At 43.6% G+C, this 57,671-nt stretch carries 51 protein-coding genes and 1 pseudogene (2 of these 52 only partly in view); 13 read left to right on the forward strand and 39 right to left on the reverse strand.

The window, feature by feature from the left end; genetic code table 11:
* Both NGM44_RS01140 and NGM44_RS01145 read left to right on the forward strand, forming a co-directional pair.
* A protein-coding gene (locus NGM44_RS01140; RefSeq protein WP_253223858.1) for an ATP-binding protein crosses the window boundary here: on the forward strand, window positions 1-747 show its 3' portion. Its footprint begins 135 nt before the window's first position; 747 of the gene's 882 nt are visible here — the last part of the coding sequence; the start codon falls outside the window, past its left edge; the stop codon is at window positions 745-747.
* On the forward strand, window positions 744-1,469 hold the full coding sequence (locus NGM44_RS01145) for a hypothetical protein (RefSeq protein WP_253223859.1): 726 nt from the start codon (window positions 744-746) through the stop codon (window positions 1,467-1,469). Before NGM44_RS01140 ends, NGM44_RS01145 begins: the two co-directional genes overlap by 4 nt.
* Before the next feature lie 6 nt (window positions 1,470-1,475).
* On the opposite strand, the gene NGM44_RS01150 is transcribed toward NGM44_RS01145, so the two are convergent.
* On the reverse strand, window positions 1,476-2,480 hold the full coding sequence (locus tag NGM44_RS01150) for a ribonuclease Z (RefSeq protein WP_253223860.1): 1,005 nt from the start codon (window positions 2,478-2,480) through the stop codon (window positions 1,476-1,478).
* 89 nt (window positions 2,481-2,569) lie between these two features.
* Here NGM44_RS01150 and NGM44_RS01155 point away from each other — a divergent pair, with 89 nt between their 5' ends.
* The gene (locus NGM44_RS01155) at window positions 2,570-3,787 is read left to right on the forward strand and encodes an MFS transporter (RefSeq protein WP_253223861.1); all 1,218 of its coding nucleotides are present in this window, start codon (window positions 2,570-2,572) and stop codon (window positions 3,785-3,787) included.
* A gap of 12 nt (window positions 3,788-3,799) precedes the next feature.
* The gene (locus tag NGM44_RS01160; protein ID WP_253223862.1) at window positions 3,800-4,417 is read left to right on the forward strand and encodes a LysE family translocator; all 618 of its coding nucleotides are present in this window, start codon (window positions 3,800-3,802) and stop codon (window positions 4,415-4,417) included.
* A gap of 94 nt (window positions 4,418-4,511) precedes the next feature.
* On the opposite strand, the gene sodA is transcribed toward NGM44_RS01160, so the two are convergent.
* Window positions 4,512-5,126, reverse strand: a complete 615-nt coding sequence (gene sodA, locus NGM44_RS01165) for a superoxide dismutase [Mn] (RefSeq protein ID WP_253223863.1) — start codon at window positions 5,124-5,126, stop codon at window positions 4,512-4,514.
* Between the two features lie 272 nt (window positions 5,127-5,398).
* Between sodA and NGM44_RS01170 the strand changes: the two genes are divergently transcribed.
* Complete coding sequence (locus NGM44_RS01170) at window positions 5,399-6,289, forward strand: DMT family transporter (protein ID WP_253223864.1); 891 nt, start codon at window positions 5,399-5,401, stop codon at window positions 6,287-6,289.
* 50 nt (window positions 6,290-6,339) lie between these two features.
* On the opposite strand, the gene ubiA is transcribed toward NGM44_RS01170, so the two are convergent.
* The 5 genes from ubiA to ffh form a co-directional block, all read right to left on the reverse strand.
* Window positions 6,340-7,263 carry a 4-hydroxybenzoate octaprenyltransferase gene (gene ubiA / locus NGM44_RS01175; RefSeq protein ID WP_253223865.1) on the reverse strand — a complete coding sequence of 308 codons (924 nt, stop codon included), beginning with the start codon at window positions 7,261-7,263 and terminating at the stop codon, window positions 6,340-6,342.
* Entirely contained in the window at window positions 7,260-8,084 is an 825-nt protein-coding gene (locus NGM44_RS01180) for a class I SAM-dependent methyltransferase (RefSeq protein WP_253223866.1), read from the reverse strand. The genes ubiA and NGM44_RS01180 overlap by 4 nt, the downstream gene beginning before the upstream one ends.
* A gap of 3 nt (window positions 8,085-8,087) precedes the next feature.
* Entirely contained in the window at window positions 8,088-8,930 is an 843-nt protein-coding gene (locus tag NGM44_RS01185; protein WP_253223867.1) for an undecaprenyl-diphosphate phosphatase, read from the reverse strand.
* 79 nt (window positions 8,931-9,009) lie between these two features.
* Window positions 9,010-9,696 carry a tRNA (adenosine(37)-N6)-threonylcarbamoyltransferase complex dimerization subunit type 1 TsaB gene (gene tsaB, locus NGM44_RS01190; RefSeq protein WP_371923519.1) on the reverse strand — a complete coding sequence of 229 codons (687 nt, stop codon included), beginning with the start codon at window positions 9,694-9,696 and terminating at the stop codon, window positions 9,010-9,012.
* Between the two features lie 93 nt (window positions 9,697-9,789).
* Window positions 9,790-11,334, reverse strand: a complete 1,545-nt coding sequence (gene ffh, locus NGM44_RS01195; RefSeq protein ID WP_253223869.1) for a signal recognition particle protein — start codon at window positions 11,332-11,334, stop codon at window positions 9,790-9,792.
* Between the two features lie 217 nt (window positions 11,335-11,551).
* Between ffh and NGM44_RS01200 the strand changes: the two genes are divergently transcribed.
* The 3 genes from NGM44_RS01200 to htpX all read left to right on the forward strand — a co-directional run bounded on the left by NGM44_RS01200 (window position 11,552) and on the right by htpX (window position 14,622).
* Entirely contained in the window at window positions 11,552-12,346 is a 795-nt protein-coding gene (locus NGM44_RS01200; protein ID WP_253223870.1) for an inner membrane protein YpjD, read from the forward strand.
* Window positions 12,347-12,745: 399 nt separating this feature from the next.
* Window positions 12,746-13,531, forward strand: coding sequence for a lytic transglycosylase domain-containing protein (locus tag NGM44_RS01205; protein WP_253223871.1), 786 nt, complete (start codon window positions 12,746-12,748; stop codon window positions 13,529-13,531).
* 185 nt (window positions 13,532-13,716) lie between these two features.
* Window positions 13,717-14,622, forward strand: a complete 906-nt coding sequence (gene htpX / locus NGM44_RS01210) for a protease HtpX (protein WP_253223872.1) — start codon at window positions 13,717-13,719, stop codon at window positions 14,620-14,622.
* Between the two features lie 163 nt (window positions 14,623-14,785).
* On the opposite strand, the gene clpA is transcribed toward htpX, so the two are convergent.
* From clpA to NGM44_RS01245, 7 genes are all read right to left on the reverse strand, one after another.
* Window positions 14,786-17,038 (reverse strand): ATP-dependent Clp protease ATP-binding subunit ClpA, encoded by a 2,253-nt coding sequence (gene clpA / locus NGM44_RS01215; RefSeq protein ID WP_253223873.1) that lies wholly within the window; start codon window positions 17,036-17,038, stop codon window positions 14,786-14,788.
* 26 nt (window positions 17,039-17,064) lie between these two features.
* On the reverse strand, window positions 17,065-17,394 hold the full coding sequence (locus NGM44_RS01220) for an ATP-dependent Clp protease adaptor ClpS (protein WP_253223874.1): 330 nt from the start codon (window positions 17,392-17,394) through the stop codon (window positions 17,065-17,067).
* 108 nt (window positions 17,395-17,502) lie between these two features.
* Window positions 17,503-18,261: a hypothetical protein gene (locus NGM44_RS01225; RefSeq protein WP_253223875.1), complete on the reverse strand. Its 759-nt coding sequence runs from the start codon at window positions 18,259-18,261 to the stop codon at window positions 17,503-17,505.
* A gap of 217 nt (window positions 18,262-18,478) precedes the next feature.
* The gene (cysG, locus tag NGM44_RS01230; RefSeq protein WP_253223876.1) at window positions 18,479-19,828 is read right to left on the reverse strand and encodes a siroheme synthase CysG; all 1,350 of its coding nucleotides are present in this window, start codon (window positions 19,826-19,828) and stop codon (window positions 18,479-18,481) included.
* A 36-nt stretch (window positions 19,829-19,864) separates the two neighbouring features.
* Entirely contained in the window at window positions 19,865-20,254 is a 390-nt protein-coding gene (locus tag NGM44_RS01235) for a DUF934 domain-containing protein (RefSeq protein ID WP_253223877.1), read from the reverse strand.
* A 29-nt stretch (window positions 20,255-20,283) separates the two neighbouring features.
* Window positions 20,284-21,960 (reverse strand): nitrite/sulfite reductase, encoded by a 1,677-nt coding sequence (locus tag NGM44_RS01240; protein WP_253223878.1) that lies wholly within the window; start codon window positions 21,958-21,960, stop codon window positions 20,284-20,286.
* A gap of 222 nt (window positions 21,961-22,182) precedes the next feature.
* Entirely contained in the window at window positions 22,183-23,763 is a 1,581-nt protein-coding gene (locus tag NGM44_RS01245) for an aminotransferase class I/II-fold pyridoxal phosphate-dependent enzyme (protein ID WP_253223879.1), read from the reverse strand.
* Between the two features lie 257 nt (window positions 23,764-24,020).
* Between NGM44_RS01245 and msrB the strand changes: the two genes are divergently transcribed.
* Window positions 24,021-24,434: a peptide-methionine (R)-S-oxide reductase MsrB gene (msrB, locus tag NGM44_RS01250; RefSeq protein ID WP_253223880.1), complete on the forward strand. Its 414-nt coding sequence runs from the start codon at window positions 24,021-24,023 to the stop codon at window positions 24,432-24,434.
* 56 nt (window positions 24,435-24,490) lie between these two features.
* On the opposite strand, the gene NGM44_RS01255 is transcribed toward msrB, so the two are convergent.
* The 3 genes and pseudogenes from NGM44_RS01255 to NGM44_RS01265 all read right to left on the reverse strand — a co-directional run bounded on the left by NGM44_RS01255 (window position 24,491) and on the right by NGM44_RS01265 (window position 27,906).
* Complete coding sequence (locus NGM44_RS01255) at window positions 24,491-25,807, reverse strand: NCS2 family permease (RefSeq protein ID WP_253223881.1); 1,317 nt, start codon at window positions 25,805-25,807, stop codon at window positions 24,491-24,493.
* A 416-nt stretch (window positions 25,808-26,223) separates the two neighbouring features.
* Window positions 26,224-27,435: pseudogene (locus NGM44_RS01260) on the reverse strand (ammonium transporter); the annotation flags it as partial.
* A 132-nt stretch (window positions 27,436-27,567) separates the two neighbouring features.
* The gene (locus NGM44_RS01265; RefSeq protein ID WP_253223882.1) at window positions 27,568-27,906 is read right to left on the reverse strand and encodes a P-II family nitrogen regulator; all 339 of its coding nucleotides are present in this window, start codon (window positions 27,904-27,906) and stop codon (window positions 27,568-27,570) included.
* 410 nt (window positions 27,907-28,316) lie between these two features.
* Here NGM44_RS01265 and lpxB point away from each other — a divergent pair, with 410 nt between their 5' ends.
* Window positions 28,317-29,552, forward strand: coding sequence for a lipid-A-disaccharide synthase (gene lpxB / locus NGM44_RS01270; protein WP_253223883.1), 1,236 nt, complete (start codon window positions 28,317-28,319; stop codon window positions 29,550-29,552).
* Window positions 29,553-29,670: 118 nt separating this feature from the next.
* Window positions 29,671-30,420: a ribonuclease HII gene (locus NGM44_RS01275; RefSeq protein WP_253223884.1), complete on the forward strand. Its 750-nt coding sequence runs from the start codon at window positions 29,671-29,673 to the stop codon at window positions 30,418-30,420.
* 78 nt (window positions 30,421-30,498) lie between these two features.
* Here the strand turns inward: NGM44_RS01275 and der are convergent, their stop codons facing one another.
* From der to rlmN, 6 genes are all read right to left on the reverse strand, one after another.
* Window positions 30,499-31,920, reverse strand: a complete 1,422-nt coding sequence (gene der / locus NGM44_RS01280; RefSeq protein WP_253223885.1) for a ribosome biogenesis GTPase Der — start codon at window positions 31,918-31,920, stop codon at window positions 30,499-30,501.
* A gap of 172 nt (window positions 31,921-32,092) precedes the next feature.
* Window positions 32,093-33,268 (reverse strand): outer membrane protein assembly factor BamB, encoded by a 1,176-nt coding sequence (bamB, locus tag NGM44_RS01285; RefSeq protein ID WP_253223886.1) that lies wholly within the window; start codon window positions 33,266-33,268, stop codon window positions 32,093-32,095.
* Between the two features lie 63 nt (window positions 33,269-33,331).
* On the reverse strand, window positions 33,332-34,168 hold the full coding sequence (locus tag NGM44_RS01290) for a tetratricopeptide repeat protein (RefSeq protein ID WP_253223887.1): 837 nt from the start codon (window positions 34,166-34,168) through the stop codon (window positions 33,332-33,334).
* Window positions 34,169-34,227: 59 nt separating this feature from the next.
* Window positions 34,228-35,487, reverse strand: coding sequence for a histidine--tRNA ligase (gene hisS, locus NGM44_RS01295; RefSeq protein ID WP_253223888.1), 1,260 nt, complete (start codon window positions 35,485-35,487; stop codon window positions 34,228-34,230).
* Between the two features lie 60 nt (window positions 35,488-35,547).
* Window positions 35,548-36,666 carry a flavodoxin-dependent (E)-4-hydroxy-3-methylbut-2-enyl-diphosphate synthase gene (ispG, locus tag NGM44_RS01300; protein ID WP_253223889.1) on the reverse strand — a complete coding sequence of 373 codons (1,119 nt, stop codon included), beginning with the start codon at window positions 36,664-36,666 and terminating at the stop codon, window positions 35,548-35,550.
* A 61-nt stretch (window positions 36,667-36,727) separates the two neighbouring features.
* A complete protein-coding gene (rlmN, locus tag NGM44_RS01305; RefSeq protein ID WP_253223890.1) occupies window positions 36,728-37,918 on the reverse strand; it encodes a 23S rRNA (adenine(2503)-C(2))-methyltransferase RlmN in 1,191 nt (396 codons plus the stop codon).
* A gap of 653 nt (window positions 37,919-38,571) precedes the next feature.
* Here rlmN and NGM44_RS01310 point away from each other — a divergent pair.
* Complete coding sequence (locus NGM44_RS01310) at window positions 38,572-40,122, forward strand: Fic family protein (protein WP_253223891.1); 1,551 nt, start codon at window positions 38,572-38,574, stop codon at window positions 40,120-40,122.
* Between the two features lie 8 nt (window positions 40,123-40,130).
* On the opposite strand, the gene NGM44_RS01315 is transcribed toward NGM44_RS01310, so the two are convergent.
* The 15 genes from NGM44_RS01315 to NGM44_RS01385 form a co-directional block, all read right to left on the reverse strand.
* Window positions 40,131-40,346, reverse strand: a complete 216-nt coding sequence (locus NGM44_RS01315) for a hypothetical protein (RefSeq protein ID WP_253223892.1) — start codon at window positions 40,344-40,346, stop codon at window positions 40,131-40,133.
* Window positions 40,339-41,196 carry a hypothetical protein gene (locus NGM44_RS01320; RefSeq protein ID WP_253223893.1) on the reverse strand — a complete coding sequence of 286 codons (858 nt, stop codon included), beginning with the start codon at window positions 41,194-41,196 and terminating at the stop codon, window positions 40,339-40,341. Before NGM44_RS01320 ends, NGM44_RS01315 begins: the two co-directional genes overlap by 8 nt.
* 5 nt (window positions 41,197-41,201) lie before the next feature.
* Window positions 41,202-42,476, reverse strand: coding sequence for an LlaJI family restriction endonuclease (locus NGM44_RS01325; protein WP_253223894.1), 1,275 nt, complete (start codon window positions 42,474-42,476; stop codon window positions 41,202-41,204).
* Between the two features lie 5 nt (window positions 42,477-42,481).
* Window positions 42,482-44,371 (reverse strand): McrB family protein, encoded by a 1,890-nt coding sequence (locus NGM44_RS01330; protein WP_253223895.1) that lies wholly within the window; start codon window positions 44,369-44,371, stop codon window positions 42,482-42,484.
* A 4-nt stretch (window positions 44,372-44,375) separates the two neighbouring features.
* Window positions 44,376-45,020: a hypothetical protein gene (locus NGM44_RS01335; protein WP_253223896.1), complete on the reverse strand. Its 645-nt coding sequence runs from the start codon at window positions 45,018-45,020 to the stop codon at window positions 44,376-44,378.
* Window positions 45,017-46,129 carry a DNA cytosine methyltransferase gene (locus NGM44_RS01340; protein WP_253223897.1) on the reverse strand — a complete coding sequence of 371 codons (1,113 nt, stop codon included), beginning with the start codon at window positions 46,127-46,129 and terminating at the stop codon, window positions 45,017-45,019. The genes NGM44_RS01335 and NGM44_RS01340 overlap by 4 nt, the downstream gene beginning before the upstream one ends.
* Window positions 46,110-47,768, reverse strand: a complete 1,659-nt coding sequence (locus tag NGM44_RS01345; RefSeq protein WP_253223898.1) for an Eco57I restriction-modification methylase domain-containing protein — start codon at window positions 47,766-47,768, stop codon at window positions 46,110-46,112. Before NGM44_RS01345 ends, NGM44_RS01340 begins: the two co-directional genes overlap by 20 nt.
* A 235-nt stretch (window positions 47,769-48,003) precedes the next feature.
* Complete coding sequence (locus NGM44_RS01350; RefSeq protein WP_253223899.1) at window positions 48,004-49,275, reverse strand: Y-family DNA polymerase; 1,272 nt, start codon at window positions 49,273-49,275, stop codon at window positions 48,004-48,006.
* Between the two features lie 109 nt (window positions 49,276-49,384).
* Window positions 49,385-50,035, reverse strand: a complete 651-nt coding sequence (locus NGM44_RS01355; protein WP_253223900.1) for a LexA family transcriptional regulator — start codon at window positions 50,033-50,035, stop codon at window positions 49,385-49,387.
* A gap of 125 nt (window positions 50,036-50,160) precedes the next feature.
* The gene (locus tag NGM44_RS01360) at window positions 50,161-50,424 is read right to left on the reverse strand and encodes an AlpA family transcriptional regulator (RefSeq protein ID WP_253223901.1); all 264 of its coding nucleotides are present in this window, start codon (window positions 50,422-50,424) and stop codon (window positions 50,161-50,163) included.
* A 119-nt stretch (window positions 50,425-50,543) separates the two neighbouring features.
* The gene (locus NGM44_RS01365; RefSeq protein ID WP_253223902.1) at window positions 50,544-51,479 is read right to left on the reverse strand and encodes a hydrolase or metal-binding protein; all 936 of its coding nucleotides are present in this window, start codon (window positions 51,477-51,479) and stop codon (window positions 50,544-50,546) included.
* 123 nt (window positions 51,480-51,602) lie between these two features.
* Window positions 51,603-52,661, reverse strand: a complete 1,059-nt coding sequence (locus NGM44_RS01370) for a YqaJ viral recombinase family protein (RefSeq protein WP_253223903.1) — start codon at window positions 52,659-52,661, stop codon at window positions 51,603-51,605.
* A gap of 135 nt (window positions 52,662-52,796) precedes the next feature.
* Window positions 52,797-53,792: a DUF932 domain-containing protein gene (locus NGM44_RS01375; RefSeq protein ID WP_253224590.1), complete on the reverse strand. Its 996-nt coding sequence runs from the start codon at window positions 53,790-53,792 to the stop codon at window positions 52,797-52,799.
* Between the two features lie 25 nt (window positions 53,793-53,817).
* The gene (locus NGM44_RS01380) at window positions 53,818-54,159 is read right to left on the reverse strand and encodes a hypothetical protein (RefSeq protein WP_253223904.1); all 342 of its coding nucleotides are present in this window, start codon (window positions 54,157-54,159) and stop codon (window positions 53,818-53,820) included.
* Between the two features lie 131 nt (window positions 54,160-54,290).
* On the reverse strand, window positions 54,291-55,202 hold the full coding sequence (locus tag NGM44_RS01385; protein WP_253223905.1) for an inovirus-type Gp2 protein: 912 nt from the start codon (window positions 55,200-55,202) through the stop codon (window positions 54,291-54,293).
* Between the two features lie 405 nt (window positions 55,203-55,607).
* Here NGM44_RS01385 and NGM44_RS01390 point away from each other — a divergent pair, with 405 nt between their 5' ends.
* Window positions 55,608-56,687, forward strand: coding sequence for a hypothetical protein (locus NGM44_RS01390; protein WP_253223906.1), 1,080 nt, complete (start codon window positions 55,608-55,610; stop codon window positions 56,685-56,687).
* 49 nt (window positions 56,688-56,736) lie between these two features.
* Here NGM44_RS01390 and NGM44_RS01395 read toward each other — a convergent pair whose 3' ends face one another.
* Window positions 56,737-57,671, reverse strand: partial view of an integrase arm-type DNA-binding domain-containing protein gene (locus NGM44_RS01395; protein WP_253223907.1) — the 3' portion only. 262 nt of this gene lie beyond the right edge of the window; the window shows 935 of its 1,197 coding nt (coding positions 263-1,197); the start codon falls outside the window, past its right edge — the gene reads right to left on this strand; it ends in the stop codon at window positions 56,737-56,739.

The raw sequence follows: 57,671 nt of genomic DNA on the forward strand, positions 1-57,671 counted from the left end.
GATGTCAGCTTCGGTGGGGATTTGGCGGATTTGCTTGGTATTGACACCCAAAAAGACAAACTCATCGCCAACACCGAGCAGTTCTTGGCTCGCCTGCCTGCCAACCATGTGCTGATGACAGGCACTCGTGGCGCAGGCAAATCATCGCTGATTCGTGCCCTGCTCAAAGCCTATCATCACAAGGGCTTACGCATCATCGAAGTGGCTCGTGATGATTTATTACACCTTGATAAAATTCGCCAAGCCATCAAAACTGCCGCCAAGAATGGCAATCCCAATCGCTACATCATCTACTGTGATGATTTGGCATTCAACGCCCAAGATGAAAATTACCGCACCCTAAAAAGCGTGCTCGATGGCGCACTTGACAGCGAACAAAATAACCTGCTCGTCTATGCCACCAGTAACCGCCGCCATCTACTGCCACAGCTGATGAAAGACAATGTCAGCATCTATAATGGTCAGACCGATGAAGTCAATCCCTATGAGACCATCGATGAGACGGTATCGCTGTCAGACCGCTTTGGGATTTGGCTGTCGTTTTATCCGATGAATCAAGCGCTGTATCTGGACATCGTCAAGCACCTACTTGCCAAGCATGGCATCAGCTATAATGATATCACCGAAGCCGAAGCGCTCAAATGGGCAAGCACTCGGGGCGGTCGCTCGGGGCGTGTGGCGTATCAATTTAGCCAACATTGGGTAGGGATGACTGGGCTAAACCAAAGATGGAAGACTGATATATGACAGTTGCACCGCCATTTTTTCTGATTTATGTTCTGCTGTTGGTGATGGGTATCAGCGTCTTATTGGCGATTGTCGTTGATATTCGACTGCTTTTGCGTATCAAAAAAACCAAATCACACGGTTATCATTATCAGATAACTCGAACCGAAAAGCTGCGGCTGATGATTGCAAATATACCGGCTCTGCTAAGTTTGATCGGTTTTGGCATCATCGATTATCAGGGTTATCAATTAAAACAGCGATATCAAATTCAAGACTTATATCGTTATGCAACCTTGAGCAGTGAGAAGCCTTATGGTGCCATCACCCTGCCGATCGGCACTCATGTAGAATATGATGTGCCTTATGGCGGTGATGTCCAAAATAACGCCAATGCCAAAATTCTATCAGCCAAATTGCCCGCACCCATGCTCATCAATGGCATATCGGTCATCTATATCAATACAAGATGGCAAATCACTGTCATCAATACCGAACCATTTACACCAAGCGAACTGTTTGTAGATGCCTACGATCGCAGTGATTATGATACCATTACCTGCCCTGCATATTCATGGGTAAGATTTGATATCGGCTTTGAGCAAGCACAGAAAAATAAAGGCACACTGACTTTAGATGGTTGGAAATTTGAAGATTGTAACAAGCCCTATGATTTTGTGGATAAAGACAGTTATGTTGCCGTGTCTTATTGGAAAGATGGTAAGCTTATAAGGGGCTGGTAAAATTGATCATTCACCAATCTTCACCACCATCAAATCTTCCGCCAAAATCAATCTGCCATCATAGACCGATTCTACTTCTGTGCGGATATGTCCCATATTTGGCACAGGATTCTCAGGCTCATCAAACAGCATAAACCGCGCACTAAAATGCGTCAGCACAAGACAAGGCACACCTGCATCACGAGCAAACTTGGCCACCATCTTGGCACTTGAATGCTTGGGGTCAAACACCCCTTTGGCAAGTATCTTATCCATCACTGCCTGCGTATAGGTCGCTTCATGCACCAGCATCACGGCACCTTTGACAGCATCAGTCAGCAGGCTTGGTGTATCATTATCACCTGCGATGACGATTTTTTGGAAAGTTTCGTTCAGATGTAAATAATCAGCCACCAGCACAGTGCGTCCATCAATGCTAAGGCTTGGCGTATCAGATTTTAAAATACTACCCCAGTAGCGTGTGGCAATATGATCAAGCGAGAGTTTGTCGGTATTTAGCTTTTTTTGGCGGTGGATTTGGGTCAGCCCAAACCCAAAACTATCACAGCGGTGGCTAAGTGGGTGAATATCGATTTCTAAGGATAATTCATCAGACAGCTCAAGCACAAGCCCTGTATCTAGCACACTATGAATATCAATAAAATCAATCTCATAGCTCAAATTCATCTCAGTTAGGCGGATAAATGCATCCAAAAGCTCCCCCAAAGCAGGCGGTGCAATGATCGGTAGCGGACTTGTACGACCATGCATGGCTAGGCTTGCCAATAGCCCCATCAAGCCATAGCAATGATCGCCGTGCATATGCGTGATAAAAATCGCCTGCAGCATCGATGGCTTATGTGGTGCGCGCAGCAGCTGATGCTGTGTGGCTTCACCACAGTCGATGAGTATCCATGGTGTCGATTTGCCCGTCTGGTGGCTTTTGGCAAGTAGTGATACCGCAAGTCCAGAGACATTGCGACGCAAAGTCGGTACACCACTTGATGTGCCCAAAAATGTCAATTCAAACATATATTTACTCTTTATTTTCGGTGATGAGATAGCGTACAATAACTGCTGTTATTTTGCATCATTTTTCTTTTGTGCATTTTTGGAATCATATGACAAAGTCCGCTGTCGCCATCTGGTCACTGGTCGCCATCGCTGCGACAATTCTACTCATCACCACTGGCATTCGCTTGTCATTAGGCTTATTCATTCAGCCGATTACCGCTGAGACGACGGTCAATATCGTACAAATCAGCTTTGCCTTGGCGATGACACAGCTGATGTGGGGCGTATCACAGCCAATCACAGGGGCGATTGCCGATCGCTTCGGCGCAAGATGGGTGCTATTTATTGGTACGCTGGTATTGATGCTCGGCTGTGCTTTGGTGCCACATCTATTGTCCGCTTGGGGGCTGACTTTGACTTTGGGCGTGCTGATTGCCTTTGGTGCAGGTGCAGGCAGTTTCTCGGTACTCATGGGACAAGTCGCCAATCAAGTGCCTGAGCACGCTCGGGGTACGGCGTCTGGCATCATCAATGCCGGCTCAAGCTTTGGGCAGTTTTTGTTCGCACCGATGCTACAGCTACTCATCAGCTTGCCACTCATCGGCTGGTCAAAGGCATTTTATGTCTTGGCAGCCATCAGTCTGCTGTGCTTGCCTTTGGCATGGTATCTGACACGCCATCAGTCAGCACCCAAAGCCATCGCACCCACTGAGCCGACACAGACACTCTCACAGGCTGTCAAATCTGCCATGGCTGATCGCAATTATCTATTGATTCACTTGGCATTTTTTACCTGTGGTTTTCATATCGCCTTTTTGGTGACACATCTACCAACCGAAGTGACACTGGCGGGGCTTAGCTCATCAGTGGCATCATGGTCACTGGCATTGATTGGACTATCCAATGTCGTTGGCAGTCTGTTTGTCGGATGGTCGGTGGGTCATTGGCGGTGTAAATATATCTTATTTTGGATGTATTTAAGCCGTGTGATTTTGGTGGCGATTTATCTGATGGCACCGCAGACTCCGATGACTTTTTATATTTTTGCCATCGGTCTTGGCCTGACTTGGCTTGCAACCGTACCACCGACTGCAGGGGCGATTGGTAAGCTGTTTGGCGTGCGATATTTGGCAACTTTGTTTGGTCTTACCTTGCTTAGCCATCAAATCGGCGGTTTTCTTGGGGCGTATTTTGGCGGACTTGCCATTGACAGCTTTGGCAATTATGCCTATATGTGGTATGCCGACATGGCTTTGGCATTTTTGGCGGCGGTGAGTAATTTACCCATCAAAGAACCCAAAGTTGTGCGTACCACCACCGCTTAAATGAACGATACCATGACCATTCAATTATTCATCTTCTTTGCCATCAGCACCCTACTGGTCTCTGCCACCCCAGGCTCAAATATGCTGTTCGCCTTTCAATGCGGTCTCAACCACGGTTTACGCCGTACACTGTGGGCGATGGCAGGTCTGATGCTTGGACTGATGATATTGCTTGGTGCATCACTGTTTGGCCTAAGCATCATCAGCCGATACCCTGTGGTATTGGACAGCGTTAAGGTTCTGGGCGCGATATATTTGTGCTATCTTGGCGTGCAGTCATGGCGAAGTGATGGCGGCAGTTTTGGCAGTGATATTGAGGCGAACGGCTCACAGTGGGCATTGTTTCGCACAGGCATTTGGGTATCGTTATCCAATCCCAAAGCCATCTTGTTTTTTGCGGCATTTTTCCCAAAATTCATCAACTTCTCAGCACCACTACTACCCCAATATGTGATTTTGGTCATTGGCTTTTATGTCATTGAGACCTTTTGGCAGTTTATGTATGCCATCAGCGGTCAAAAGCTTGCCAACTGGCTGGGACAAGGCAACCGCTTATTATGGCTCAATCGCTTATGCGGTGCGGTGTTTATCGCCATTGCTGTGGCGCTTATTTGGGAAGTGTTTGTCTAAACTTAACCCAATCCAACCATTCGCACAATAATTTCGCACAATAAAAAAAATCGCATCCATCACTGAATGCGATTTTTTGGTTCATAGATGACTATTAAGCTGCGTCAAAGCGTTTTTGTGCTTCATCCCAGTTAACTACACTCCAGAATGCTTTGATATAGTCTGGGCGTTTGTTTTGGTATTTTAGGTAGTAAGCGTGCTCCCACACATCCAAACCAATGATCGGCGTACCTTCGCAGCCTGCAACTGCAGTACCCATCAATGGGCTATCTTGGTTGGCAGTTGAAACGACAGCCAGCTTATCGCCTTGCTTAACTAGCCATGCCCAGCCTGAACCAAAGCGAGTCGCTGCCGCTTTTTCAAACTGCTCTTGGAATGCTTCTACCGAACCAAAATCACGCTCGATGGCTTCTTTAAGTGAACCGCCAAGTGTGGTGCCAGTTTTTAGGATTGTCCAAAATAGGCTGTGGTTGGCATGACCGCCTGCATTGTTACGCACGCCAGTTTGTTTGTCAGCTGGTAGCTTGTCTAGGTTTGCGATCACTTCTTCGGCTGACTTGTCCGCCCACTCAGTGCCTTCTAGCAAGCCGTTAGCGTTGTTCACATACGCTTGATGGTGGCGTGAATGGTGGATTTCCATGGTTTCTTTGTCAAAATGTGGCTCTAGTGCGTCGTAGCTGTAGCCTAGCTCAGGTAGAGTAAATGCCATTGCGGTATTCCTTCTTTGTTGATTCGTTGATAAATTTGCGAACACTGCCAAATGCCGTTGTCCGTCCTTTCAATATATAGCCATTGGATGACAATTTCAAGAAAAAACTGCAAAAATACCAAAAGAACTTCATCCATCCGCTGTCGGATTGATGGCGGATATGTCATGCCAAGTGATGAATTTTTATGATCAAATAATTGATTTTATTGTATTTTTTAAATTTTATTTGGCTTGATTTTGGCTTTTTTCATGATATAATTTTTCATTTTATCATGCCGACATCCACCAGACGCCCCCTTGACCATATCGCCATCAGTACGATGGTGGTATGCTGTTTGTTTCTTGGATTGAGCAATATCGCCATCAAGCTCAGCCACCACGAAATCTCGCCAGTGATGCAGCTGTCGATGCGTTCGCTGTTTGGTTTGCTGATTTTGCTTGGCTTTATGGTGTACCAAAAAGAACTGCGGTTCAATCCCAAACAAATCAAGCTTGGGCTATTTGTCGGTGCATTGTTCGCTTTTGAGTCACTCTTGGCAGGCGAGTCGCTACGCTATACCAGTGCATCTCGCAGTGTGGTGTTCTTATATACATCACCCCTATTTTCGGCGTTGTTTTTGCATTTTTTGGTCAAAGATGAACGGCTGTCTTGGGTGCAGTGGCTAGGCATGGGGCTTGCTTTTGGCGGGATTGCGGTGGCGTTTTTGCTGTCATCACAGGCGGGTGGCTCGCTACTAGGTGATGGCTTAGCATTGGCGGCGGGCTTGTCGTGGGGCTTGACAACGGTGATTATCCGTATGACAAGCCTTGGTACACTGCCTGCCAAACAGGTGCTTGCCTATCAGCTGTTTGCCATCGCTGTGCTACTGTGGCTATATGCGATAGCGACCGATCAAGCGGTGATGAATTGGCAAACTGCCAGCGTGCTTAGCGTCGGATTTCAAGCGGTATTTGTGGCGTTTTTAGCGACGGTGGCATGGTTTTGGCTCTTGACTCGCTATCGCTCAGCAGATATTGGGGCGTTGATTTTGATGACACCGATTTTTGGGGTGGCACTGGGTGCGTGGATTTTGGGCGATGAGATGACCACAAGCTTTATTGTCGGAGCGGTGATGGTGCTGGTTGGGATTGTATTGGTCGGACGGCGAGTGAAAGCAGCTTGATTGTTTTTTGATGATTGATGATTAAGGGCGTATTGTTTACGCCTTTAAAATCACGCCAACAACATCGGCAACGCCGTCAATACCGCCACCAAAGCAAACATATAACGCCCTACCCAGACATTATGACGAAATGCAGCAAAACACGCCAAACGCTCACGGTCTTTGATCAAATTATATTGATAAATAAATTTACCAACCACAGGCAATAACGCCACGCAAATCCACACAGCATCAAGCGTATCGCCATAATAATGCACCAACGCCACCGCCATTAAGCCGACAAATAATGCCTTTAATAGCACGATGATCGCCACATCATATTTGCCAAATAAAATCGCCGTTGATTTGACCCCGATGATCATATCATCATCACGATCGCACATCGCATATTGCGTATCATACGCCACCGTCCAACACATATAAGCCACGAACAGCACCCATGTCCACACATCGGTATGTCCTTGCGCGGCAACGAACGCCATCGGTATCGCCCAGCCAAACGCCGCAGCAAGCACCACTTGCGGCAGATGTGTATAGCGTTTCATAAATGGATAAACGAACGCCAACACCACCGCTCCAAGCGACCAATAAAACACCGCAACTGGCAAGAAAAACAGCAGGCACGCGGATAATAATGACAAACCCACAAAGGTATAAAGCGCAGTTTTGGCAGACAATCGTCCATCGGCAAGCGGGCGAGTGTTGGTGCGCTTGACATGACCATCAACTTTACGATCGGCAAAATCATTGATCGCACAGCCCGCCGCACGCATCAAAATCGCCCCAAGCGTGAAAATAACAAACACCTTCAAACTTACCATCTGCCCTTGCCCAACATACGCCATCAGCACCGCCCACAGCGTCGGATACAAGAGCAGCTCTGTACCGACAGGCTTATCAAAGCGTGTCAGATGTAGCCATGCGATGAACTTATCGCGGGCGATCATAGGGTGATTAGTATGGTGGTTTTTCATTGGGCTACTAGATTATCAACTATAGGGTGTTTGTGATATTGATCAAACCGCACTGCGTCATTTTGCCATGATTGTATCGGTGCTTGCTGTGCCAAATGCGGCGCACTCACGGGTCGCTTGATAATCACGCGCCCCTCATCATGGATTAATTGTACAGCATGGTTTAATAATTGTATCTCATCATCACGGCTTGGTGGCGCGACAAAAGCGTGCAAAGCTTGCATTGTTTTACCCACCTTGGCACTGTAGCTGTCCTGCGGAAACATCGGATCAAGATAGACCAGATCACAGCTTGCACGCACATCCAACACATTGCCATGATAAATCTTAATACGCGATAACAAACCTTGCCAATTGGCATTCGACTGCATTCTGTGATGTTCATGCATCAGCATCAGCGCCATAATGGGATTATTTTCACACATCATCACCATCGCGCCAGTGCTTGCTAATATTAGGCTATCATGCCCAAAGCCTGCCGTGCCATCGATCACGCTTTGTCCTGCCGTAAGCTTGGCTGCTTGTAAGAGCAGCTCGGATTTGCGCCCTGCAGTGACGATGCGCTTGGTGAGTGTGTGCCATTCATTACTGACCTTGATCAGCTCGCCATCCTTGTACTGCACGAGTGATAATTTATCTTTTTCAAACAATAACGCTTGGCTGATGTTATGCTCAGTAAAAGCAAAGCCTAGGTATTTATTATTAAGCTTAGATAAAATAATTGGCTCAATATTTAGTGGCAGCCCATCCACCATTGCCATCACTTTGACAATGTCATCTAAATGGGTACAAAAAATCGGTAAATCCGCAGCCATCTGCATTGATCAGCCTTGAATCTGATAACCAAACCCAAAAAACGCAATCAGCACAATCACGCCTGTGATGATACGCAGCCAAGCAAAAATCATAAAGTCTTTTTTCGACACCCACGCCACCATCAGACGAATGCACAGCAAGGCAACGATGAATGACACCAGCGTACCAATGCCCAAAATCGCCCAGTCGCTGCCTGTCTGTAGCGCGTCTTTATGCTTGATCAGATCCAATAATGCCGCACCGATGATGACAGGGATGCCTAAGAAAAACGAAAACTCAGTCGCTGCCTTGCGCGAAGTGCCAAGCAGTAGCGCACCGATGATGGTCGCCCCAGAGCGGCTCGTACCGGGAATCAGGGCAAGGCATTGGCACAGACCAATGTACAGTGCGGTCTTAAAGCTGATGTTCTCAGCTTCATCAGCGATGATTTTGCGGGGAGTTTTCTCAGCATAAATGATCAGTAGCGCACCGACAATCAGCATCGTCGCCACCACCAACGGATGAAACAGCACAGCCGTGATGGTATCAGCAAAAGTAAAGCCCACAAGCATCACAGGAATGGTCGCAACAATCAAGGCAAGACCCAGTTGGCGAGGCTTGGCAAGGCCTTCTGCCTTGCCGGTCAATAGCCCCATGAATGAATTCCACAGTCTGCCCCAGTAGTCATAAATGACCGCCAAAATCGCCCCAAGCTGAATAAAGACGATGAACAGATTGCGAAATTCACCGCTCAAAAAATTCATCACATCGGCTGATAAAATCAAATAGCCAGTGCTAGAAATCGGCAAAAATTCTGCAATGCCTTCAACAATACCCATGATGACGGCTTTGATAATCAGTAAAATATCCATAGTACAACCTAAGAAAAATAAAAAGACGGCGTATTGTACACCACAAATCTGAAATTTGGCTTAAGCCAAACCCGAAAGCTTAAGCTTTGCCTTGTTCAGCCAGCGTTTTCCACGCATTATCTCGCAGATACACAGGCAATGCATTGTCGGCACTCACCGCCTGCCCTTGTTGATACGCCGTCATGCCAAGCCGTGCGATATCAACCGCCGTCGGATGTACTTGCACTATTTTGGCATTATCATGCTGTACAAGCGATGCACCATCACCGACGATGACATCAGCGATTAACGGACTATCATAATCAAGCAAGCTTTCATCACCGATAATCTTACCGTCAGCATCAGTGCTCAATGCACCATGTTTGATGACAAATCGCCCCTGATAGACTTGGTTTTGGCGTGCATCCATCACTGCCGATAGCACGGTATTATCAGCAAAAGTTTCGTTTTGGCAAGCAGTATCAGCAAGAGCGGCCAAGCTTGATACACCCACACATGGCGTATCGCTAGCCACCGACAACGCCTGCACCACCGCTGTATTAATACGAATACCACTAAACGCGCCTGGCCCACGATTGAACGCAAGACAGTCTATCTGTGCTAATGACAGATTTGTCTGCATAAGTGCTTCATCCACCATCTCAAGGATAATCTCAGTCTGCCCACGATTGCCCGCGATGGTCTTGTGGTACAGCACCGTGTCATCTTGCACGATTGCCACCGAGCACTGCTCAAACACCGTATCAAATGCCATCAAAATTGCCATGACAAAAAGCTCTCAAAATCAATAAAATGATAAAACGAAAAACCGTTCGCCAAATGGAGAGCGGTTTTTCAAATCAATCACAGCTACAGCCAATCAAAAACGCTTTTTAAATTGTGGTGGCAGCTGACCGCCCAATTCTTGCATTTTTTTCTGCATTTCTTCCATGCTTGGCATATCATTTGGGTTCAAGCCCAGATCCTGCATCGATTTTTGCATCTCTGCCATGCTTGGGGCAGCGCTCGCATCACCGCCTTTATTGCCAAACAATGGGCCGCCGCCTGACATACCACGCGTCAAACCTTGCACAGCTTTCATCATCTTACCGATGCCATCTGGACGACTGATCATTTTCATCATTTTTGCCATCTGCTTGTGCTGCTTGAGCAGGCGATTGACATCTTGGATTTGGCGACCAGAACCTGCCGCGATACGACGCTTACGGCTTGGGGTAATGCGATCAGGATTTTGGCGCTCAAATGGGGTCATTGAGTGAATCAAGGCTTCCATTTCTTTGATTTTCTCTTCAGGCTTAGCTTCTGCCATCGCCTTTTGGATGTCCGCACCGCCAAGACCTGGCATTTTATCTAGAAAACCTGCCATGCCGCCAAGATTACGCATTTGTTGAAATTGGGTCAAAAGATCTTCAAGGTCGAACTCGCCGCCTTTTTGCATCTTTTTCGCCATTTTTTCGGCTTTTTCGCGGTCAAGTTTTTGTTCAACTTCTTCGACCAAACTCAGCACATCACCCATACCCAAGATACGCTGGGCGATACGCTCAGGGTGGAATAATTCAAGCGCATCTAGCTTCTCACCGCGACCCAAGAACTTAATCGGCTTACCGGTAATCGCACGCACTGACAATGCCGCACCACCACGGGCATCGCCATCAGTCTTGGTCAAGATTACACCTGTCAAAGGCAGTGCATCATTGAATGCTTTAGCGGTATTTGCCGCATCTTGACCTGTCATCGCATCGACGACGAACAGCGTCTCAACAGGATTGACCGCCGCGGCAAGCTCTTTAATCTCGTCCATCATCTCATCGTCGATGTGCAAGCGACCTGCGGTATCGATGATGAGAATATCTTGATATTGTAATTTCGCTTCGTTAATCGCACGATGCGCGATGTCGATCGGCTTTTCATCACTGCTTGATGGCACAAAGCTTGCCTTAACCTGCCCTGCCACCTGCTCAAGCTGCTTGATCGCTGCAGGACGATAGACATCGGCAGAGACTAGCATGACTTTTTTATTTTGTTTTTCTTGCAAAAACTTAGCAAGCTTACCTGCTGTCGTCGTCTTACCCGCACCTTGCAGACCTGCCAGCAGATACACCATCGGCGGCTTGCCAGTCATCTCAAGCGTCTGATTGGCGCTGCCCATCATCTCAGTCAGCTCATCATAGACGATTTTGACAAAAGCTTGACCAGGTGCAAGCTCTTTTAGGACATCTTGACCCAAAGCCTGCTCTTTGACCTTGGCGACAAAATCTCGCGCCACAGGCAGTGCCACATCCGCTTCTAGTAGCGCCATACGCACTTCGCGCAGTGTGTCTTTGATGTTATCTTCGGTCAGCTGACCTGTGCCTGCGATATTACGCAGACTGCCCGAAAGTCGTTCTGTTAAGGTATCAAACATTGCTTTTCCAATCTTTTCAATGGGCAAGGTTGTGTGTCTTGCCAAAACTAGTGCTACAAATAAACGCTATTTTATGCTAAATTAGGCAAATATTCCAATTTAATTGCACAAATCTTGTCAATATCCACAAATTTTTGTCTTTTTTGCCAATTTTACCCATAAAACCACAGGCAAATCGGCAAGCTTTGCATCATTTGACAAGACTCAAGGGGTCACTGTGCTTTTTATATACCTATCGTGTGTGGCGGTGTATGCAGCGGCAAGCATCTATTTACTTGCTTGTCTTGCCAAAGACCGTCCGATTGCCAAAGTCAGCTTGCTAAGCCTGCTTATTATCGCGCTTATCTTGCATGGCGCTGTGCTGTATCCTGAAATTGTGACAAACTATGGGCTGAATTTTAATCTATTTAATACTTTGAGCCTTACCAGTTTGTTTTTTGTGCTGTTTTATGTGCTGTTTGGCTTATATCGCCCTATTCTAAGCCTTGGCGTGCTTGCTGTGCCATCAGGACTGCTTGGTATCAGCTTAGGCTATTTTGGCAAGGCAGACTATCAGCCGATCTCTGATCTGTCTGCAAGCTTGCAGGTGCATATTTTATTGTCTTTTGCTGCTTATTGTGTGCTTTTGATGGCGGCGGTGCAAGGGATTTTGCTGCGCTTACAGATCCGCGAACTCAAGCATCAGACTATGCACCGTTTTTGGGTGTCGCGCCTGCCATCACTGCAGAGCATGGAAGGCTTATTGTTTGATATGATTGCGCTGGGTTTTGCGATTTTAAGCCTTGCTTTGGTGCTTGGGTTTATTGCCACTTATGACATCATGACGCAGCATTTGGCGCATAAGATGGTGTTTAGCCTGATCAGTTGGCTTGTGTATGGCATACTGATTTGGGGGCATTATCGCTATGGCTGGCGTGGCAAGCGCGCGGCAAGCTTTGCCATCTATGGCTTTGTGCTACTGGCAGTGGGCTTTGTCGGCTCAAAGGCGGTGATGGAACTATTATTAAGCTAGCCACAACTTGTAGAATATCAATCAGCCCAAATAGACAAATTTGGGCTTTTTTGTAAAGTGCTGATACATATTTTGTTACAATTATCATCCTTGAAATTTGATGGTTAATTTCTGAATACAAATTATTTATTGGAAAATCCCATATAAAGGCGAATTTTTAAACAGAATATTGCTTATTCTCCCAAGCTTTGCGCCTTGTTTTTGCTTTGGTATTTATAAGCTAAATCTAATCTTGCCATTGTGTTATTTTTTGTAACTTGATGATATTTTTTACTAGCCATTCATATTTTTATGCTATACAATGCGTTTCAAATTTCAACTTCACTTACGATTATGACTATTAAAATTAACAGAATCGCATTAAGTACCCTATCTATCGCACTACTAAGCACGACTGCTATGGCAGAAGTGACCACCACAACGATGCCTGCTGGCGGCGTAACCGTGTCAATTCAACCAAGCAAAACCCCAAATAAGGCTGTCTTGACCCAAAGCCAAACCACAAGCTACGCTACTGCAGCATTGTCAAAGTACACTTCTAGCAACCAATCATCAACTCCGAACTACTCAGCATTCACATCATCGCATTGGGATACATCATACAGCAGCTATGGCTCTGGTCGTGATGCTTATGATGATTTGATCCGCCAATCGGCCTCGCGTTATGGCGTCGATCCTGCGTTGGTAAAAGCGATCATCCATACCGAATCTACCTTTAATCCAAGCGCGCGCTCACCAGTGGGCGCAATGGGTCTGATGCAGCTAATGCCAGGCACTGCAAGCGATATGGGTGTGTATAATGCCTATGATCCTGCTGAGAACATCGATGGCGGTACTAAATATCTAGCCTACCTACAAGGTATGTTCAGCAATCCAAATCATGTGATCGCTGCTTATAATGCAGGCCCAGGTAATGTGCGTAAGCATGGTGGCATCCCACCATTCCGTGAGACACGCAACTATGTTCAAAAAGTCAATGAGCGTTATAATAACATCTATAGCCTAGATGCCAGCCTATATCAAGGCTTTAACGGTTCACGCACTACCCTTGCGATGAATACACCGCCAGCATCGACCACCATCTCACAGACCAGCCAAGTACTGGGTTCAGGTGGTAGCTATGCCACCCCACAAAATCCAAATGTCGGCTCAACCAGTGGACGCGTTTATATCTCTAGCCGCTGATTGATCCTAGCAAGAGTTGCATAAACTGTATGCAACTCTTGCAGCTACAAAACGCTTTGTCAGTTTTTTGTATATTAAGGCAAAATTTAGAGAACTTTCTCAAATTTTGCCTTTTCTTTTGGGCAAATATCCCTATAATACTCTACACCCATGTTTAATTTTGTTTTTAAAAGGAAAAGCTTCTTATGATGCGAATTGGTTTATTTTTATTAACCAACTTGGCTGTCATGATCGTCTGCGGCATTGCATTTTTTGTCATTTCTAGCGTCTTTGGACTTGGCAGTGTGCACGGCAACGGCGGTTTGAACCTTGCTTCATTGATGGTACTGTGCCTTGTGTGGGGCATGGGCGGTTCATTGATTTCGCTATTTATGTCAAAATGGATGGCAAAAAAATCAACAGGCACGGTCGTGATCGAAACACCGAGCAATGGCACTGAGCAGTGGCTTGTTGATACCGTTGCACGCCAAGCGCAAGCGGTCGGCATCCAAATGCCTGAAGTGGGTATTTTTAATTCAGAACAGCCGAATGCCTTTGCAACTGGTTGGAATAAAAACAACGCCCTAGTCGCTGTCTCAACAGGTCTGATTCACACCATGACCCCTGATGAGGTCGAAGCAGTACTGGCGCATGAGATCGGTCATGTGGCAAATGGTGATATGGTAACACTTGCGCTAATTCAAGGCGTGGTCAATGCCTTTGTAATGTTCTTTGCACGCATCATCGGTAACTTCGTCGATCGCGCGATCTTTAAGAACGAAGGTGATGGTCCAGGTATTGCTTATTTCATCACCAGCATGGTCATGGATATCTTGCTTGGTATTTTGGCATCAGCGATCGTCATGTGGTTCTCGCGTCTGCGTGAATACCGCGCTGATGAGATGGGCGCACGCCTAGCCAGTCGCGATAAGATGATCAGCGCACTAAACGCCCTACGCCCTGCTGCTGAGCGTCCTGATCAAATGCCTGAAGCAATGAAAGCATTCGCGATCTCATCAGGCACTTCACAAGGCTTTAGCTTTGCCAATCTGTTCCGCTCACATCCGACACTTGATGATCGTATTGCAGCCTTGCAGAAATTTCAAGGTTAATTAGCCAATACCATTCACCAAAAACAAGCTGCCATCATATGATCGCGGCTTGTTTTTTGTGCTATTTTTCAGCAGCTTAAACCATAGTCAAGCAAATTTGAAATAAGGCAAGGAAAACGAGCGAAATTGTACAAGTAGTACCACAAGCGAGTTTGACGCAGTATCATTTCAAAGTTGGCAGACTATGCTTCACCACTTCAAACTTAAGCCTATCCCCATCCATAACTACATCAACTTTACCACCATCAACCAAATCACCGAACAGTATCATCTGTGATAATGGTTTTTTCAGTTCAGTTTGAATCAGTCGTGCCATTGGGCGCGCACCCATCAGTCGATCATATCCCTTATCAGCAAGATAAGCACGCACCGCATCCGACACGCTCAAGACGACATTTTTATCAAGTAGCTGTGTTTGCAGTTCTGTGATGAATTTATCCACCACCGAACCGATCACCGATGGATCTAACGGTGCAAAATTAATGATGGCATCTAAGCGGTTGCGAAACTCTGGGCTGAATGTACGCTTGATCGCTTCGGCATTATCCGACTGATGATTTTGCTCAGTAAAGCCCATTGAATTTTTGCTGATCTGATCTGCGCCGACATTGGTAGTCATGATGAGAATCACTTGGCGAAACGACACCGATCGCCCATTATTATCCGTCAGCGTGCCATGATCCATCACCTGTAGCAGCAGGTTGAACACATCGCTGTGCGCTTTTTCGAGTTCATCGAGCAGTAGCACACAATGCGGATGCTGATGGATTTTCTCGGTCAATAGCCCACCTTGATCATAGCCGACATAACCTGGTGGCGCACCAATCAGTCGCGATGCTGTGTGCGCCTCCATGTATTCACTCATATCAAAGCGCACCAACTCCACGCCAAGCAAAAAGCTTAACTGGCGGCTGATCTCAGTCTTGCCCACACCTGTCGGCCCTGCGAATAAAAACGACCCAATCGGCTTATCAGGATGATTCAGCCCTGAGCGCGCCATGATGATCGCATCGCTCAATGCAGTGACGGCTGCATCTTGCCCAAAGACCACTTGCTTGAGATTTTTCTCAAGGTTTTTTAGCACCGATTTATCATCACGGCTCACGGTCTTGGCAGGAATACGCGCAATCTTGGCAACAATGGTCTCAATCACAGACACATCGACGACGGCGGTCGCATTATCGGTTTGTGCTTGTAGCTTTAGATATGCGCCTGCTTCATCGATGACATCGATGGCCTTATCAGGCAAGAAGCGCTCATGAATGTGCTTATCCGCCAAGCGCACCGCTGCATCGATTGCATCATCGGTATAGCTGACCTGATGATGGCTTTCATAATAGCCTTTTAGCCCTTGTAAAATCGCAATGCTATCAGCAATGGATGGCTCTTGAATGTCGATTTTTTGGAAACGGCGAGACAGCGCATGATCTTTTTCAAAAATCTGTCGATACTCGACCACCGTCGTTGAACCGATACAGCGGATTTCTCCCTTGGCAAGTGCAGGCTTAATCAGATTGGACACATCCATGCTGCCATCCTGCGAGCTGCCTGCACCGATGACCATGTGAATTTCATCAATGAATAAAATGGCATCAGGCAAGTTTTTCAGCGCATCCAATAAGGATTTCATCCGCGCTTCAAACTCACCGCGAAACTTTGTACCTGCGATCAGCGCACCCATATCAAGGCTATAAATCGTCGCATCAGCAAGCGGTTTTGGGGCTTTATCATGGACAATCAGCCACGCCAAGCCTTCAGCGATAGCAGTCTTACCCACACCCGGATCACCGACCAATAGCGGATTATTCTTGCGTCTGCGGCACAGAATCTGCGCCGTACGCTCAATCTCATCACCGCGCCCCACCAGCGGATCGGTTTTGCCAAGTTTGGCTTGTTCATTGAGATTGAGCGTATATGCCTGCAGCGGATCTTGCTTGTTTTTACCACTTTTCTCATCGCGATCAGCATCGCCATGCAGCGCATAATCGACCAATTTACTGCGATTAATCACCGAAATCTCACGCATCACGCTCAAAATATCCACGCCAGATGACTGAAGCAGCTCATTGGCAAAGCTTTCTTCTTCCTTAAAAATCGCCACCAATAAATCCGTCGGCGCAACTTCTTCACTGCTTTGTGATGATTGCACCTGCCAAATGGCGCGCTGAATCACACGCTCAAGGCTCTTGGTCGGCATCGGCTCGCCGTCGCGCTTGGGGATATAGTCTGCCAAATACTCTTTTAAACTACCCAAGATCGCCTTGGTATCCGCATCACACGCTTCTAAAATCTGCACACAGCTTTTGTCTTTTAATAAGCCTAGTAACAAATGCTCAACGGTGACGAACTGATGAGACTGGCGTTTGGCATATTCATACATGAATTCTTGAATCGCCAAAAAATTTTGGTCAAACATATAAATCCTTGATTTTAAATACTTTTTTAGGCTTTTTCGATGGTGGTCAAAAGCGGATATTGCTCTTGTTCGGCAAGCATGGTCACTTCATCGACTTTCATCTCAGCGATGTCAAAAGGCAGTAACGCCACCACCGCACGCCCTGTTTCGTGGATTTTCATCATCAAGCGATACGCTTCATCCATATCATGATGAAAAATCTCGACCAGTACATACACCACAAATTCCATCGTTGTATAATTATCATTGTGCATCACCACCGCATACATCTGCGGATGCTGGCGTTTGGTTTGACTCACGGTCAGCACATCACTTTGGTTGTCGGTTTGTACATCATAATCATTAGGTGCACTCATGATTGACATCATCCCTTATCAGTTTTTTAAAGTTTTTTGAGCAATAAAAAGCCATAAGCACGCGGCACATCACCCAACACGCTTATGGCATTATTTTAAATTGATTGATTAGTCTTGTTTGACAATTGGGCGATTGCTGGCGTTCGGCATTTCAGCCAATGAAGTCGGTGCATCGCTGATGATTTTGCCAATTTGCCAGTTGTACAGCTGCTGCACTTTTTGTGTGCCTGCCATCAGCTCGATCTTCATCTGCTTAGGCTCAAAGCCTTCAGGCATGATAAAGCGGCCGCGGATATTCGCCACGCCATTGATATCATAGCTTGATGGATCAAGTGGAATCTCAACCATACTGGTAGCATTCAGCAGTGTCAATTTAGGAATCATTTTCACCGCTTTGCCCGAGACATCGATCATCGAGACATCAAAACGATATTCATAGGTATTTTGTGGCAATGAAATGATCTCAGACGCCATGATATTCAGCGCCACGCCGCCTTGCTCTGCCACCGATGCTTTGAGCAGTTCATTGACCTGCTCTAGCTGTAGATTGGTGGTTTTTAACTCTTCATATTCGCCGCGCAGTCGCTCAAGATTCGCCATGCTGATGTCGCGCTCTTGGCGTGCCGTGGCAGCATCTTGCTTCAGCTGTGCGTTTTCTTTGCTCAAAACTTGGCTGTCTGCAGTGGCTGCAGCGACTTGTGGAATGTTCTCGGCAGCGTCCGCCACACCTTGGCGAAAGCCGAATTTAAAGCCAATCACCGCCACCACCAACGATGCGAAAATCAACGCCAACATGAACAGAGCCAAAATCTGCCCTGTCGCCCCACGCTCATGACGAGCCTTAGAAAATGAAAAATTATTTGGCATGAGTTACCCAAACCATTGTGTCTAGAAAAATGCCACTTATTATAGCAAAATTTGCGCGATTGCATACGCTTGTTTTACGATGATATACGAAATTTTACAATTCATTCTCATTTAGCAAATGGTTGGCATGGGAAAAATGGCTAAATATTTAGAATAAGATGGGTCAAGTGGTTTAAAAATTTAGGTCATTAAATGTTCGCTTTTAAAAAACCCATCATCAGCCTTGATACAAATCCACCACTTTACCAGCGATAATAATCGCGGGTGCAGATACGCCGCTTTCTTCTTGCTTGGCGACAATATTTGCCAAAGTCCCAGTCAGCACCGCTTGATTGGGTAAGCTTGCGTTCGATACGATGGCGACAGGCAGATCGCTTGGCAAGCCTTGTGCGCTTAAGTTCTCGACAATCTTCGGCAAGGCGTGTAGCCCCATATAAAACACCAAAGTCTCATCGGCTTGGTACGCACTTTTTAGCCCATCAAAGGCTTCATTGGTCTTGTAGCACCCTGTCAAAAATCGCACCGAAGTCGCCACACCACGATGGGTAAGCGGAATGCCTGTGCTGCTGCTTGCCGCCAATGCCGCTGTGATGCCGCTGACCACTTGGTATGGCACGCCTGCTTGTCGGCACGCGAACATCTCTTCGCCGCCACGCCCAAAAACAAAAGGATCACCACCTTTTAGACGCAGTACGCGATGCCCTGCTTTGGCATATTTGACCAATAAGGCATTGATTTCATCTTGGGTTTTGGCGTGGTCTTGGCGTTTTTTACCGACGAAGATTTTTTGGCTATCACGGCGGCATAGATCCAAAATCTTAGGCGATACCAAAGCATCGTACAGCACGACATCCGCCTGCTGCATGAGTCGCAGTGCCTTGAAAGTCAATAAATCTGGGTCGCCTGCACCTGCGCCGACGATATATACTTCGCCCTGCTTGTCGTTATTTTCGATAAAATCACTTAATTCAGTATCAAGCTCACCGACGGATTGATCCACCATCGCACGACCAAATACCGATTCCCAAAAATAGCGGCGCTCGGTAATGGTCGGCAGTTTTTCTTTTACCGTCGCGCGAAACTCACCTGCCTTGGCGGCAAGCTTGCCCAAACCGCTTGGCAATACACTCTCGATCTTGGCGCGAATCAGTCGCGCAAGCACAGGCGCTTTGCCATTGCTGGACACGCCGATGACCACAGGATCACGATCGACGATGGCAGGGAAAATAAAATCACACAGCGCAGGCGTATCGACAACATTAATCGCGATACGGCGCGCTTGACAGTCACCATGCACCAAGACATTCACCGCATGATCATCGGTCGCAGCGATGACGATGCTTGGCTGATGGGTATCCAAATCAGTGGCATCGTAGCTTTTTTGATGGATGATTGCTTGATGATTATTTAGAAATTTAACAAATTCATCATCGAAATTTTTCGCGATTACCACAAGCTTTGCCCCTGCCTTTGCCATCAGCATCGCTTTACGATGTGCGACATCGCCGCCGCCGACGATCAGCACGGTTTTATTTGCTAGGTCAAAAAATAAGGGCAAAGTCTTCATGGTAATATCTTTTTTATTGTTAAATTATATTTATCATTAGCTAAATAATGGCAAACGGCTGATCGTTTCACCATCATAACCTGTGGCAAGATCTTGTAAGGTTTTGGTCAAAGTCGCAAGCTTTGCTTCTTCGACCAAAAACGCCGTTGCACCTGATTTGACAAAATAATTCGCCTGATCCAATGCAAAATCACCAGCGACGATGATCTCGCCTGCAAAACCCTTGTGTCGTGCGTGGCGGATTAGGCTAAACACGCGACCATCTTTAAAATCCGCTAAATTAAACAGCAGTGACGCAGGCGCAGCTTGTACTGCCGATTCGATCTCATCTGGTGTGGTGTCTGCGCTCAAAGCTGCCACCAATTCTTCTTCACTGATCGCCACAGCTTCGGTGCGCGCATCGCTATATACTTTCGTTATGCTCATGATGATTCCTTACTATTTCTTATCAATGATCAGCTATAGACTGCCGCTTTGAATGGTGCAATACCCAGTCGCTCTACCGCTTGGGCAAATGTCTCGATATGCTCATCGCTTTCGATGCGGTTGGTTTTATAGACATCCACGATAGTGGCGATGGTCTTGGCAACTTCATCAGCAGCCACTGCACGACCTAGGATATCACCAAGCTTGGCATTCTCGCCTGAGTTACCGCCTAGGCTGATTTGATACCAATGCTCGCCTTTTTTGTCCACGCCCAAGATACCGATATCACCGACATGATGGTGCGCACACGCATTCATACAGCCTGACATATTTAGGCGGATTTCACCCAGATCATAAAGATAATCTAAATCATTGAACTGCTTCTCGATCGATTCTGCGATGTTATGCGTTGTGGCATTTGCCAAAGCACAATAATCAAAACCAGGGCAGACGATCATGTCTGTCAGTGTGCCGATGTTCGCGCGTGCAAGTTTTAGCGCAACCAATTTTTGCCACAAGGCATATAGATCACTGATTTTGACATCAGTCAATACAAGGTTTTGGTGATGTGTACCGCGAATCTCGCCAAGGCTGCATTCATCTGCCAAATCAGCAAGCGCAAACATCTGCGCATCAGTCACATCACCTGCTGGCACATACTCGCCATCGACCACGCCGGCTTTTAGCGAAATCACCACCGCACGATAGCCGTTCACCTTATGAGCGACAGTGTTGTGCTCATACCAGTTTTTAAAGTTAATATCGCCAAAAAATTCCTCCAGCTTAGATTGTGCCTCTAGCGGATCGATTTGCTCATAATTTGGCTCGGTAAAATAGCTTTGCGCCTTTTCAAAATGCGCATCAGTCAGGGTCAAATCGCCATCTTTGAGCGTTTGCCATTCTTCATCGACTTTTTGGGCAAAGACATCTTTACCAAGACTTTCGACCAAAATTTTGATACGAGCCTTGTATTTATTATCACGGCGACCTTCTAGATTATACACACGCAAAATCGCATCCAGATACGACAGCAGATGACGGCGTGGCAAAAACTCATTAATCACCTTGCCAATAATCGGCGTACGACCAAGACCGCCACCAACAAGCACTTCAAAGCCAAGCTCACCATCACGCTCAACCAAATGCAGACCAATGTCATGCACCTGCGTCGCTGCACGGTCAGCCTTAGTGCCGATGACGGCAATCTTGAATTTGCGTGGCAAAAAGGCGAACTCAGGATGAAAAGTACTCCACTGACGGATAATCTCGCAATACGGGCGTGGGTCGGCAATCTCATCAGCATGAATGCCTGAATAAGGGTCGGTCGTCGTGTTACGAATACAGTTGCCTGATGTCTGAATGGCGTGCATCTGATTGGCAGCAAGCTTGGCAAGAATATCAGGCACTTCTTCAAGCTTCACCCAGTTGAGCTGCATATTGGTGCGCGTGGTAAAATGTCCATAACCGCGGTCATAATCGCGCGCAATCTCGGCAAGTGTGCGCAGCTGATTGCTTGACATCAAGCCATAAGGAATGGCAATGCGTAGCATCGGCGCATGACGCTGTACATACAGACCGTTTTGGAGACGAAGTGGCAAAAATTGCTCTTCTGGCAACTCACCTGCCAAAAAACGCTGGGTTTGGTCACGGAACTGAGCGACACGCTCGTCCACCAGTTTTTGGTCGGCATAGCTGTATTGATACATGATAATTTTCCTTTGGTGTATGGCTAAATGAATTGAAATAACAGGATGTTTTTGGATTAAGAATTATACCGCATCATGTTAAGCGTTGAGCATAAAAAATTAAAATTCAAAAATGGAATATCGGTAGATGGTTTGGGGATAATCTGATTTGACAGTTTATAAAAGACAACAACCGCCCATAATGAGCGGTTTGTCAGAGAATTTAGCAAGTTTGGTTTGGTGTCACTCCGTCCCAAATTCACGGCGTTTTTTGGCAAAGAACCGATCCAGTCGATCCATCGCATCTTCAAGGTCAATCAGATTTGGCAAAAATACCACACGGAAATGATCTGGTTGATCCCAGTTAAAGCCTGTACCTTGAACAATCAGCACCTTTTCTTCGATCAATAATTCCATCATAAATTTCATATCATTATCAATCGGATAGACATCACGATCAATCTTTGCAAAGCAATAAAACGCCCCTTGTGGTGTGGTACAGCTGATGCCTTTGATGGCGTTTAGACGCTGTACTGCCAAATCACGCTGTTTGCACAGTCTGCCTGTCGGTGCGGTCAAAGCCTGCATAGACTGATAGCCGCCCATCGCTGTCTGAATGGCATATTGTGCTGGCACATTGGCACACAGACGCATACTAGCGAGCATGGTCAAGCCCTCGATAAAATCGGTGGCATGGTCTTTTTTGCCCGACAGCATCAGCCAGCCCGAGCGATAGCCTGCGATACGGTGTGACTTGGATAAGCCGTTGAAAGTCAGAACCAAGCATTCATCAGTGATGGTACACATCGGTGTATGCACCGCACCATCGTACAAGATGCGATCATAAATCTCATCCGCCATGATGACTAAGCCATATTTTTTGGCAAGGCTTGCGATGCTGTGCAGCATCTCATCAGAGTACAGTGCACCCGTTGGGTTGTTTGGATTGATGATGACAATGCCTTTGGTGCGTGGCGTGATTTTACTTTCGATATCTGCCAAATCAGGCTGCCAATTATCATCTTCATTACAGCGATAATGCACTGCCGTTCCGCCTGCCAGATTTGCCGCTGCCGTCCATAGTGGATAATCAGGCATCGGGATCAGCACTTCATCACCGTCATCAAGCAGTGCCTGCATGGTCATCACAATCAGCTCACTCACGCCATTGCCGATATAGACATCCGCCACATCGGTCGCTGTCAACAATCCTTTGGCTTGATAATACTGCAAAATCGCCTTACGCGCTGCAAAAATCCCTTGTGAATCCGAATAACCCGACGCATCATTCAAATTCATCGCCACATCACGGACGATCTCATCTGGTGGCAATAGCCCAAATGGTGCTGGATTGCCGATATTTAGCTTAATGATACGCTGACCTTCAGCTTCCATGCGTACAGCAGTCTGAAGCAATTCGCCACGAATATCGTAGCAGACATTGGCAAGTTTACTGGATTTTTTTAGGGGTTTTGGGGTGTCGGTAAGCATAGCAGTTTCCACAGGTTGTGTCGTTTGTAAATTTGGAGTCATCATCGGCGTACCCATTGGTAGGACAGCATCATCGCCACGCAGCAAATAGCTTTCGCTCACGCCAAGCACTTGGGCAAGAATCGGCAATTTAGCACTGGCAATACCATTTTTGCCACATTCCCAATTGGCAATCGCACCACGACTGACAGGCGAGCCACACTCCCCCATCTTGATTGCTAAGCTTTCGGCAGACATACCGAGTGCCTTGCGACACTGTTTTAGGCGAAGACCTTGGGCTTGGGTACTGGTTAAGGTGTCGTGACTGTCATTGTCTTGCAAAATTTGGCTCATGGCAACCATCGCTGATGAATGAATGGCAGTATTTTACGCCCATCTTGACCATTTTGCAAGTTATACTTTACAAAATTCGCACACTTTGCAAGGTTAATCAAATAGAAAAACTAATTTTGCAAGATTTACTTGCAAATATCTGGGATATGCACTGATTTTGTACTTATTTTTAGCCAATCATTCAAATTATCCGCCCATCTTGTGTTACAATCATCTCATTACAACCCTAATTTCACACCAAATACTCAAGGACATCCATGAAAACCATCGACCAAGACACCTTACGCACCATGACAGATAGCGATTGGCGAGAGCGACTTGATGAGCTGTCTTACTATGTATTACGCCAAAAAGGCACGGAGCGGGCATTTACAGGCATCTACACCGATACCGAAACGGCAGGTACTTATCACTGCAAGGGATGTCATGCGCCATTATTTAGTAGCACGGCTAAATTTCACTCTGGCTGTGGTTGGCCAAGCTTTGATCAAGTCATCAGCGCCGATGCTGTCGATGAAACGCTGGATCTGTCGCACGGTATGCGCCGTATTGAAGTGACTTGCCATCACTGCGGCGGCCATCTGGGTCATGTGTTTAATGATAATTTCGTCACGGGTACAGGCTTACGATACTGTATTAACTCAGTGGCGGTGGAGCTTATGGAAAGCTAATTTAAAACGAAAACAGCACCCAATCTTGAGTGCTGTTTTTACTAAGTGCAAAAGCCTTAACCGCCGAACACTGCGAATTTAAACACCCATAAAGCTGCGATGATCCACACCATATACGGCACAGATTTTGCCTTACCAGTGAACAGCTTGATCAGCGCATAGCTGATAAAGCCCATGGCGATGCCATCCGCGATCGAATAAGTCAGCGGCATAAAGACAATGGTCAAAAACGCAGGCGCAGCTTCGGTGATGTCCGTCCAGTCGATGTCAAGGATGCCTTGAATCATCAAAATCGCGATGAACAGCAATGCTGGCGCAACCGCAAAACCCGGAATCGACTGAGCCAATGGTGCAAGGAACAAGCAACCCAAGAACAACAGCGCCACAACCACAGCCGTCAGACCCGTGCGACCACCTGCTGCCACGCCCGATGCCGACTCGATATATGGCGTGGTCGATGATGTCCCTAGTGCTGCACCTGCGACGATGGCAGCCGAGTCAGCGAACAGCGCGCGTTTTAGACGGGGTAATTTACCATCGACAAGCAAGCCTGCACGGTACGACACACCCACCAAAGTCCCTGTCGAATCGAACAAATCCACCAAGAAAAACACAAAAATCACACCGATCAGACTTGCGGTAAATAAGCCGTCAAAGTCCATCTGCATAAAGGTCGGCGCAAGTGATGGCACTTCACCGACGATGCCCTGAAACTCATTATGTCCTGTCAAAGTCGATAGCACCGTCACCGCCAAAATACTGATGATAATCGCTCCCGTCACGCGAAAATGATGCAGCACAATCATCATCAAAAAGCCCAAAAACGCATACAGCACTTGTGGGGATTTCAGATCGCCAAGCTGGACGAGCGTGAACTGATTGGCGACGACAATGCCTGATTTTTGGAACGCGATGAACGCCAAAAACAAGCCGATACCACCACCGATAGCAAGCTTCAATGACATCGGAATGGCATTGACGATTTGTTCACGGATACTTAATAAACTGATGATAAAAAACACAATCCCAGAGACAAAAACAGCCGCCAATGCCGTCTGCCACGGCACAGCCATCGCCCCAAGACACACCGAAGCGAAATAGGCATTGAGCCCCATACCCGGTGCAAGTGCGATCGGATAGTTAGCAAAAATACCCATTACAAGGCAGCCAATCGCCGCCGCCAAGCAAGTCGCCACAAAGATCGCGCCATAATCCATACCCGTCTCCGATAGAATGATCGGATTGATGATCATGATATAGCACATGGTCAAAAAGGTGGTGATACCCGCGATGGTTTCGGTTTTGATCGTTGTACCGTTTTCTGATAATTTAAATAGGCTTTCAAATAAACCTTGAGAATGAGAACTTGCCATAAGCCAACCTTAAAAGTAAAAAAGCCGTCATCAGGCACACACAGCCCAATACAGCTCCTTGATTTTATTGATGATGATTTGAATGATTACAAACGATAATAGTATAGCACAATTTGTGTAGCAATCCTATTTATTGTATCTGTATAAATAGCCAAGATAATAGGAATATAAGAACCGACACCTATAAGGTGCGTTGTACGCACCATTAAGATACCTAATATGTCAATTTACCAAAAAGATTTGCCAAATTTATCATAAAAATCAAGTATTTGTGGTGTATTGGTGCGGATGCCGCACCCTACGGTTCATTATTTTAATTAACACCAATCATCAATTTAATTTTCTCTTTTTTTCACTAAACCCCACCCACAAAAAACCAGCCCTTACAAGCTGGTTTTTTTTAACGCCTTTTTTAATCAATCCGCGATTTTCTCACCGTGGATGGCTAGGTCAAGACCTTGATATTCATCTTCGGCATCGACACGCAAGCCCATGGTATATTTGATCACAAGACCGATCACCGCTGTCATCACCGCAGAATAGGCGATGGTCGCAAGGACGCCTTCGATTTGTAGCCACAGCTGCTCAGCCATGCTGACATTGGCAGCATCTGGATAGATGGTAGTACTGACGAACACCCCAGTCAAGACCGCACCGACGATACCACCGACACCATGCAGACCGAACGCATCTAGACTGTCATCGATACCCAAGCGGCGTTTGCCATAATGAATCATCAAGAAACACGCCACCGCAGTCAATACACCGATCGCAAGCGCACCTGACACATCCACAAAGCCTGCCGCCGGAGTGATACCCACAAGACCTGCGATCGCACCTGATGCACCGCCTAGAGCTGATGCTTTGCCACGAGCGAAGTATTCGCACACCATCCAAGCCAATGCACCGATTGCTGCTGCCACTTGCGAGACCACGAGTGCCATCGCCGCGCTGCCATTTGCACCCAATGCCGAGCCACCATTGAAGCCGAACCAGCCGACCCACACCAAGCCTGCACCGATCAAGGTCAATGATAGGTTTGCAGGGGCAAGATTGCCTTTGCCGTAGTCTTTACGCTTGCCAAGCAGTGCCGCCAGTACCAAGCCTGCCACGCCTGCATTGATATGCACCACAGTACCGCCCGCGAAATCCAGCGCATCGCCAGTCAGCCAGCCGCCGCCCCATACCCAGTGGCAGATCGGTGCATAGACTAGCAGTACCCACGCCGCCGAGAACCATAGGAATGAGCCGAATTTGATACGCTCAGCCAACGAACCCGCCAAAATCGCAACAGTAATCACCGCAAAGGTCAATTGGAAAATCACAAACAAAATGGTCGGAATGCTACCACTTAAGTCATCAAGCCCAATCCCTGCAAGCATCGCATTGGCAAAACCACCAACAAAAGCATTCATGCTGCCTTCAGAGAACGCCAGCGAATAGCCCAGCACCACCCACAGCACCGACACTACCGCCGCCGCGCCGTAGCTGTGCATCATGGTTGATAGGATATTTTTCTTACGCACCATCCCTGCATAAAACAGCGCAAGCCCCGGTAAAGTCATCATCAGCACAAGTGCAGTCGAGACTAGCACCCACGAAGTATCACCAGTATCAAGCACATCTTCAGCGAACGCCATATTTGATAATCCCAGCAATCCTAAGCCTAACAACGCCGATTGCCAACCTTTTACCATTTTCATTGATTACCCCTTATCACTCTTTTCATCTATTTTTATCAAATCAATGCATTATGCCACTTACAGTGCCGATTCATCCATCTCGCCTGTGCGAATGCGGATCACTTGCTCCAGTGGCGATACGAAAATCTTACCATCACCGATGCGACCAGTATTCGTACATTGAATAATCACTTCGATGATTTGCTCGACCATCTCATCGGTGGTGGCGATTTCGATCTTCACTTTTGGCAAAAAATCCACCACATATTCTGCACCGCGGTACATCTCGGTATGTCCTTGCTGACGACCAAAGCCCTTGACTTCAGTGGCGGTGATGCCCTGCACGCCGATTTCGGATAAGCCTTCACGCACTTCGTCAAGCTTGAATGGCTTGATGATGGCACTGATTAACTTCATGTTTTACTCCTTGATTTGTCGCTAAATGCTGTAAAAGTTTGCAAGTGATTGTTGCAACTTTATATCGTGAACATAGTATGCAAAACTTTGATAAAAATGAAAAACGGTTTATTTTTATAAAAAATCTTTTATTTATCATTTTTTCTTATGCTGTCATTATTTTAAATATTCAATGGTTTTTATGAATTTATCATAAGTATTTATTATTAAATGGATTTTGGCTGAATTTGATATAATTTGATTAAATTTGCTTAATCAAATTTCTGCGCTTCAGATATTGCTTGAAAAATTGTTTGGCTGTGGGAAACTTATCGTTATTAATCCATGAATTTACCATGATTGCATTGCAAGCCAACCGCCAAAGCCTTACAATAAGCACAACTTCTTAATTTGCACACTTTGGACGGCATATGACAGACACCAAACAGCTTACCATCGGCATCGTCGCAGGCGAGATCTCAGGCGATGCACTGGGCGCGGATTTCATGCAGCAGATGAACGCCATTCATCCATACATCCGCTGGGTGGGCGTGGGCGGCACGCAGATGGCGGCGCAGGGCTTGGCATCAGTGATCGAGATGAGCCGCTTATCAGTGATGGGATTGGTTGAAGTCATCAAGCATTTGCCTGATTTATTATCAGCAAAAAAAGAGGTTTTGGTGGCATTTGCCGATGCTAAGATCGATATGTTCATTGGCATTGACGCGCCTGATTTTAATCTGCGACTGGGCAAAGTGCTTAAGCCACAAGGTGTGTACTGTGTGCAATATGTCAGCCCGTCGGTATGGGCGTGGCGCGAAAATCGCATTCATGGCATCATGGCAGCGACCAATCTTGTGCTGTGCTTATTTCCGTTCGAACTCGGGGTCTATGCCAAGCACAAGCACCCTGCCGCCTGCGTCGGTCATCCGCTACTTGGCAAGCTGACCACAGACAGCCGCACGCTTGTTAATCGCCGCCAAGAGCTGATCGCCGCCCTACCGCAGTTTGCCCTAAATCATATTCATAATAATCAGTCGCTGATTTGTCTGATGGCAGGCTCTCGCACTTCTGAGATTACCGCCATCTTGCCACTACTCATCGAAAGCGCACAAAAAATCAGCCAAACTGTGCCAAATTGCCAATTCATCCTGCCTGTGGTCAGTCGCGAACACGCGCAGCTGGTGCAGGATTTTTGCCAATCGCACGCCGCTAATTTGTCCGATAGTATGCATATTGTGCATAATGATGGGCAATTTTCATACACCGATGGCTTGGGTTTGAGCCAAGCTTGCATGAATGCCAGTGATGTCGTACTGCTCGCATCAGGTACGGCAACACTTGAGTGTCTGCTGCTTGAGCGTCCGATGGTGGTGGTGTATAAGGTGAGCCGCATTACTTATGCCATCGCCAAGCGATTGGTAAAAATCCCTTATGTCAGCCTGCCAAATATCTTATCAAATCAGCAAATTGGCACTGCCATCGTCCCAGAGCTGATCCAAGCTGATGCCAATAGTGATGCGGTCAGTCAGCACGCCTTGGTAATTTTGCACAATCCAAGCGAGCAGACGCAGAAACTTACCCAGACTGCACGCACCCTACGCGCAGACAGCCATGCCAATGCAGCACAGGCGGTGTTGGATGGGTATTTTGGCAATCAGATCTAAAAAGCGTGATTAGCTTATTTGATTCTTAACCATTTGATTTTAAAAGAGATTTGTAAGGGCGTATCGCACACGCTCGTGAGTGTTTTTTTAAACTATTGAAAATAAATTCGGAAAAACAATGACCATCAATTTATCTCAGCTTGCATCATTATGCACCATCACCCAAAAACCCGCCATCAATACACCACTACCGCCGCGCGTGGTGATCGGCGTCGATGAAGTCGGCCGCGGTGCGTTGTTTGGGCATATGACGGTAGCGGCTGCGATTTTGCCGAGTGATTTGACGGGAAATTTTGGTGAAATTGATCTTGGCGATACACCGATCAAGCTATTAAATGACAGCAAGAAACTCACTGAAAAACGCCGAGAAAGCTTGTTTGAACCGATAAAATCACTTGCTTATGATTATGCCATCGTCGATGTGCCGCGCACCGTGATTGATGAGATTAACATCGCCAATGCCACGATGTTTGGGATGCGTCTTGCCATCGAATCATTGTTGTCGCGCCATCAGCTGACGCCGAGCAGTACGAGCATTCTTGTCGATGGCGTACAGTTTCCCAATCTACAAAATGGCGTGGCGTCGGCATTTTATGACAATCACACACTAATCAAAGGCGATGGCACGCATTCAACCATTGCTTGTGCCAGTATTCTTGCCAAAGTGCATCGCGATCGTGCGATGGTCGAATACGGTAAAGCCTTTCCAGAATATCGTATCGAAGGACACAAAGGCTATCTGACCGCAGTGCATAAAGCCGCCATTCTTGAACACGGCATCTTGCCTGAGCATCGCCGCAGCTATTCACCGATCAAAGAGCTGTATCACGATGGCTTTATCAATCGCACTTATTGGCATGGTGTGTAAAACCGACTGGTTGGTTTGTACTTATTAATTTAAAAAAAATAACGGCAGCACATCACTGTCGTTATTTTTTGCCATCACTTAACCGCGTTTTTTCTCCGCGCGCTTAAACTTCTGAATACGCTTTTTCTCACGCATAAGCTTGGCTTTATTTTTCACCACAGGGTTTTTCTTACCTTCATATGGGTTGGCATTTTGTTTGAATTCCACATGCAAAGGCGTACCTTCAAGCTTAAATACATTGCGATAGACATTCTCAAGATAACGCTGATAGCTCTTTGGTAAGGCAGAAGTTTGGTTACCATGAATAACGATCACCGGTGGATTGTGTCCGCCAAGATGTGCATAGCGAAGCTTGATGCGGCGTCCAGAGACCATCGGCGGTGGATGATTTGCCACAGCATCTTCTAGGATACGCGTCAGCTGATTGGTTGATACCTTAAACATCGATGCGTCATATGCCTTGTGGATTGATGGGTACAGATTGCCCACGCCATTGCCATACAGGGCTGAGATCAGATGGATTTTCACCCACGGCACGAAATTGAAACGGCGATCAATCTCAATTTTCACAATGTCTTTTTGTTCTTGGGTTAAGCCATCCCATTTATTGATCGCAACGACAATCGCGCGCCCTGCATCGAGCGCATAGCCCAGCATATGCAAATCTTGATCAACAATCCCTTCTTTGGCATCGATCACCACGACGACGACATTGGCATCTTTGATGGCTTGCAAGGTCTTGACGACCGAGAATTTCTCCACTTTCTCATCAATGCGACCACGGCGACGCACACCCGCTGTATCGATCAAGACATAATTGCGCCCTTCGCGTTCAAACGGAATATAAATACTGTCGCGCGTCGTCCCCGGCATATCAAAGACCACCACGCGCTCTTCGCCAAGTAAGCGGTTCACCAGTGTTGATTTACCGACATTCGGACGACCAATAATGGCAAGCTTCAGGGCTTGCTCATCAAGCTCATCACCCTCTTCATCTTCAGGCATATCAGCGGTCAAGGCTTCAAGCAGGTTATTTACGCCCTTGCCGTGACTTGCCGCCATCGGAAATGGCTCGCCAAAGCCCAAGGCGAAAAATTCAGCTGAGCTTGCTTCATGCACGCCATCCATCTTGTTCGCGACCAGATACACAGGCTTGCCAAGGCTGTGCAAAAAGCGCGCAATCTCACTATCAGCACCAATCATGCCCACGCGCGCATCAACGACGAACACCACGATGTCCGCTTCATGGATCGCGGTATATGACTGCGTCGCCATATAATCATCGATATTGCCCGTGCCGTCATCCATCTCACCGATACCGCCTGTATCAACGACGATGAATGATTTGTTTTCATAATGAGCGTCGCCATATTGACGGTCGCGGGTCAGACCTGCAAGGTCAGCCACCAATGCTTGACGGCTTTTGGTCAGCTGATTGAATAATGTGGATTTGCCGACATTGGGACGACCAATCAAGGCAACGACAGGTTTTATGCTCATATAAAAACTCTTAACTTTTTATCAATGAATCATACAATCAAAATGAGATTGATGATTATTTTTTAAACAAAATATAAAAACGGCAAAACCTTTGTTGCCAATGACAACAAAGGAATGCTAATAATAGCCACAAAAGCCTAATTCGCTTTAGCTTTTATGGCTATAAAATGACTTAGAACTGATAAATGCTGACCACGCCATTGGCACTTTGGGTGTATAGGCGATTGCCATAGACTTGTAAGCTGGTCAATTCATGCTTGCTATCGACACGGCTGATGATTTTACCCATGGTGTCAAACACATGGATGATGCCATCTTTGTCACCGACAGCGATATATTGACCGATGGTGACAGGATTGGTCAGACCACGGAATTTCAAATCGCTGTTACGCCACAGCACATCACCAGTGATGCGATCAAAGGCGATCACTTCGCCATCGACGCTAGCACCGATTACTGCACTGCCAAGCACACTCACGCCTTGGATGGTGGCAAGCTCACTGACAAACATGGTGCGACCTGTCGCCATGTCAAAGCCAACCAACTGACCGCTGTAGCTTGCTGCATATAGATGCTGACCTGCGACGATCGGTGTGCCATCAACATCACGCAGCTTGGCGATATCGCCCGAGCCTGCCGCCAGACCGACACGGCGCACCCACACAGGTGAACCGCTTGCAGCATCAATCGCGTGGATACGACCATCTGCCGCACCGATCAATGCTGTCTTGACATCAACCATGATCGGTGCTGCCATACCACGAATGCTCAGGCTTGGTGCTTGGCTGCTGTACTGCCAATCGATCGCACCTGTGGCAAGATTTAGACCATAGACCACGCTGCCATTGGTTGATACGATGACTTTGCCATTATTAATCAGTGCAGGTGCAAGGCTTGCTGATGGCAGCTGTGCCGTCCAGCGTGTTTGACCTGTCGCGCGATCCAGTGCCACGACAGCACCTTGACGCGTACCCACGACCACCGTATCGCCTGACACCGCCACACCACTGGTGATGGCATCATTGACATTGGCTGCCCAAGCTAGCTGACCACCATCAAAGGCACTGACTACACCACCACGGCTGGCGGCGATATAGCCTGTTTCAGTTTGAGCGATTTTTAGATCCACCACATCTTTATCTTTGGCTTTGTTGCGCTTAAAAGTCGATGTGCCCTGCTCAAGCTTGGTACTGGCAACTTGGCTTAATACCGCAACAGATTGCTCAAGCTTAACCAGTTTGGTCGGCTTTCTTGGATCTTCTTGAAAAATGCGCTTACCTGCACTACAGCCGACCATCGCGACCGCCAGTGTAGCAACCAAAGCTGTTTTGATAAAAGCTTGAGACATACCGTATCCTTTGAATGAAATAAAATGCAAAACGATTTTATTATAGCGTTTTGTTGCTAAGCACTAATTGCCAGTTTGTGTAGTTTGTGTTTCTGCTGACGCATCAGCTACTGCTTGTGCAGGCTCGGCGACATCTTGTTCACCTTGCACTTCTGCTGCTTGCTGTGTCGGCTGATTGACAATCGGCGTTGGCACTTCGATCGGATCAACAATCACGCCCAATGCTTGTAGTTTTAGACTCAGCACTGCACGATTTTCTTGGCGTGCTTTTAGCAGATCCCAAGCAGCAAGATAAGCTTTTTTGGCAGATTCTGTGTCATTTTTTGCCACAGCGATATCGCCCAACAGTTCTTGGCGTGATGGCTCGAATGCTTCAGGCATCGTTTCATTAGCAACCGCTGTCGCACCATCGATGTCATTATTAGCTAGCATGGCGCGTGCATAGCGAATTTTGGTAATCGCTGCCAAGCCTTCATCACCCGTATCGATGGCTGTAGCCTGACTCAGTGTCGTCACCGCCCCTGCCAGATCATCATTATCTGTCTGATGGCGCGCCTTGATCATCAGCGCTTGCCATGCATAAGCGGTATCACCATGTTCCGCGACCAACGCATCGATGTCAGCGAACAGCTTGGTTTCTTCTTCAGCGATCAGTTTTTTGGTCGCTTCATCTTGCGCACCATTGGCAGCTGCCAGCACGATTTGGTCATTGCGATCACTGATGACGGTGTATTTGTCCGCTGCCACAGTATCGACCTTGGCATAATGCTTTTGGTAATATTGCCAACCAAAAAACGCTGCCAACACCAACAGCACCGCATAGATGATTTTTTCGCCATGCATTTTTAGGGCGTTGATTGATTGGCTGTCCGCAAAGCCGTTATTTTTCGTTTCAGACATGAGTGTACTCTAAATAAATTTTAAACGCATTATAACACAAACGACAAGGTAGCAGTCAATCACACATCAAAATGATGACTTGCCGCCACACGCACCTGCTCACCCGTCGCCATGGTCTTGACGGTGATTTCGCCCGCTGCCACTTCATCTTCGGCGATGATTACGGTATGCGATGCGCCTGATTTATCCGCCTTTTTCATCTGTGCTCTTAGGCTTGTAGCACTTGCCATTTTTACACGCAAGTTTGGCTGACGATGGCGCAGCTCACTGGCGTATTTCATGCCTTGTACATAGCATTCAGGCGATGCGGTGACAAAGATATCGCATTGCGCTTGTTCATCAAATGGATTCACCGCTTCAATCAACAAAAGCAAGCGCTCAAGCCCCATCGCAAAGCCCACACCAGGCTCAGATTGCTCAGGCTTACCCTTAATGATACCAACCAAGCCATCATAGCGACCACCGCCGCAGACCGTTGCCTGCGAGCCAAGCTTATCTGTGACCCATTCAAAGACAGTCTTATTATAATAATCCAAGCCGCGCACAAGCTTTTCATTAATCTCAAAGCCAATGCCCAAAGCGGTCAAATATTCTTGCACTTTGGCAAAATGCGCTTTGGTATCATCACCCAAAAATTCGCTTAATTTTGGTGCATTTTGTAAAATCGCTTGGGTTTTTTCATCTTTACTGTCCAAGATTCGCAGTGGATTGGTGCTAAGACGACGCTGTGAATCTTCGTCCAGATCCGCCTTGTGCGCGGTCAAATACGCCACCAAAGCCGCTTTGTACGCTTGGCGCTCATCTGATTCACCCAAAGTATTTAATTGTAGTTTTACTTCATGATCAATACCCAGCACCTGCCACATACGATGCGTCATGGCAATCAGCTCAGCATCAGCATCAGGCAGCTCACTGCCAAAACATTCCACACCCAATTGATGGAACTGGCGATAGCGACCTTTTTGCGGACGCTCATAGCGAAACATCGGGCCGATATACCAAAGCTTTGGCGTATCGCCACGCGTCAAATTATGCTCGATCACCGCACGCACCGCACCTGCTGTACCTTCTGGTCGCAAAGTCAATGCAGTCGGTGGTTCGCCCTTGTCAAAAAAGCTGTACATTTCTTTTTCGACGATGTCTGTCGCTTCACCAACACCGCGCGCGAACAGCTGTGTCTCTTCGACGATCGGCAAGCGAATTTGGCTAAAACCGTAGCCATCCAGCACACTGATTAGCTTAGATTCTAGGCGACGCCAATTTGGGCTATCGCTTGGCAAAACATCATTAAAGCCCTTAATCGCGGTAATCTTACTCATGTTTTTTCCTTATAATTTTTTAAAAATTCTACATAAAATTTGACAAAGCACAGCTAGATTTTAGCCCTGCACGCGCAAAATCTCATTGGCGCGATTATCCTGAATTTCTTTGACCTGCGCACGCACCATGGCTTCGATTTCATCAACAAGCTTGGTGGTATCAATCAAATGGCTTTTTTGACCATTGCGATATACAAGGCTATTTGGGCTTGCGCCGACCACGCCAATGGTCGCTTCTTTGGCTTCACCTGGACCATTGACCTTACAGCCAATTACTGACAAATCAAGCGGCTCACGCACATCTTCTAGGCGCGCTTCTAGCTCATTCATCACTTTAATGACATCAAATTCTTGGCGGCTGCAGCTTGGGCAAGCAATAAAATTCACCCCATTTGAGCGAATGCCTAATGATTTTAGAATATCAAAGCCGATTTTAATCTCTTCTTCAGGTTCAGCCGCCAGCGAAATGCGCATGGTATCGCCAATGCCATCAAGCAAAAGACCACCCAAAGCGATTGCTGATTTCACCGTACCGGTACGATACACGCCCGCTTCGGTCACACCTAGGTGTAGCGGATTGTCAATCTGGGCTGAAATCAAGCGATAGGCATCTAAAGTTAAAAATACATTCGATGCTTTAACTGAAATTTTATAATTTTGAAAATCCAGTTTTTCCAAAATATCAATATGACGAAGTGCCGATTCTAGCATCGCTTCACCAGTCGGTTCGCCGTATTTTTTTTGTAAATCTTTTTCTAGTGAGCCAGCATTGACGCCGATGCGAATTGGCACATTATGATGACGCGCTGCAGCGACCACTTCACGCACTTTGGCATCGTTGCCGATATTACCTGGGTTAATGCGCAGGCAGTCAGCACCTGCATCTGCCACAGCGATGGCGATTTTATGATCAAAGTGAATATCAGCAATCAATGGTACTGAAACCTGTTTTTTGATCTCAGCAAATGCAGCCACACTTTCCATTGTCGGTGTCGAAACACGCATCAAATCAGCACCTGCATCGACACAGCGCTGGATCTGCGCGACCGTCGCTGCGACATCACAAGTATTGGTATTGGTCATACTCTGCACGCTGATCGGCGCATCACCACCGATGGCGACATTACCGACATGGATTTTTTTGGTAGGGCGGCGTTTGATAGGATTGTATGCTGACATGGTTATCACTTATTATTTATTCTTAATAAAATTCCGATTTTTCATAACTTTTTATAAAAAATCATTCAGCTGACTGCTGGCGTTTTTCGATGCTTTCTTGCCATTTTTTGGCACGGCGTGTGCGATCCGCCACTTGTCCCACAAGCTGCCCACACGCCGCATCAATATCATCGCCGCGTGTTTGGCGAATGGTGCAAACAAAGCCTGCGTTATTTAAAATATTGCTAAAGGCATGAATGCGGTTGTTACTTGAGCGATCGTATGGTGCGTGCGGAAATGGGTTGAATGGAATTAAGTTGATCTTACTTGGCAAATCTTTTAATAGCGCGACCAATTGGCGTGCGTGCTCATCGCTATCATTGACGCCGGCGAGCATGACATATTCGATGGTGACATGTTTTTTGTGGCGTGGATTTTCATCATAGACATAAGCTTTGGCAGCTTTGATCAGCTCAGATAATGGATATTTTTTATTAATCGGTACAAGCTCATCGCGCAGTGTGTCATTAGGCGCGTGCAAGCTGATGGCAAGTGCAACATCAATATCTTTAGCAAGATCATACATCTTCGGCACGACGCCCGATGTCGATAGCGTGACGCGACGCTTAGAAAGACCAAAGGCATGATCATCCAGCATCAAAGACATCGATGCTACGACAGGCTCGTAATTGAGCAGCGGTTCACCCATGCCCATCATCACCACATTGGTCACGCGGTTCTCACGCTCAGTCGGTGCAACATCTTCCATATAGGACTGATTGGCAACCCACAGCTGACCGATGATCTCGCTTGGGGTCAGATCACGCTCAAAGCCCTGTTTACCTGTACTACAAAATGAACAATCCAATGCACAGCCCACTTGGCTTGAGATACACAAGGTCTTGCGCCCAAATTGCTTATTTTCATCAGCAGGAATCAGCACAGTCTCAACCAGCGAACCCCCTGCCACTTCAAAGACCCACTTACGCGTACCGTCATTACTAAATTCTTTGTACTTGACTTTTGGCGGGATGACGCACGCCGTCTCATGTAGGCGTTGTTGTAGTTTTTTTGAAATATTAGTCATCTCAAAAAAGTCAGTCACGCCAAATTGATAAATCCACTTCATCACCTGCGTCGCACGAAATGGCTTTTCGCCAAGGCTGATAAAAAACGCCGACAGCTCATCTTTGGACATGCCCAAAAGATTGATCTTGCTTTCTTTGGCATCTTCGGCGGTATCAGAGGTATGAATGACTGGGATTTTATTCACGGCAAACTCAAGCTTCACTTTGCAATTAAATGCTCTATTATACTAAATTTTTGGTAGGATTGATAGATTTTTGGTGGTGGTTGTGTGTTTGCTCGTGTGAGTTATAATAAGGCAAAATGAACTGTGTGCCATTGCTCATTTCATATGAAACTCAGAACCAAGCAATACCAATACTTATCAAGCAACAAAAAACCCTTAAAGCTATATACTTCAAGGGTTTTAGGTTATTTTCAAATCCTTTCGGACTGTCAAATGGTACCAGTGGTCGGACTCGAATGAGAATCTTAAGGTATTGATTTTATTAATATTAAATTTTAAAATTTATTTTTTACCCTATTATTTACCCTTATATGTTTTAATGATAGGGTTTCTGAGATAAGGTTATGAAGCGTGATAAATTACAAACCCTTTCTAGCTATCCATTATATTAAACTACAGTAAAATTATAAATTTATATTTAATAAAAATAATATTTATTTATACTAAACTTATATAATTTACTATAAATTTTATCCAAAATAATTACTTTTTCCCAATTTTCATCTATAATAATTAAAATTCACAAATTTTTATATTTTTTAATGATTTTTCATATACGATAATCATTTTTCTCCTATTTTCCATCAATTTATTTAATTTGGCAAGGTTGAGTTATGTATTCATCTATCACAGACCCAATTGGTGCAGTTTGGCTGATTCGCAAGCTTGATCTGGCTGTTTACTCACCTTTATATACTGTCAGTGAGATTGGCAAGAGTCGTATGACGGTCAAGGATGGCGATTTTACCAAACACACTTATCAAGCACGCGTTCGCCCTAGCGATGATGTGATGGCTCATTTGGTATTTCATCTAAAGCATGAAATTGTATCGTTTGAATTATTGGTGCGAGTATTTGAGAAAATTGATCACAAATTGATTGAAGATTATATTAACAGCGAACCAACGGGACAATACGCTCGCAGATTGGGCTTTTTGTATGAATGGTTGATGGATAAGCAGCTGTCAATCACAGCGATCATCGGTGGTAATTATGCGGATGTATTGGATGGTGAACAGTTTGTGGTGGCATCTAGCAGTACAAAAGATACGCGTTGGCGAGTGAATAACAATATTGCGGGTACGCCAAGCTTTGCCCCAGTGGTGATTAAGACCGATGCAGTTAAGGCGGCTATTGAATTTGATATTAAAGACAAGCTTGATAAGATAAGTGAAGAATTTGGCGAAGATTTGATTTTACGCTCATCGGTGTGGATTACCTTGCGTGAGAGTCGTTCAAGCTTTATTATTGAGGGCGAGGGTAAAAAAGAGAATCGCATTGAACGCTTTGCTGCAGTGATGGCAGAACAGGTGGGCAAAGGCGAAATGCCGCTAAATCCCAAAGCTTTGGCAAGGCTGCAACAAGAAATCATCGGCAGAAGCTTGAGCATTGAGACTTTTGGGGTTAGGCAGTCGCCTGTATTTGTTGGCGAGAGTAATTTTCGTGAAAAAAAAGAGATTGTGCATTATATCGCACCGCCACAACAGATGGTGGACGAGCAGTTACAGGGCTTAAGCGAATTTATGGATAAAACCCAAGGGCAATCAAGCATTATGCGTGGTGCTGTGGCTGCTTTTGGCTTTGTGTATATTCATCCTTTAGCAGATGGCAATGGGCGAGTGCATCGCTTGCTGATTAATGATATTTTGCGTAGAGACCGGCAAACCCATGATCCAATTATCCTGCCAATCTCAAAAGCCATCATCGAAGATGGTAGTAGTCGTAAGGCGTATAATCAAGTGCTAGATACCATCTCCAAGGCAGTGATGAAGAGCTTAGATGGTCAATATCAGTTTAAAGAGCATATCCGTTATGCTGATGGCATACGCTCAAATCTTGTGCTGAATGACACAAGCCAAGCCCTACCCCTTTGGCGATATATGGACCTGACGCCCCATGTGGTGTATTTGGCAAATTTACTACAAAAAGTCATCACCGAAGATATGCCCGATGAATCTCGCTACTTACGCCATTATGACAGTATTCGAGAAAATCTTAAAAATATCATCGACATGAGCAATCATGATGCCGATCGAATTATCCGTAGTATCATTGACAATCAAGGAGTCAGAAGTAACAAACTAGTCAAAGAATACCCTATGCTGGCTGATGATGAGTTGTGGAGTGAGCTCGTAACTACCGTAAATCGTAGCAATTTAATTTAAATTTCTTATCAATTAATAATTTTTAATTTAAAAGAATGATCATTTAGATCTCCAAGAGAGAATATATTTGTATTGATTCCAAAATACTCATAAATCACTTTTGTTTTATGAATTAGTCGCTGATCATTACTAATAAACCAATCACAAAGTGATGCAAAGCCAACATGCTCAGAATCTTTTTGAGCGCTAAGAAACTTGTTTTCTTTATGAAGTGACTTATCCACCTTGTATCCAATTAGATTTAAAAAAATCATAAGCAAGCATAATTCTTTCAAATATTTGCCTAGATTCATCATTAATATTGTTAAGAAAAACCTGGAGTAAATCACCATTAATATCACTAAGTGATTGTATATAATCGCTAATTCTTTCGAAAGTGTTCTTACCTTCTATTTTGTTTAAATTATCGTGATTAATTTGACACTCTTTTCGAAGTTGTTGAGATATCCCTTTTTCAGCTCCCATTAAATACAGCTCCTGATAAAAGCGTTCAAGTCCTGACTTAACAACTGGTACTTGTTTTAACAATTCCTCCAAATGCTTTTCACTATCTGAAACAAATTTGCCAAATAGTGCTTTTTCATGTTTTGAATAAATTTCTTTTTCCAAATCCACCCTAAGTATATCTCGGCAATTACCAATATATTTTAGCAATAAGAATAATTCATTTATTTGTCCTTCAACCTGTTTGCTTGGAGTGTCTATTTGGCTGTAATTCACCATGCCTATTTTCAAAGTATTGATAAGCATATTCTCAAAAGGCAAGATGTCTTCAATATATTTGATGTATGCCTCATACGAGTTAACATTCCATCGCATAAAGTATTGCTGAGTACCATCAAATTCCAAAGTATTAGTTAAAAATTTTGCACTCAATTTATCAAGCAAATCAAGAAAATCATGCAAATATCGAGAATTGTTAGAGTTTGAGCCCGCCTTATGAATTTCAGACAACGTTGTAGGTGAGTAGCAAATTATCCAATTTTGGGATAAATAATCCATTAATTGATCTGATGCTTCTTTTAATAAACAATCCAAGATATTTTGATCTAAATAAACAGATGGTTTATCCATTGGTGTTAAATTTCCTTGCGGCAAATTTGAAACAACTGGCTTTTTTTAATATTTAGTTCAATAATCCGAGAAAGACAATTGATTTCATTCGGAGTATTTTTCTGTGCCGACTGCATTAAATGCTTGGTATCAATCAGCAAGGTGTGAATTTTGGTGTATTCTTGACCATCTGTAATAGATAGATCGGAGTCAGCATACCCGATGTAATGATAGACGGAATTGCTTTTGAATTTTAGATGGTCGTAGGGTAGTAGGAATGCATTTCGAATTTTATTTGGAGAAATCTTTAGCTTTTCTCCTTTTCGTGCTATGTATTGTGCATACACAACCTGCTTGGCGATAGACGACATCTCGGGCAGGTGTTTTGGTTGTTTAGTCTCGCCATATCGGTAATATTTGGCATCGATAACATATAGAAACCCATCCATCGTTTTCATGATAGTGTCTGGGTACAGATCATTCGATAGTGCTTGAGATTGGTCGTTAAAATGCCATATTGCCTGTGGGAAATACTGTTTTTTAATATCACCAGTTTCAGTGCCATAAACCTTATCAATTAGTAACTCCCAAACTTGCTCAAATCGATTTGTCCCAAATCGAAATTCTTGAGATTGGTCACTTTGTTGATCAATATTTTGGAGCACTTGTAGCATGCTTTCAAATAACAGCTTTTCCGAATCTTTATTGGTCTTATGCAAACGCTCGCGAAGCGTTGTAACAAATAATTCTTCATAAAAAGGTATATTTGGTTTTTGGGGTGTTGATAACCCATAATACCATCCCATTTTTATCAAGCTTTCATATACGCAATGTTTACTAATTTGTGTAATTAGTAACTCATCATTAGTTTGGTGTATTCGAGTTTGCATTTTAAGATAAACCGCACCATTATCTTGGATGATCGGCTTTTCTTTTTTAATGGTTCGGCCCCAATTCACCTTGCCCGATGTTCTACTTGCATAATAAATTTCTCGATCGTAGTAATAGCCATTTCGTAAGTAATCTTCAATGACAATCATGTAAGAACTCAAAGGGAATCCTAAAATCTTATCACTATTTGCATGCAAAACGCCAAGGTCTTCAACTTGTTTTTGAAATCTTGATAGTGTTTGCATAAGCAAAAGCACATCTTTCTCATTAACTCCTTCAAGACGGTATCCATAAGGAAAGGTGATTTTAGGCTTGGCTGTGCGTGTGTCAGCATCCCATGTAAATGAGATTCCTACAAACTCTTCTCTGCTTGTTGTATTCGAACAATACTCGGAGAAATCTTGAGTCATGATTATTACTCGTTTTCATCCTTAGAGTCTGCAAAGACAAATTCACCGCTAGCGTCAGCTACATCTTCAGTGCTTGGTTTTGGGCTGCTTAGCAAACTTTGGCGAACGCTTTCAATGAAAATATTAAATTTTGCACTTCCAACGCCATTATTGAACTCTTTCAATACTTGGTCTAAGCTATCCAAATCATCTCTGAACAACTCTGATTTCTTAAACTTAAAGACATCATCCCAAAGGTATTTAATGACTTTCTCGGCAAATGGGCAAGAACCGTCCTGTATGGTTAGTTCGTGGGGTTTGACAAAGTATGCTCCAAGTCGCTTATCTTCAGAAGATAGTGTATTCTTATTTGATTGCAAAATGATGGTGTTAAGTTCTGTATTGAATTTGTCCCAAGTCACACCTGTATCACCAATGACTACATTTCTGAAACCACACTGCTCAATATTATTTTCCATCATCTGCATTGTCCATCGTCTTTGGAATGCTGTATCAAGAGTGAACACATTTTGGTCGGCTGTATTCATGGTTGCATAGATGGATAGGTTGCTAGGGATATAAATCATGTTATTCTGAATTTTAAGATTTCCGTTGGAAACCTTGCTATCGGAGTTCTGATCTAAGGTATCATTGATAAATCCTGCAATCAAATCGTTTGAAATTTTGTATTCGCTCTCACCTTTGCTATTACGGTCAAGCAACTGGAAGATTTCACCAAAAATAGCAGGCGCATTTCCGCGGTTAATCTCTTCAATCACTAAATAGTGGTGTTGATCTGGATTATCAAAAGCCTTTTTAAGAATGCGAGTGAATGGACCCGCCTTAAATTCATAGGTAATCCCGACATCTTTTTTAACCGTGGGCAAAATTTGACCAATAAAGTCTGCATTAAGATAGTCGGGATGAAAAACCACTCGCTCAATGCGATGTTCATTTTCACCGTTGAGATTGTTTAGTTGCTGGTTTACATAATAACTTTTTCCAACACCTGCAACTCCGTAGAGGAGAAGGTTTTGCGGATCGGATTGTTCGGATTGACTAGATAAAGGAATCAATGCACTATCTGATTGCAGGAATTGACCATAGTTGTCTTTATTAAAGCTACTTGGATCTTGCTCAAAAAAATATAGTTTTTGAGCAATTTCTTTAATTCTGTCAATTTTCAGTTTTATATAACCTGACTCACTGAAGTCTAAAGTCTCTAGCTGTTTTAAAGCCTGTATTAAACGATTATCTACTTTTTCTTTATATTGAATAAACTGTCTTTCTATAGAAACTTTGTCGTCATCTTGACGCAATGATTGGATAAGCAGTAGTGTATCTAAAAATCCTTCAAATGTTTTAGTAGTTGCAACAAAATATCGATATTCAAAATCTGAGATTTTTGGATCTTGACCAGATAGGTATAACTCAAGGAGTATTTTATACAAGAGCATTACTGGATATAGGCGATACTCAGAACGGGTACTTTCGAACTGCTCATCAATTTCCGAACTAATAAACATTTTTTCTATTTGTCGTTGAACAATATCTTGATAAGTTTGGATATCTTCAAACTTTCCATTACAGCGCTGCTTAATCTCATTGTACACAGATGTGATCTGAGATTGTTCATACGGATTTGAATTCGTAATTAGCCCAAAAAAGACAGCAACTCTCAATGCTCTGTGCGTGGTTGTAATATTTAAATGCAAGCTTTGATTTAACCGCTCAGCCTTGCTTTTAATAAATTGCTCAAGATTCTTAGCTTGCGATGAGGTATTTTGATATTCTTGTAAAAAATCAACCAAATAGCACAAAGCCACAAATGAAGTTTCTTGTTTGACGATATACCAACACGCACCTTTCTGCATATCCTGTAATTCATTCAGTTTGTTTTGCAAAAACTCATTCATAGTGTTACCTCGTTAATCCTAATTGATTTAATAACCCATCAATACCAAACAATCTATTATAGTCGCGAAATTTTGCCAAGCCTTCACCAAAATTTCCCACATTATCGTCTTGATTATTTAGATCATACCAGTCTGCATAGCCTTTAATTGTTGCTTCGGTGATACTATTTAAATCAATGGTTTTTTGTTCGGAATGACTATCTTTTCCGTTTAAATGCACCGCTACATAAAAGTTTTTAGGTGTATTTGTAAATTGTTGCATGTTTATCAAAAGTTTTTTGTGGATAGGTCTAAATCCTGTTTTAATGTCAATGCTACGACCATTAATTTCAAAATCAAAACCATCAGTATTTCCCTGACCTGGATAAATTTTAAACATATCTTCAATATTTGGATAGAAGTGATGATAATGAAGATATTCCAAAAAAGCCAACTCTCCCAATTTGCCAACATAAGTTCTTTGTATTTCTAATTTTTGCTGCAATTCAGGATCAGTCTTTGCAACATCGGGAACAAGCCTAGAATACTGATTGTTAGAAAGGATAATTCCGTCAGCAAATTTTAAAGCTTTTCTTTTCATTACTTCTGTAATATCAATAATGTAACAATTAACATTATTGCCTTTTCTATTTTCTGTAATTACTCTCATGTCGAAGCCTCCTCACTTAAAATCAATTTGGTAAACTCAGCCCAAAAATACCCCAACTTGGGAGGGACTGCGTTGCCAATCTGACGGCAAATTGAAGATTTGTTCCCATAAAAAATAAATTCATCTGGAAAAGATTGTATTCTTGCCGCCTCTCTTGGTGTAAGAGTTCGGTTTTCTTTAGGGTGAATAAACCGACCGCCGCTTGGCGTGTCAAATCTTGTAGTAATTGTAGGCGCTATATCATTCCAATGCAACCGCCCATATGCGCCACTATGTACAGATTTAATTTCTTCATTCAACACAGTAAAGTTTTCCCCATTTCCAATTTTTTGCATTCTCTCTATAGCAACCTTTGAATGATTGGGTGTATTGTGATTGAATATATGCTTATGCTTAGAACTTAGATAATGTTGGTATCTAGTAACTGCCTCTGGATTCTCCACTTTACCATCTTCAGTAGTTCCGCATAAATTTGCTATGGCATCGTGGACGGTTGTTGCATCAAAGAAACTGGGGTTTTTTTGAATGATTATATCCCTAGTTTTATTTAATTCATTCTCAAAGTTTATCTTACGATCCAATACCCCTATAATAAACAACCTTTCTCTGCCTTGAGGAATTCCATAATTAGATGCCTTTAACACTGTGTGATATAAAGAATACCGGCAACCGTCCAATAAACTTTTATCAGAAAAAATCTCAATTATTTCATTGAAAATTTTACCCTTTTCCATAGTCAGTAAGCCTTTAACATTTTCCATAATGAACATTTTTGGCTTAACTGTTTTTACTATGCTAAAATAATGTCGGAATAGCTGATTACGAGGATCGTCTATAAACCCTTGTCTAATTCTCGCTCCTGCCATAGAAAAACCCTGACAAGGAGGTCCGCCAATAATAATATCAGCTTCGTTAAGGTGAAAAAAACTACCATTATCAACATTTTTAATATCATCAACAATAAGCTTTGTTTTTGGGTGATTTTTTTGATAAGTTTCTGCGATACTTTTATCAAATTCAACAGCTTTAATAACCTCCAATCCGTTTTGAAGGAATCCAGTAGAAAATCCACCACAGCCTGCAAATAAATCAATTACTTTTAGAGACATCAAAACCCGTCCTGTATTTTAAAGCAAAATTTTTAATGTATGTCACTTCATCTGATTCCAAACCATACAAACGACCAATAGCGTCGTCAATTTTATGGATCTCATTAAGACAGAGCTTGTGTTTATATTCATAATCAACTTGTTTTGTACCAACATATTTCTTTGTATTTGCAAGTCTAACTTCTAAATTTTGTGCAAGCTCTGAAAATGTTTCCATATCAATTTGTGCAAGATCTGGAATGTAAAAATTCTTAAGCTCTTTTTGCGTAATGTGCCAGCAGTCTGAAACCACCACCCAAAACCACCAAAATAAAGACGAGTTCAATAGACACATGCCAAACTCAGAAGATTGTTTATCAAAAAAATTAAATTGCTTGTACTCACCTCCGAGATGCGGTTTCAAAAAGGCTTTGACCCAAAATGTAGTACGCATATTAAGCGATACCGAAAACAGGCTGTTGCCTTTTGTTTCTTTGGTCAAATAATCAAGTAAGCTATTATTATGGTTTAAAATTTTTTTATAAATTCTTGCATCGTAAATGCTCCCCAATTTTGGAATAAAACCGTGATCATCAAAATAATTGATTGCAATTTCAGTTTCAGAAAACAACCTTTCTCTTTCAGATTTATACCAGTATTGGTAGTTGCTAGTATAGACAGTTTGATTTATGGGGTCATTGCTTTTTCTACCGACAATTATGCAGAGTTTCTGATGTACACCAGCAAACAAACAATCTGGACGGTCTGAATAACTTAGTATAAATAATTTATTCAACTTTTTCATTAAGCTTGTTCGCAGCTTTTTCATCCTTGGGGTCGATATAAATGAAATAGGAATAATAAACCCCATAATACCATTTTCCTCCAGTAGCATTAGGGTATTCATCACAATGTTCGCATAAATGTTGCCATACTTTTCAGTAATATTCAATCCGCTTTTACTGTCTTCCACATATGGTGGATTTCCTATAGCATAATCATATTTGAATCGTTCATTTTTTGCCACAGATACACTATCAACAAAATCATACTCTTTAAAATTTGAGTTTAGAATATCCAGAATATTTACAGGTGCAGATGCGTATAAATGGTTTTTAATGTATAACCATATTCTTAATTTGGTAATGGCTATTGATTCGGTATTTATATCATTTCCATGCAGTGTCATTAGAATTTTTTGTAAATCATCTGAATTAACCGATTTTATACCGCTTAATAGTTTTATTTTAATATCCAAGACTGACAGTAAAAATTCGCCCGTTCCACATGTGGGTTCAAAAAATGTTTTTTCAAAGCAAAAGTCTAGTATCTCATTCTTTTTTATTAAGTCAATGTTATTGGTTAATACATTATTTTCAATATAGGAATAATCCAACTTTAGAGCTGTTATGACTATGAAGTCAACTACATCCTTCGGAGTGTAGTAAACACCCCGCTTTTTTCGTAGTGATTCTTTTTCATTTACCGACTGTAGATAGTTTTGGATTTTATCGTAATCCATATTGGGGGTTAAGTCCGAATACTTCCCTATATTTTGTAAATGCAAGCAGATTTCATAAAGTTGTCTGATTGTTAATTCATCATTTTTTTTCACCAAGATTAGTTGGTTTTCAATTAAATTTACAATATAATTTTTCAAATTAAACCTCAATACATCAGGCTATAAGTTTAGGTTTGTTCAAGATGGGTTTATTTATTAATTAATAGAACAGGTCATTCGACTATTATTTACCAAGCAAATCACCGAATTTAAACAGTTATTTGGTGAAATCGAATCTTATTATATTAAATCAAGGTCTCATAGATAATTGCGAGCTATATTACCAAACTTTTAACTATAATGCATGTCTATTTAAATACAATGATCTTTTTGTTTACCCAACCCTTAACAACTCATCCCACCGTGTTGTAAACCTTTGACTCATAAAGCCCCGATTCATCTGCCAGTCATCAGACAGTTTTTGTGAGCCTAAAATCAGCTTTCCCTTGCCAAATTGCTTGTTAATGGCATCCAGTGTTTGCATCAGATGTTGATTTTCTAAATGCTCAAATTCATCTTGTTGTGCAAATAAATCATACTGCACACGATGGATGGATTCAATCCCACCCAATTCAATACCGCACTTTTTGTAGTGATAGCCTTGTTTGTATAGGATTTTAAGCAGTTTTTGGGCATGTTGGTTTAACACTCGAGTATCATTACTACCTTTAGTAAGAGCAATGGTCTTTTTACCATAGTACTGTTGATGATTGCCAAATGGATTGGTTTGGATAATGACTGTCAGTGTATGAGCTAGAGTGTTTTGTTCTCTGAGCTTTTGGGCACCACTAGCGATATGATAAGCGATGGCTGATTGCAATGGCTCAATCTCACTAATTGCCTTAGCAAAGCTTCTGCTTCTAATGATGTGTTTCTTTGACTCTTCAATCTCAAGTCCTGCACAAGGTTTGCCGTTCATCTCTTGCCATGTTCTTTGGGTGGTGACGCTAAAATGATGCTTGATAAGATGTCTGTCAGCATCGACAAAGTCTTTGGCAGTGGTGATGCCTAATTGCTTAAGCTGTAGTGCTGTTTGACTGCCAATGCCCCATATTTCATCCACCGCTTGGCTTGCCAAGGCTCTGTGTTGAATGTCTTTTGACCAATCATCCCAAACCACGACACCGCCAAAGTGCTGTGGATAGCTTTTGGCAAGGTGATTGCAGAATTTAGCAAGTGTTTTAGTTGGTGCAATACCGACACAAGTAGGGATACCAACCCATTGCCAGACTCTGCTTTTAATCTCTTTGCCAAGCTTTAGTAAATCTACTTGATTAATCCCTGTTAAATCCGCAAAACACTCATCAATCGAATAAATCTCAATAGCAGGGACAAGGCTTGCAATGGTGTTCATCATCCGAGCAGAGATATCACCATAGAGCTCATAATTACTTGAAAAGGCGATGACTTTACCGCGATACACCAGCTCTTTGATTTGAAAATATGGCACGCCCATTTTAATGCCAAGTGCTTTGGCTTCAGCCGTGCGAGCCACTACGCAGCCGTCATTGTTTGATAAAACAACCACAGCTTTGTTTTTAAGCTTAGGGTTAAAAATCCGCTCACAAGAGCAATAAAAGCTATTGCCATCAATCAGTGCGTACATGAAATATCATCTTGAAAAAAGTTACCGATATGATACTGTAAAGTTTATCAGATTGCAATTTGAAATTGGTAACTCTTTTCAATATGAACAAGTTAAGTTATATTGATAGCTATCGCTTACGCACATCCTTAATCACATGCATTACCACACCAACAATGGCAAGTTCATCACCATCGCTAAAGGTGTAATTGGGATAGCTTTCATTATCACGACTGTTTTCAGAATGTAGTTCGACACATCCATCATCCAAGATATGCAATCGCTTGATGGTGTATTCAGAACCTAAATCCGCCATGACAATATCTCGATGACTTGGGGTGATGGCACGATCAATGACCAATAAATCATCTTTATCAATCCCGGCATCCAGCATCGAATAACCGCCACAGCGAGCAATGATGGTGGACGAAGGATTGCGTACCAAATACTCATTAAAATCCAAATAATCTTCGATATAACCCTCAGCAGGAGAAGCAAAGCCTGCAGGGATTTTCTCCGTGGCGATGGGTAAGTCAAGCTTAGTTGGATTGGGGTGTACGACAAGCGCATCTAATGGTACAGAACCTGTAGTCAATACCACACCCAATTTACCTGCTTTATTCTTTTGAATTAAAGACTCTACCATCGGCAATAAGTTTCTAGGGATCTTCTTCGCCACAGGACTACCAAAAGGCGATGGCTTACGACCACTGCCTGCACGGCGACCGCCATGAGTGGATTTGGGACGAGATTCGGATTTGGTATCATCTAATTGGGTCATGGTGGTGTCTTGAAAAAGGTTTCGGTTATCATAAATTTTTCAGTTTGTTTAGTCAAGTGTTTATTGGGCTGTATTAAGCGAAAAAAAATAACCCCACCTAAGTGGGGTTGTAAATCATTGGATCGTTAGCTTGCATCGCTAAATTTGCTTTCAAGCCAAGCCGCAATTTGATCAGCTCGCCAAACCACGCTCCTTTCAGTCAGCTTGATCTGCTTTGGAAAGGTGGGGTCGTAGCGTTTCGACTTTTCATCCATGATTTCATAGATGGTAGAACGGCTTAAGCGTGTGATTTGTATCACATCCTTAAGTCGCATCATTTGTGGTACTTGAGCTGTACCAAATTGGTCAAGTGGATTTGAAAATTTGGTTTGTGTTGCGTTATTTGTCATCTCGGATTCTCCAGTAAGTTATTGCAGGAGTTAGTTCCTACATAACAAATCAAAGTCCAGTAAATTTTTACAACATCCCATAAAGTCCAGTAGCATCTTATGCACTGGACTTTATGCCATCAACTGACTGGTTTAACAGACTGTCGCAATCCAAACTCCATTGCTTGCCAATCTTCTAACTGTTTAGGATTAAGTTTCCCTAATTGTGTTTCGGGCTGCGCACTTGGGTTGCGTACTTCATCCGACTGCTCAACTTCATGATAAAACTCCTGACTAATTAACAAACCATCTTCACTATCAATCTCAAACTGTGAATTGGTATATCCTGCCTTAGCACTTTGTTCAAGTGCGGCTTGATTGAAGCCATGCTCAGAAAGATCGTCATTGATAGCTTGTGCCTTAGCAATTGATTCTTTCAGCGTAATACCATCTTGCAAAGTAAGATCAACATAGTAAATCGGCGTGCGATAACTTTGAGTGGTTGATTTACCACGAATCACCAATTGCAATGGTAGGCAAGATAGTTTGTTATTGGATGCAGCAGCATAATAGCTCAATCTCGCCATCAGCGTACGAATGGAGTTATAGCCTGTGGTGCGAAACACAAATGCACCAAGCTCATCACTGTCATCCAAATTCACATACAGTCGTCCAAACAGCTTACAATTGCCATTTTGCCCAAGTGGGCAATTCTCTGGACTGGGACAGGGTAGGTTTTCTACCCCGTTATTTGTCCGTCTTTGGCATATCTCACCATTGCCGACACACATCGGTCTGCCTGTTTGTCGATCAAATAGCGTGTATTCTGCTCGTAAATTCAGTTCTGGCGTGTTAAACAGCATTCGTACAGGTATTTGGCGCAGCTTACCGTTGGCGCTATGCTTGCGTAGTTTCTCATCTATGGGATGATTAACCCAGCCGTCTTTGCCTTGGATTTGACTGGTGATGGTGAATTGATCGTCTTTTTGTGGCATACGCTTGCCATTTTTCTCGACCACTTTACCAATGCTAATTCTGCCTAATACAGGTGGAGTGATGGCTAAACCTTTAATCATGGGATGACTCCTTATATAACTTGATTTATTTGATAAATTTGATACCAATTGAATTCCAAAAGAAAAAACTCATGCCGTACGGTTTGTGGCATGAGTTTTATGCGGTTTTTTTTGGAAACTTGGTTAATTGGCGTGGGCGGGTGATGCAGACTGATTGATCAAAAAGCGTCTGCTACCTTGACGAATCTGCGGATACTGGCTTAATAGCTCAGGCTTATCCTTTAATAACGCCTTACTGTCTAAGACTTGGCTGTCTTTTGACTTCTTCCAACTGATTGAGCCATGTTGAAATATCGCTACTTCATGCTCTTTCATGGCTTGACACAGTTGTTGCTTTAGAAAATCAAACCGAGATTCATGCTCATCAATCAGTCGTTTTTGTTCGATCAGCTCATCAAAGTAGCCGTTGAGTGTCTGATCATCGCTAAAATCGATACTGTCTTGATTGCTATTGGGAAATAAGCTTTGTAATGCTTTTTGGGCAGACTCACTGCCATCAGCAGGTGGGGCAATGTCCTTTTCGACATATTCCCAAAAGCGTTTTTCTTGAGCAATGATATATTCAATCAACCGCTCATCTCGCTTAATCTCAAACATACGAGCTTCATGACCGCCAATTAAGACACATACATGGGCAAGCTGTTTACCTGTCACCGCTAACTGATGCTGAACTTGACAAGCAACATACAGTGGCACACCGTTTTGCCATAGTTTTGCGCCATGAACACCTGCGGTTTTAATTTCAAGTACGCCCACTTCAGGATTGCTCACCGCATAATCAAGATTAGCTAGCATGAACTTATGCTCAGGATGCTGTAATACCGCATTGATACGACGGACTTTATTGCCTGTTTTGGCGGTGTAGTATTTGGCAACCAATGGTTCAAGCTGTTTACCCCAATATAGCGGTGCATAGCCATCTGTGGTCACTTTGGCAGGTTCAATCCGTCCTGTCTTAATAAGCCATAACTCAAGCTGTGACATATAAGGATTGACACCACAAACAGTCGGTGCATCACTACTGCCAATGCCTTGCTTACGCACATCTAGCCATTGCTCATGGCTTAGCCGCTTGGTATCAATCAGCCGTGTAGGTTTATTTGGCTTTGTAACAGCCATTGCCTTTTTCATGGCTGTGGACTGGGTATTGGTATTAATAGAATTGGTTAAAGGTGCGTTCATAAAAAACTCCTTAGATGAAATGATGATGGGGTTAAAATCAGTTTTACCACTAAAAAGACAGCATAAAACCACGCTCCTTGCTAAGAGCGTGGTTAATATGGTAATAATCATAACTTGGTGTATAGCTCAAACTGCTTAAGCCACTAAGCGCATTGCTTCTTCCAAGCCTTTTTGCTTGAGCATTGCTCCTGTGCCGAACCAAGCAGAATCAAGCCTATGATCCATCGACATGGCACGGCGTTCATGATCAACAAATTCGGTAATAGAGCAAAGTAGCCCGTAAGCCGTATCTTTGGCACTATCCAAATCTGCACCACGACCTTGCCCATTAAACATCGCCATGATTTGATTCATGGCTTTGGCATTTGGGATGACGCTTGGGTTTTGTCGTTGATTGGTAGCAAAGGGAATGATGTTGTAATCCGCATCATTAAACACTCGGTTTAGAAAGTTGGTTGCTTCTGCCTGTGTGACACGGCGTTCGGACAATTGTTTCATCTGATAATTGTGTTCATCCCAAGTTGAGATGGACAAGCCAAGCTGTGCTTTGACTTTTTCGCCATCAAACACAGTACTGTGTGGCACTTTGACTACACCACCACGACTATCAGCCAAACTGATTGCCAAAGTGTTATTACACACCACCCGAATGGAAGTAAACTGCGCTGTGGTAGCAAGCGTGCCATCACAAGCGGTAGCAAGTAGCACATAGCCATGACTGACATCTTTACCCTTTAAGGTGGCTGATTGACCCGTGCGAGCTAATGCCCAGAGTTTACGACCACCTTTTAGGACACCTGCTGTTTCAAGCTCGAAGTCCGCTTTTTCAGTTAGGTCTCGATAAAACTCCAAGATTTCTCTTGGTTGTACTTCTTGATACCGCTGTGACACCACAGACAGTGCATCCAAAGTATCTGAGCGGTATAGCACCTTATGGTCACAATACGGCATGATGATATTTTGTCCTGCACTATTTTTGGCGGTATAGCTGACATCGGCAGACTCAATACGCCAGTTCATACCCGATTCCACCGCCCAAACATCGATAGGCTGATTGGGAGATAACTCACGACCAATGCCATGCCAAGGCTTATCACCAACATAAGCCATCGTTTCTACTTGATGTGCCATCATAAACTCCTTAATTCTTTATTGATCAAACTTCGTTAAAATCAGCAAACTCAGATGCTGTTTTGACAACATCATCACGCTTATGAAAGACATGATGGCAGTTTTGGCAATAAAACATCGACTGCTTAAAACCAAGCTGTTTGAACCGTTGATGCTCTTGCACAAGGCTGATCGCACCACCTAGCACCACGCCAGTCATGACACCGATGGCAGGATTGACTCGGTAATAGCGACAAATGGATGCGCCAATGCTTGCTAGCACGCTTGGCGAGAATAAGGTTTGGTTCAATGACTGTGGAAAAAAGGTGCTTGAGCCAGTCATGGGATGGGTATTGCGTGAATAGCATTTTTCACAGATAGGGTTCATATTAACTCCATAGATTGAATAGATTTGGTCAAAGCGCTGACCAAATGGTTAATTGATACCGCCAATCATCAAAGATTGACGGCATTGCTCATGAAGGTAATATGTATCTATAAAATTTTTACTATGAAGACTTACAGCTTAGCTACTGGTTTTTTGGTTATGCGCTTGTTAATATTCCCATGTCCAAAGGTTCTCATGCCCTTGAGCTTAACCAAAGGATGTTGATCGTACTTATCAGGCTTAGTCAGATATTTGGCAGCTTTGATGGCATTGAGTACTTGTACCACATGGTCTCTGTGTATCATACCAATTCCAAGCGAGTCTAATTGCTTAAATCGGTCGATACGCTCATCATCATGGCAATTATAGTAGCAGCCTTTATTGCCAGTAATCTCACCCCATTTCTCACCAACTTGGCTTGCAGCATACCAACCTTTATTCTTTTTATTACCATCGTAAATTAACAGCAAATGGCAATGATAGCTACCAGTCTTACTGCTTTGCTCGATCGCCCAGACATGACCCCTAAGATGCTTAAAGCAATGTTTTTTCTCAATAACCAGCTTTCTTAGCTGATTCATATCTTGAGTGAATTGCTCAATGCTCACATTGGCATCGGAACAGTATTTTAAATCCACTCTGACGAACAATAGCCGAGCGTAACTAGTGATCAATGCCGTTAGATAATTTTCCAAAGACTGTGTGTTTTTCTTTTCAGATTTGGATATTTTATCTTGATGCTCTTTTGGACTGTACTCTTGATTGTACAGTACAGCTAATTTATTGACCAGATTGTCATCCCAAAGCATTTCGTCCGAGTAATCAGACGAATGACAAATGGATTGGGAGATTTCGATCAGTTTTTGTATCGGAGTGCAATATTCCCAGTCTGCATTCATTTGACTGATGAACAAAGAATAATATCGATTGAGATCATCTTGGATTCTCTGTAGTGCTATTTTATCTTTGTTAGGTTTTAGCAGTGATTCACAGATTTGATAGATTTTTACAAGTATAGCATTTGGATTTTGATTAATTGACATGACTTACTCCTTGGTTGATTTCAAGTCATATCAAAAAAGTATGTTGTATTTTTTTACAGAGTGAATATCTTGGATGGGATATAGGGGTGGGTATATTATTAATAACCTGCTAAAGATAGAAGAAGAAAACCAAGCCAGAACTAGCGATTAAAATTGAAAGTATAATGATTTATTCAAAATAGATATTGATAGAGTTAGTGATTTATTTTGAATTTGTAATATAAAAATATAATTTTATCAATACCTTAATTTAATAAATATCTACGAATTTTCTACGAAATATTAATAAAAAACATTCAAAAAAATCCAATATTATTCTTGAAAAACATTTGAATAATCTACAATTCTTGATATAATCATTTTTATTTGATTGTATTAATAAGTATGCTTAAGAGAGTAAAGTTGATGAATCAATCAGTTTTTGATAGCAGTGGTCAGCATCCCAATGAAGAGTACAATTCAGAGAGTCAATATACCGTTTTGCAGGGCGGGCAACCAACACTTAGGGAAGGCTTTCCCACTGTGAATGAATCTATTGCAAGAAAATTAGAAGAAGAGAAGCAAGCAAAAGAGATTCAAAAATCCATAGATGAATTTATCTTGAAGTTAAACAAAAGAGAAAAGTTTATTATAGGATTTTATCTAGATTCTCAATCAGCAGCACGAGACGGAACTCGAAATATTAAAATTGATTCAACCTATTTTGATAACAATTACCTTTCTTATGAATTATATAAACTAAACAATTGCATACCTCATGAATATACCAACCTAATAAGTAATTATAAACAGTATTTGATTGAAGATTCAAATTATCAAGATCTAAAGACGAATAACAGATGCTTGCTCTATGTTTGGTTTGCATTGTTCGGTTGGGGGTATACGGATGGTTTGGCTTGCTTCTATTATGGTCTTACAGATTCGCTAGCGGACAATGTAATACATTCGCTAGATGTTTGCCATAATCTGAATATTGATTTTTATGGTTATGGTCCGCAATTACTTTTGGATGAAAAACTAAAACTCCTTACAAGAAATAAGCGTAATGCTATCAGTCAAGCAATTAAAAACTATCAATTTACTAAACTTGATGTAAGATATGAGAAATGGTTTGTCTCACTTGAGTATGATGAGCTATGGTGGTGCTATGAGTATATTCAAAAAACATTGCCACCTATTCAGCTACCTGTCGAATATAAGATTTCTAATGATAAACCCTTTTTACTTGAATATATTCTTTTCAGAATGGATTTGTTTGGAAACAACTGGGATAGGCATGGATATATTAATAAGCTGAAAAAATCCATGATGCAAAAAAAATATAGAGACAGTAGGAAAAATACAGAGATTATTGATGCTATACTTAAGAAAAACACAGTCAGAAAACTCGATTACCTGGCAAAAGAGTGGAGAATGAATCGAATACAAGCTTTAGAAAAGCTGATTGAATTTGGTTATAAAAATGACAGCCCATTTGATGATTAGTTTATAATTGAAAAAATCAGCATGGGTGATAAATCCATGCTGATTTACTTTATTTATCTAGAAGAGATTCCAAATAATCTGCCCAAGCCTGCATCATTTCACGGCGTTTCTCAAGCCACTGAACCCTATTGTAAGCGCGACCATTACTATCTCTGACCTGATGCCCAAGCTGTAGCTCAATCATGCGATAATCGTATCCAAAACGCTCTTCTAGGAGCGTACGAGCGATAGCACGAAATCCATGGCTTGTTTGCTCTGTACTATCAAATCCCATGCGTCTAATAGCTTGATTGAGTGTATTCCCAGAAAGTGGGCTAACATTACTGGTTACGGACGGAAAAATGAACTCACTACTGCGAAAAGCTTTCATCTGTTCAAGGATTTCTAAAGCCTGAGTTGATAATGGGTTACACATTTTGACCGCTGTGGATTTTCTGGTTTTATTTGGTGTATACTCCCAATTGCCATCTTTGATATCATTCCATGTGATGTGTCTAACTTCACCTGGACGAGCAAAAGTCAGCAGAGTAAAGAGTAGGGCTTTTTTGGTGGTAAAATGCCCATGATAGCCATCGATACACTGAATAAGCTCAGCAAGCCTTGCTTCATCCAATATAGCGGCATTATGTTTAACTTCGCCTGTTTTAAATACACCACGAAGATTGATAGCTGGATTGGTTTGAATCAACCCAGTAGCAACTGCATAAGTGAAAGTTTTATTCAACATGGTGCGCATTTTCTCAAGCTTAGCAAAATGACCAGCGCTTTCCACGGGTTTTAATACCGCCATCAAATCAGGTACGGAAATTTCTGAGATGGGTTTATTGCCCAAGACGGCAATCAACTCATTTTTGTAATTTTCCATTTTTCTAAGTGTGCCATCGGAATAATCCATCGTGTCTAGCCAGTTATTGAAGACGGATTTGAAATCGTTGCGTATGGCGTTAAGCTTAGCCTGCTTTTGTTGCTCATCATGAGCTTTTG

Origin of the sequence: Moraxella sp. FZFQ2102 (genome assembly GCF_024137865.1) — a bacterium.
Lineage (GTDB): Bacteria > Pseudomonadota > Gammaproteobacteria > Pseudomonadales > Moraxellaceae > Moraxella.

Excerpts from the sequence above, each read along its gene's own strand:
- htpX (WP_253223872.1), top strand. The coding sequence starts at position 13,717 with ATGATGCGAATTGGTTTATTTTTATTAACCAACTTGGCTGTCATGATC.
- bamB (WP_253223886.1), bottom strand. The coding sequence starts at position 33,268 with ATGTCTCAAGCTTTTATCAAAACAGCTTTGGTTGCTACACTGGCGGTC.
- NGM44_RS01325 (WP_253223894.1), bottom strand. The coding sequence starts at position 42,476 with ATGACTCAAGATTTCTCCGAGTATTGTTCGAATACAACAAGCAGAGAA.
- NGM44_RS01375 (WP_253224590.1), bottom strand. The coding sequence starts at position 53,792 with ATGGCACATCAAGTAGAAACGATGGCTTATGTTGGTGATAAGCCTTGG.
- NGM44_RS01240 (WP_253223878.1), bottom strand. The coding sequence starts at position 21,960 with ATGTATCAATACAGCTATGCCGACCAAAAACTGGTGGACGAGCGTGTC.
- der (WP_253223885.1), bottom strand. The coding sequence starts at position 31,920 with ATGAGCATAAAACCTGTCGTTGCCTTGATTGGTCGTCCCAATGTCGGC.
- NGM44_RS01235 (WP_253223877.1), bottom strand. The coding sequence starts at position 20,254 with ATGAGCATAACGAAAGTATATAGCGATGCGCGCACCGAAGCTGTGGCG.
- msrB (WP_253223880.1), top strand. The coding sequence starts at position 24,021 with ATGAAAACCATCGACCAAGACACCTTACGCACCATGACAGATAGCGAT.
- NGM44_RS01355 (WP_253223900.1), bottom strand. The coding sequence starts at position 50,035 with ATGACCCAATTAGATGATACCAAATCCGAATCTCGTCCCAAATCCACT.
- NGM44_RS01350 (WP_253223899.1), bottom strand. The coding sequence starts at position 49,275 with ATGTACGCACTGATTGATGGCAATAGCTTTTATTGCTCTTGTGAGCGG.
- NGM44_RS01290 (WP_253223887.1), bottom strand. The coding sequence starts at position 34,168 with ATGTCTGAAACGAAAAATAACGGCTTTGCGGACAGCCAATCAATCAAC.
- lpxB (WP_253223883.1), top strand. The coding sequence starts at position 28,317 with ATGACAGACACCAAACAGCTTACCATCGGCATCGTCGCAGGCGAGATC.
- NGM44_RS01150 (WP_253223860.1), bottom strand. The coding sequence starts at position 2,480 with ATGTTTGAATTGACATTTTTGGGCACATCAAGTGGTGTACCGACTTTG.
- NGM44_RS01155 (WP_253223861.1), top strand. The coding sequence starts at position 2,570 with ATGACAAAGTCCGCTGTCGCCATCTGGTCACTGGTCGCCATCGCTGCG.
- NGM44_RS01265 (WP_253223882.1), bottom strand. The coding sequence starts at position 27,906 with ATGAAGTTAATCAGTGCCATCATCAAGCCATTCAAGCTTGACGAAGTG.
- NGM44_RS01365 (WP_253223902.1), bottom strand. The coding sequence starts at position 51,479 with ATGATTAAAGGTTTAGCCATCACTCCACCTGTATTAGGCAGAATTAGC.
- NGM44_RS01310 (WP_253223891.1), top strand. The coding sequence starts at position 38,572 with ATGTATTCATCTATCACAGACCCAATTGGTGCAGTTTGGCTGATTCGC.
- tsaB (WP_371923519.1), bottom strand. The coding sequence starts at position 9,696 with ATGGCAATTTTGATGGCATTTGATACGGTGTTTGAGCAGTGCTCGGTG.
- NGM44_RS01380 (WP_253223904.1), bottom strand. The coding sequence starts at position 54,159 with ATGAACCCTATCTGTGAAAAATGCTATTCACGCAATACCCATCCCATG.
- NGM44_RS01205 (WP_253223871.1), top strand. The coding sequence starts at position 12,746 with ATGGCAGAAGTGACCACCACAACGATGCCTGCTGGCGGCGTAACCGTG.
- NGM44_RS01335 (WP_253223896.1), bottom strand. The coding sequence starts at position 45,020 with ATGAGAGTAATTACAGAAAATAGAAAAGGCAATAATGTTAATTGTTAC.
- ispG (WP_253223889.1), bottom strand. The coding sequence starts at position 36,666 with ATGTCAGCATACAATCCTATCAAACGCCGCCCTACCAAAAAAATCCAT.
- NGM44_RS01320 (WP_253223893.1), bottom strand. The coding sequence starts at position 41,196 with ATGGATAAACCATCTGTTTATTTAGATCAAAATATCTTGGATTGTTTA.
- NGM44_RS01255 (WP_253223881.1), bottom strand. The coding sequence starts at position 25,807 with ATGGCAAGTTCTCATTCTCAAGGTTTATTTGAAAGCCTATTTAAATTA.
- NGM44_RS01225 (WP_253223875.1), bottom strand. The coding sequence starts at position 18,261 with ATGCCAAATAATTTTTCATTTTCTAAGGCTCGTCATGAGCGTGGGGCG.
- sodA (WP_253223863.1), bottom strand. The coding sequence starts at position 5,126 with ATGGCATTTACTCTACCTGAGCTAGGCTACAGCTACGACGCACTAGAG.
- NGM44_RS01385 (WP_253223905.1), bottom strand. The coding sequence starts at position 55,202 with ATGTCAATTAATCAAAATCCAAATGCTATACTTGTAAAAATCTATCAA.
- NGM44_RS01340 (WP_253223897.1), bottom strand. The coding sequence starts at position 46,129 with ATGTCTCTAAAAGTAATTGATTTATTTGCAGGCTGTGGTGGATTTTCT.
- ubiA (WP_253223865.1), bottom strand. The coding sequence starts at position 7,263 with ATGAAAAACCACCATACTAATCACCCTATGATCGCCCGCGATAAGTTC.
- NGM44_RS01370 (WP_253223903.1), bottom strand. The coding sequence starts at position 52,661 with ATGAACGCACCTTTAACCAATTCTATTAATACCAATACCCAGTCCACA.
- NGM44_RS01185 (WP_253223867.1), bottom strand. The coding sequence starts at position 8,930 with ATGGATATTTTACTGATTATCAAAGCCGTCATCATGGGTATTGTTGAA.
- NGM44_RS01220 (WP_253223874.1), bottom strand. The coding sequence starts at position 17,394 with ATGAGTGCACCTAATGATTATGATGTACAAACCGACAACCAAAGTGAT.
- NGM44_RS01360 (WP_253223901.1), bottom strand. The coding sequence starts at position 50,424 with ATGACAAATAACGCAACACAAACCAAATTTTCAAATCCACTTGACCAA.
- NGM44_RS01275 (WP_253223884.1), top strand. The coding sequence starts at position 29,671 with ATGACCATCAATTTATCTCAGCTTGCATCATTATGCACCATCACCCAA.
- NGM44_RS01145 (WP_253223859.1), top strand. The coding sequence starts at position 744 with ATGACAGTTGCACCGCCATTTTTTCTGATTTATGTTCTGCTGTTGGTG.
- clpA (WP_253223873.1), bottom strand. The coding sequence starts at position 17,038 with ATGTTTGACCAAAATTTTTTGGCGATTCAAGAATTCATGTATGAATAT.
- cysG (WP_253223876.1), bottom strand. The coding sequence starts at position 19,828 with ATGAAGACTTTGCCCTTATTTTTTGACCTAGCAAATAAAACCGTGCTG.
- hisS (WP_253223888.1), bottom strand. The coding sequence starts at position 35,487 with ATGAGTAAGATTACCGCGATTAAGGGCTTTAATGATGTTTTGCCAAGC.
- NGM44_RS01180 (WP_253223866.1), bottom strand. The coding sequence starts at position 8,084 with ATGCAGATGGCTGCGGATTTACCGATTTTTTGTACCCATTTAGATGAC.
- NGM44_RS01160 (WP_253223862.1), top strand. The coding sequence starts at position 3,800 with ATGACCATTCAATTATTCATCTTCTTTGCCATCAGCACCCTACTGGTC.
- NGM44_RS01170 (WP_253223864.1), top strand. The coding sequence starts at position 5,399 with ATGCCGACATCCACCAGACGCCCCCTTGACCATATCGCCATCAGTACG.
- ffh (WP_253223869.1), bottom strand. The coding sequence starts at position 11,334 with ATGTTTGATACCTTAACAGAACGACTTTCGGGCAGTCTGCGTAATATC.
- NGM44_RS01330 (WP_253223895.1), bottom strand. The coding sequence starts at position 44,371 with ATGAATGAGTTTTTGCAAAACAAACTGAATGAATTACAGGATATGCAG.
- NGM44_RS01245 (WP_253223879.1), bottom strand. The coding sequence starts at position 23,763 with ATGAGCCAAATTTTGCAAGACAATGACAGTCACGACACCTTAACCAGT.
- NGM44_RS01390 (WP_253223906.1), top strand. The coding sequence starts at position 55,608 with ATGAATCAATCAGTTTTTGATAGCAGTGGTCAGCATCCCAATGAAGAG.